Annotated in this window: 50 protein-coding genes (2 of these 50 only partly in view); 21 read left to right on the forward strand and 29 right to left on the reverse strand. The window is 63.1% G+C overall.

Translation table 11 applies throughout. The annotated features are described in order from the left end of the window. Positions 1-918: the 3' portion of a complex I NDUFA9 subunit family protein gene (locus NKI08_RS03910; protein ID WP_352767290.1), read on the forward strand. It extends 57 nt beyond the left edge of the window; the window shows 918 of its 975 coding nt (coding positions 58-975); its start codon lies off the left edge, out of view; its stop codon occupies positions 916-918. Positions 919-939: 21 nt separating this feature from the next. Here the strand turns inward: NKI08_RS03910 and NKI08_RS03915 are convergent, their stop codons facing one another. Beyond that, entirely contained in the window at positions 940-2,313 is a 1,374-nt protein-coding gene (locus tag NKI08_RS03915; protein ID WP_352767292.1) for a cytochrome P450, read from the reverse strand. A 183-nt stretch (positions 2,314-2,496) separates the two neighbouring features. Here NKI08_RS03915 and NKI08_RS03920 point away from each other — a divergent pair, with 183 nt between their 5' ends. The 4 genes from NKI08_RS03920 (at position 2,497) to NKI08_RS03935 (ending at position 9,572) form a co-directional block, all read left to right on the forward strand. Beyond that, positions 2,497-3,066 carry an NADPH-dependent FMN reductase gene (locus tag NKI08_RS03920; protein WP_352681479.1) on the forward strand — a complete coding sequence of 190 codons (570 nt, stop codon included), beginning with the start codon at positions 2,497-2,499 and terminating at the stop codon, positions 3,064-3,066. A gap of 58 nt (positions 3,067-3,124) precedes the next feature. Beyond that, positions 3,125-5,791 (forward strand): caspase family protein, encoded by a 2,667-nt coding sequence (locus NKI08_RS03925; protein WP_352767295.1) that lies wholly within the window; start codon positions 3,125-3,127, stop codon positions 5,789-5,791. Between the two features lie 146 nt (positions 5,792-5,937). Next, positions 5,938-8,409: a DNA topoisomerase (ATP-hydrolyzing) subunit B gene (gyrB, locus tag NKI08_RS03930; RefSeq protein WP_352453677.1), complete on the forward strand. Its 2,472-nt coding sequence runs from the start codon at positions 5,938-5,940 to the stop codon at positions 8,407-8,409. Between the two features lie 245 nt (positions 8,410-8,654). Continuing rightward, positions 8,655-9,572, forward strand: coding sequence for a hypothetical protein (locus tag NKI08_RS03935; protein WP_352767297.1), 918 nt, complete (start codon positions 8,655-8,657; stop codon positions 9,570-9,572). Between the two features lie 88 nt (positions 9,573-9,660). Here NKI08_RS03935 and NKI08_RS03940 read toward each other — a convergent pair whose 3' ends face one another. The 11 genes from NKI08_RS03940 to NKI08_RS03990 all read right to left on the reverse strand — a co-directional run bounded on the left by NKI08_RS03940 (position 9,661) and on the right by NKI08_RS03990 (position 23,366). Continuing rightward, the gene (locus tag NKI08_RS03940) at positions 9,661-11,181 is read right to left on the reverse strand and encodes a hypothetical protein (RefSeq protein WP_352767299.1); all 1,521 of its coding nucleotides are present in this window, start codon (positions 11,179-11,181) and stop codon (positions 9,661-9,663) included. A gap of 92 nt (positions 11,182-11,273) precedes the next feature. After that, entirely contained in the window at positions 11,274-12,671 is a 1,398-nt protein-coding gene (locus tag NKI08_RS03945; RefSeq protein ID WP_352767301.1) for an NAD(P)(+) transhydrogenase (Re/Si-specific) subunit beta, read from the reverse strand. 6 nt (positions 12,672-12,677) lie between these two features. Beyond that, entirely contained in the window at positions 12,678-13,100 is a 423-nt protein-coding gene (locus NKI08_RS03950) for an NAD(P) transhydrogenase subunit alpha part 2 (protein WP_036238371.1), read from the reverse strand. Continuing rightward, on the reverse strand, positions 13,100-14,374 hold the full coding sequence (locus NKI08_RS03955; protein WP_352767303.1) for a Re/Si-specific NAD(P)(+) transhydrogenase subunit alpha: 1,275 nt from the start codon (positions 14,372-14,374) through the stop codon (positions 13,100-13,102). Before NKI08_RS03955 ends, NKI08_RS03950 begins: the two co-directional genes overlap by 1 nt. An 81-nt stretch (positions 14,375-14,455) precedes the next feature. Beyond that, positions 14,456-14,680, reverse strand: a complete 225-nt coding sequence (locus NKI08_RS03960) for an aa3-type cytochrome c oxidase subunit IV (RefSeq protein WP_023676259.1) — start codon at positions 14,678-14,680, stop codon at positions 14,456-14,458. Between the two features lie 173 nt (positions 14,681-14,853). Continuing rightward, positions 14,854-15,003, reverse strand: a complete 150-nt coding sequence (locus tag NKI08_RS03965; protein ID WP_013528205.1) for a DUF3096 domain-containing protein — start codon at positions 15,001-15,003, stop codon at positions 14,854-14,856. A 119-nt stretch (positions 15,004-15,122) separates the two neighbouring features. Beyond that, complete coding sequence (locus tag NKI08_RS03970; protein ID WP_352469883.1) at positions 15,123-15,905, reverse strand: N-acyl amino acid synthase FeeM domain-containing protein; 783 nt, start codon at positions 15,903-15,905, stop codon at positions 15,123-15,125. Positions 15,906-16,055: 150 nt separating this feature from the next. After that, positions 16,056-18,377: a putative bifunctional diguanylate cyclase/phosphodiesterase gene (locus NKI08_RS03975; RefSeq protein ID WP_352452207.1), complete on the reverse strand. Its 2,322-nt coding sequence runs from the start codon at positions 18,375-18,377 to the stop codon at positions 16,056-16,058. Between the two features lie 152 nt (positions 18,378-18,529). Next, on the reverse strand, positions 18,530-22,009 hold the full coding sequence (locus NKI08_RS03980) for an indolepyruvate ferredoxin oxidoreductase family protein (RefSeq protein WP_352767306.1): 3,480 nt from the start codon (positions 22,007-22,009) through the stop codon (positions 18,530-18,532). Positions 22,010-22,234: 225 nt separating this feature from the next. Beyond that, a complete protein-coding gene (locus tag NKI08_RS03985; RefSeq protein ID WP_352767308.1) occupies positions 22,235-22,765 on the reverse strand; it encodes a hypothetical protein in 531 nt (176 codons plus the stop codon). Continuing rightward, positions 22,758-23,366, reverse strand: a complete 609-nt coding sequence (locus tag NKI08_RS03990; RefSeq protein WP_352767310.1) for a CGNR zinc finger domain-containing protein — start codon at positions 23,364-23,366, stop codon at positions 22,758-22,760. The genes NKI08_RS03985 and NKI08_RS03990 overlap by 8 nt, the downstream gene beginning before the upstream one ends. A gap of 140 nt (positions 23,367-23,506) precedes the next feature. On the opposite strand from NKI08_RS03990, the gene NKI08_RS03995 reads away from it, so the two are divergent. The 4 genes from NKI08_RS03995 (at position 23,507) to NKI08_RS04010 (ending at position 28,018) form a co-directional block, all read left to right on the forward strand. Beyond that, entirely contained in the window at positions 23,507-24,412 is a 906-nt protein-coding gene (locus tag NKI08_RS03995; protein ID WP_352469880.1) for a branched-chain amino acid ABC transporter permease, read from the forward strand. A gap of 204 nt (positions 24,413-24,616) precedes the next feature. After that, entirely contained in the window at positions 24,617-25,201 is a 585-nt protein-coding gene (locus tag NKI08_RS04000) for a TRAP transporter small permease subunit (RefSeq protein WP_352452211.1), read from the forward strand. Beyond that, a complete protein-coding gene (locus NKI08_RS04005; RefSeq protein ID WP_352767436.1) occupies positions 25,201-26,979 on the forward strand; it encodes a TRAP transporter large permease in 1,779 nt (592 codons plus the stop codon). The genes NKI08_RS04000 and NKI08_RS04005 overlap by 1 nt, the downstream gene beginning before the upstream one ends. Positions 26,980-26,995: 16 nt before the next feature. Further along, positions 26,996-28,018: a zinc-dependent alcohol dehydrogenase family protein gene (locus NKI08_RS04010; RefSeq protein WP_352540377.1), complete on the forward strand. Its 1,023-nt coding sequence runs from the start codon at positions 26,996-26,998 to the stop codon at positions 28,016-28,018. Positions 28,019-28,083: 65 nt separating this feature from the next. Here NKI08_RS04010 and NKI08_RS04015 read toward each other — a convergent pair whose 3' ends face one another. Further along, complete coding sequence (locus NKI08_RS04015; protein ID WP_352469878.1) at positions 28,084-29,193, reverse strand: TRAP transporter substrate-binding protein; 1,110 nt, start codon at positions 29,191-29,193, stop codon at positions 28,084-28,086. 284 nt (positions 29,194-29,477) lie between these two features. Between NKI08_RS04015 and NKI08_RS04020 the strand changes: the two genes are divergently transcribed. Next, a complete protein-coding gene (locus tag NKI08_RS04020) occupies positions 29,478-30,251 on the forward strand; it encodes a gamma-glutamyl-gamma-aminobutyrate hydrolase family protein (RefSeq protein ID WP_352767313.1) in 774 nt (257 codons plus the stop codon). A 14-nt stretch (positions 30,252-30,265) separates the two neighbouring features. Here NKI08_RS04020 and NKI08_RS04025 read toward each other — a convergent pair whose 3' ends face one another. From NKI08_RS04025 to NKI08_RS04045, 5 genes are all read right to left on the reverse strand, one after another. After that, entirely contained in the window at positions 30,266-30,661 is a 396-nt protein-coding gene (locus tag NKI08_RS04025; protein ID WP_352767315.1) for a hypothetical protein, read from the reverse strand. Positions 30,662-30,815: 154 nt separating this feature from the next. Next, a complete protein-coding gene (locus NKI08_RS04030; protein ID WP_352767317.1) occupies positions 30,816-31,796 on the reverse strand; it encodes a 2-hydroxyacid dehydrogenase in 981 nt (326 codons plus the stop codon). Then, the gene (locus tag NKI08_RS04035) at positions 31,793-32,815 is read right to left on the reverse strand and encodes a LacI family DNA-binding transcriptional regulator (protein ID WP_352540495.1); all 1,023 of its coding nucleotides are present in this window, start codon (positions 32,813-32,815) and stop codon (positions 31,793-31,795) included. The genes NKI08_RS04030 and NKI08_RS04035 overlap by 4 nt, the downstream gene beginning before the upstream one ends. Positions 32,816-32,883: 68 nt before the next feature. Beyond that, positions 32,884-33,768: a DMT family transporter gene (locus tag NKI08_RS04040; protein WP_352767319.1), complete on the reverse strand. Its 885-nt coding sequence runs from the start codon at positions 33,766-33,768 to the stop codon at positions 32,884-32,886. A gap of 197 nt (positions 33,769-33,965) precedes the next feature. Next, on the reverse strand, positions 33,966-34,373 hold the full coding sequence (locus tag NKI08_RS04045) for a DUF2000 family protein (RefSeq protein WP_352767321.1): 408 nt from the start codon (positions 34,371-34,373) through the stop codon (positions 33,966-33,968). A 52-nt stretch (positions 34,374-34,425) separates the two neighbouring features. Between NKI08_RS04045 and NKI08_RS04050 the strand changes: the two genes are divergently transcribed. After that, positions 34,426-35,298 (forward strand): AraC family transcriptional regulator, encoded by an 873-nt coding sequence (locus NKI08_RS04050; RefSeq protein ID WP_352767323.1) that lies wholly within the window; start codon positions 34,426-34,428, stop codon positions 35,296-35,298. Between the two features lies 1 nt (position 35,299). Here the strand turns inward: NKI08_RS04050 and NKI08_RS04055 are convergent, their stop codons facing one another. Then, positions 35,300-35,782 carry a MarR family winged helix-turn-helix transcriptional regulator gene (locus NKI08_RS04055; RefSeq protein ID WP_254816029.1) on the reverse strand — a complete coding sequence of 161 codons (483 nt, stop codon included), beginning with the start codon at positions 35,780-35,782 and terminating at the stop codon, positions 35,300-35,302. 202 nt (positions 35,783-35,984) lie between these two features. Further along, positions 35,985-36,707: an intradiol ring-cleavage dioxygenase gene (locus NKI08_RS04060; RefSeq protein WP_352767325.1), complete on the reverse strand. Its 723-nt coding sequence runs from the start codon at positions 36,705-36,707 to the stop codon at positions 35,985-35,987. A gap of 198 nt (positions 36,708-36,905) precedes the next feature. On the opposite strand from NKI08_RS04060, the gene NKI08_RS04065 reads away from it, so the two are divergent. Next, a complete protein-coding gene (locus tag NKI08_RS04065; RefSeq protein ID WP_352767327.1) occupies positions 36,906-37,973 on the forward strand; it encodes a CobW family GTP-binding protein in 1,068 nt (355 codons plus the stop codon). A 144-nt stretch (positions 37,974-38,117) separates the two neighbouring features. Then, a complete protein-coding gene (locus NKI08_RS04070; RefSeq protein WP_352767329.1) occupies positions 38,118-39,092 on the forward strand; it encodes a WD40 repeat domain-containing protein in 975 nt (324 codons plus the stop codon). Between the two features lie 8 nt (positions 39,093-39,100). On the opposite strand, the gene NKI08_RS04075 is transcribed toward NKI08_RS04070, so the two are convergent. Further along, positions 39,101-39,556 carry a hypothetical protein gene (locus NKI08_RS04075; protein WP_352767331.1) on the reverse strand — a complete coding sequence of 152 codons (456 nt, stop codon included), beginning with the start codon at positions 39,554-39,556 and terminating at the stop codon, positions 39,101-39,103. Between the two features lie 157 nt (positions 39,557-39,713). Between NKI08_RS04075 and NKI08_RS04080 the strand changes: the two genes are divergently transcribed. From NKI08_RS04080 to NKI08_RS04090, 3 genes are all read left to right on the forward strand, one after another. Then, positions 39,714-41,096, forward strand: a complete 1,383-nt coding sequence (locus NKI08_RS04080) for an aspartate aminotransferase family protein (RefSeq protein WP_352767332.1) — start codon at positions 39,714-39,716, stop codon at positions 41,094-41,096. Between the two features lie 14 nt (positions 41,097-41,110). Then, complete coding sequence (locus NKI08_RS04085) at positions 41,111-42,532, forward strand: glutamine synthetase family protein (protein WP_352767333.1); 1,422 nt, start codon at positions 41,111-41,113, stop codon at positions 42,530-42,532. An 86-nt stretch (positions 42,533-42,618) separates the two neighbouring features. After that, the gene (locus NKI08_RS04090) at positions 42,619-43,341 is read left to right on the forward strand and encodes a UdgX family uracil-DNA binding protein (protein ID WP_280952098.1); all 723 of its coding nucleotides are present in this window, start codon (positions 42,619-42,621) and stop codon (positions 43,339-43,341) included. A 1-nt stretch (position 43,342) separates the two neighbouring features. On the opposite strand, the gene NKI08_RS04095 is transcribed toward NKI08_RS04090, so the two are convergent. From NKI08_RS04095 to NKI08_RS04110, 4 genes are all read right to left on the reverse strand, one after another. Further along, positions 43,343-44,608: a glycerate kinase type-2 family protein gene (locus tag NKI08_RS04095; RefSeq protein WP_352767334.1), complete on the reverse strand. Its 1,266-nt coding sequence runs from the start codon at positions 44,606-44,608 to the stop codon at positions 43,343-43,345. A gap of 175 nt (positions 44,609-44,783) precedes the next feature. Beyond that, positions 44,784-45,290: a heme-degrading domain-containing protein gene (locus NKI08_RS04100; RefSeq protein ID WP_352697149.1), complete on the reverse strand. Its 507-nt coding sequence runs from the start codon at positions 45,288-45,290 to the stop codon at positions 44,784-44,786. Between the two features lie 74 nt (positions 45,291-45,364). Further along, positions 45,365-46,678, reverse strand: coding sequence for a guanine deaminase (guaD, locus tag NKI08_RS04105; RefSeq protein ID WP_352469863.1), 1,314 nt, complete (start codon positions 46,676-46,678; stop codon positions 45,365-45,367). Position 46,679: 1 nt separating this feature from the next. Then, positions 46,680-47,897 (reverse strand): urate hydroxylase PuuD, encoded by a 1,218-nt coding sequence (locus tag NKI08_RS04110; protein ID WP_352469862.1) that lies wholly within the window; start codon positions 47,895-47,897, stop codon positions 46,680-46,682. Positions 47,898-48,037: 140 nt separating this feature from the next. Between NKI08_RS04110 and NKI08_RS04115 the strand changes: the two genes are divergently transcribed. The 4 genes from NKI08_RS04115 (at position 48,038) to dps (ending at position 51,932) form a co-directional block, all read left to right on the forward strand. After that, on the forward strand, positions 48,038-48,958 hold the full coding sequence (locus NKI08_RS04115) for a LysR family transcriptional regulator (RefSeq protein WP_352452229.1): 921 nt from the start codon (positions 48,038-48,040) through the stop codon (positions 48,956-48,958). A gap of 75 nt (positions 48,959-49,033) precedes the next feature. Continuing rightward, positions 49,034-50,047 carry an LLM class flavin-dependent oxidoreductase gene (locus NKI08_RS04120; protein WP_352767335.1) on the forward strand — a complete coding sequence of 338 codons (1,014 nt, stop codon included), beginning with the start codon at positions 49,034-49,036 and terminating at the stop codon, positions 50,045-50,047. Next, positions 50,044-51,297 (forward strand): LLM class flavin-dependent oxidoreductase, encoded by a 1,254-nt coding sequence (locus NKI08_RS04125; RefSeq protein ID WP_352767337.1) that lies wholly within the window; start codon positions 50,044-50,046, stop codon positions 51,295-51,297. The genes NKI08_RS04120 and NKI08_RS04125 overlap by 4 nt, the downstream gene beginning before the upstream one ends. A gap of 146 nt (positions 51,298-51,443) precedes the next feature. After that, positions 51,444-51,932 carry a DNA starvation/stationary phase protection protein Dps gene (dps, locus tag NKI08_RS04130; protein ID WP_352469859.1) on the forward strand — a complete coding sequence of 163 codons (489 nt, stop codon included), beginning with the start codon at positions 51,444-51,446 and terminating at the stop codon, positions 51,930-51,932. Positions 51,933-51,940: 8 nt separating this feature from the next. Here dps and xdhC read toward each other — a convergent pair whose 3' ends face one another. The 4 genes from xdhC to uraH all read right to left on the reverse strand — a co-directional run bounded on the left by xdhC (position 51,941) and on the right by uraH (position 57,201). Continuing rightward, complete coding sequence (xdhC, locus tag NKI08_RS04135) at positions 51,941-52,930, reverse strand: xanthine dehydrogenase accessory protein XdhC (RefSeq protein WP_352767439.1); 990 nt, start codon at positions 52,928-52,930, stop codon at positions 51,941-51,943. Positions 52,931-52,992: 62 nt separating this feature from the next. Continuing rightward, on the reverse strand, positions 52,993-55,344 hold the full coding sequence (xdhB, locus tag NKI08_RS04140) for a xanthine dehydrogenase molybdopterin binding subunit (protein WP_352767441.1): 2,352 nt from the start codon (positions 55,342-55,344) through the stop codon (positions 52,993-52,995). Then, positions 55,344-56,825 (reverse strand): xanthine dehydrogenase small subunit, encoded by a 1,482-nt coding sequence (gene xdhA, locus NKI08_RS04145; protein WP_352767340.1) that lies wholly within the window; start codon positions 56,823-56,825, stop codon positions 55,344-55,346. Before xdhA ends, xdhB begins: the two co-directional genes overlap by 1 nt. A gap of 1 nt (position 56,826) precedes the next feature. Beyond that, a complete protein-coding gene (gene uraH, locus NKI08_RS04150) occupies positions 56,827-57,201 on the reverse strand; it encodes a hydroxyisourate hydrolase (RefSeq protein WP_352469857.1) in 375 nt (124 codons plus the stop codon). Between the two features lie 173 nt (positions 57,202-57,374). On the opposite strand from uraH, the gene puuE reads away from it, so the two are divergent. Further along, a protein-coding gene (gene puuE, locus NKI08_RS04155) for an allantoinase PuuE (RefSeq protein WP_352681526.1) crosses the window boundary here: on the forward strand, positions 57,375-57,671 show its 5' portion. The gene runs 1,137 nt beyond the window's last position; only the first 297 of its 1,434 coding nucleotides appear in the window; it begins with the start codon at positions 57,375-57,377; its stop codon lies off the right edge, out of view.

Genomic DNA, 57,671 nt, shown 5'->3' on the forward strand with positions numbered 1-57,671 from the left:
GTCGGTCGTCATGTCGTGCGGGCGCTGGCCAAGCGCGGCTACCGCATCCGGGTTGCCTGCCGTCGGCCCGATCTCGCCGGCCACCTGCAGCCGCTCGGCAATGTCGGGCAGATCCAGCCGGTGCAAGCCAATGTCCGGGTGCGCTGGTCGGTCGACCGCGCCGTGCAAGGCGCGGACCATGTCGTCAATCTGGTGGCGATCGCGCATGAGGCCGGCCGGCAGAAATTCACTGCCGTCCACGAGTTCGGCGCGCGGGCTGTCGCTGAAGCGGCGCGCGCCGTCGGCGCCGGCCTCACCCATATCTCGGCTCTGGGTGCGGATCTCCACGCGCAATCGGACTACGCGCGTACCAAGGCGCTCGGCGAAAAGGCCGTTCTTGAGACGGTCCAGGACGCCGTGATCTTTCGGCCATCGATCAATTTCGGGCCGGAGGACGGTTTCTTCAACCGCTTTGCAAACATGGCTCGCTTTTCCCCAGTGCTGCCGCTGATCGGCGGCGGGCAGACGAAATTCCAGCCGGTCTATGTCGGCGACGTCGCCGAAGCGGTGGCACACTCGGTCGACGGCAAGGTCCAGGGCGGCCGGATCTATGAACTCGGCGGGCCGCAGGTGCTTAGCTTCAAGGAATGCATGCAAGAGCTGCTTGTCATCATCGAACGCAAGCGGTTTTTGCTGCCCGTGCCATGGTGGCTGGCGAACTTCCAGGCATCAATTCTCGGGCTGCTGCCCAATCCGTTGTTGACCAAGGACCAGGTCCTGCTGTTGCGCCAGCACAATGTGGTGTCGGATGCCGCCGTCAAGGACAACAGGACGCTCGCCGGCCTCGGTATCCAGCCGCGGTCGATCGGAACCATCCTGCCCAGCTATCTCTGGCGCTACCGCGCCGCCGGCCAGTTCCAACGCAAGACCGCCGCATAACACGAACGGACGTCGGGTTGCCTACGCCGCGCGCCTGGTAACCTGCATAGGCAGCCCGCCTTGCGGCTGCGTCGTCAGCTTCTGCACCGGCCAGGGGCGGGTTTGCGCGGTGGTATCGAAACGATAGCGCGACAGCATGATCGCCAACGCGATGATTGCCTCCTGCATGGCAAAGCTGGCGCCGATGCAGACGCGAGGCCCGGCGCCGAACGGCAAATACTGGAAACGGTCGATCTTCTCGCGGTTTCCCGGATGGAAGCGTTCCGGCATGAAGGCGTCGGGCCTGTCCCACAGCTTGCGATGGCGGTGGACGACCCACGGCATCACCAGCACCGCGGCACGTCGCGGTATGTAGAGGCCGTTCCAGGTTTCGGGCTCGATCGGTTCGCGGTTGATCGATGGCGCCGGCGGATAGAGCCTGAGCGCCTCTTCGAAGGCGGCACGGGTGAGCGGCATAGCGTCGAGCCATTTCGTCGGGTCGGGCTCACGCGCCAGCACGGCATCGATCTCGTGCTCGATCTTTTCGCGCTCCCACGGCGCTTCGGCAAGGCAGTAGAGCGTCCAGCCGAGCGCCCTGGCCGTAGTCTCGTGGCCGGCGCCGATAAAGGTGATGATGTTGTCCTCGACCTCGGCCCGGGTCAGCCCGCCCGGTCCCTCCGCTTTCAACAGCAGCGTGAGAAAATCCTGCGGCACCGTGTCCGGATCACGCTTCAACCGCGCCTCGCGCATCTGCACCGTGTCGGTAACGATCTTGCGGAAGTAGGCCATGGTCCTGCGGCCGCGGATGCGGGTCAGGCGCGGCAGCCAGTCGGGCGCACGCAAAAGGTCGAGCGGATCGACCCGGCCCATCGTCTCGAACAGGCGATCGATCTCCTTGGCGAAGCTACCGGGCTCGCCCGATATCTCGCCCGAAAACAGCGTCTCGGCCAGGATATCGAAGGTGAGCAGCGTCATGTCGTGGGCGATATCCGACGTGCCACCTTGCTCGTAACGGGTGACGAATTCGAGCGTGCGTTTCAGCATCGGCTCGGCGAAGCCGAAGATGTGGCGCGGCGTGAACACCGGTGCCATCGCCTTGCGCGAACGCCGCCACACTTCGCCCTCGGCGGTCAGCAGCCCGTCGCGCAAGATCGGCCGCAGGATCAACTGGCGCACCGTGGCCATCTTGTAGTTCTTGGCGTTGTCGACAAGCACATGGCGGATGAGGCCGGGATCGTTGGCGATGACCAGCGGTCCCCCGACGCCGTTCACCGAAATCCAGGGCTCGTTGTAGGTCGCCTCACCCCACAGTTCGAGCGGATTGCGGTAGACGATGCGGATCATCTCCAGCGTTGAAGGCGGCGCGGTGCGCGGCTTCGGCGCCGGCGGGACGAAGGGGACGGGCTGACTGTCCATGGCTTGCTCCGCTGACACCTCAATGTAGTGGCGGGCAAGGCAGGCGTCCATGTGACCGGACGACAAGGTGATGCATCCGCTCTCTGGAATGTGACCCGGGCACCGGAAAGTGCCTGCTTGCTGTGTCCGGCTGCGTGTCTTAGGTGGCAGCACCACAGATGTCAGAACCGGCGGGAGCCTGCCTTGAAGCACCAGTTGAACGTCATCATCGGCAGCACGCGGCCGGGCCGCGCCGGACCCGCTTTCGCAAAGTGGCTGGAGAGCTTTGCGCGCGAGCATGGCAAATTCGAGCCGGTGCTCACTGACATCGCCGCATTCAACCTGCCGGTGCTGGACGAGCCGCATCATCCGAGACTCGGCAAATACGAAAACAGCCACACGAAAGCCTGGTCGAAAGCAATCGACGCAGCCGACGCATTCGTCTTCGTGGCGCCGGAGTACAATTATTTCACCGCTCCCGCGATCGTCAACGCGGTCGACTACCTGCTCAGGGAATGGCGATACAAGCCGGCCGCCATCCTCAGCTACGGCGGTGTCTCCGGCGGTTTGCGAGCGGCGCAGGCGGTCAAACCGTTGCTGACCGCCGTCGGTGTCATGCCGATTCCGGAAGGCGTGGCGCTGCCGATGTACCAGAAGCTGCTCGACGAGACCGGCGCCTTCCTGCCCAGCGAGCAGGTGCTCGGCGGGGCCAGGACCATGCTGGACGAGCTGTTCCGCTGGAGCGAAGCGCTGAGGCCGATGCGCGCCAGCTAACAACGCGAACGGCCGAACTGGCCGATGCCATAACTTGCTCATGCCATAAAGAGATGGAATGCTCCGGCAAATGACCGGGCCGGGGCGGTTCGATTTGCGTTTTCTGTTTGCCTTGCTGCTGATCCTCTCGACGGCCTCCGCTGCAATGGCGGAGCGGCGCGCTGCGCTGGTCATCGCCGAGAACGACTACCGGCTGATCCGGCCGCTCGCCAATCCCGTCAATGACGGCGAGATCATGGAAACTGTGCTGAGGAAGCTCGGTTTCGAGGTCTTCCTCGAAACCAACCGCGACCTGCGGCGCATGCGCCGGGCGCTTGACGATTTCCGCGAGGATGCCAAAGGCGCCGACGTGGCACTGGTGTTCTTCTCCGGCCACGGCGTCGAGATAGCCGGCGAGAATCGGCTCCTGCCGGTCGATGCAGACGCGTCGTCGCTCGCTACGCTGGAACGGACCAGCCTGCCGCTGGAGGAGATCCGCGCGACCGTCGCCGCCACCAGCAAGGTCGGACTGATCGTGCTCGATGCCTGCCGCAGCGATCCGTTTGCGGCTACGGGCGGCGAAGGCCGCGGCGCAGCGGCGCTGGTAAAAGAGGTCAGCGACAAGGTCCGGCCGGGTCTTGGCCGCATCGGGCGGGCAGAAAACATCCTGTTTGCCTTCTCGGCGGCGCCCGGCGAGACCGCCGCGGATGGGACGGACCAGAATTCGCCGTTTACCGCGGCGCTGACGAAATACCTCGGCACCGAAGGTCTCGAGATCCGCTCCGTGCTGACGCTCGTGCAGCAGGAGGTTTACGACCTCTCGCGCGGCAAGCAATTGCCCTATGTCGAGAGCGGCCTGCCGCAGCTGTTCTTTGCCGCCTCGGCCAAGGAGAAATTGCCGGAACGCGAACGCCTGTTGCTGGCCATGGCCGAGGTGACGCCTCAGATGCGCGGCGAAGTGGAGAAGATCGCCAGCGACGCCGACATGCCGCTGGCACCGCTCTATGGCGCGTTGATCAGTTCCGATGCCGGCCACCTCTCCGCGGACAGTCTGAACGCCAGGCTGCGTGAGGCAGCCGACGCCTTCGTCAAGGTGCGGAGCGAAATGCAGACGCTTGGCTCCGACGATCTGCGGGTGGCAGCGTTGCGCCGGCAGGCCGAAGAGCAGCTTTCGCTGGGAGCGTTCGATGCCGCGCGTAAAAAGCTCGCCGAGGCAGCCGAGATCGACAATGTCTCGCGCAACGCGCTGAAGGCCAATTTCGTCAGCCGCACGCTCTCCGAGGCCGCAACGCGCTATCTGTCCGGCGGGGCCGCGCGCGCCGACCTCGACTACGCCACAGCCATCAGGGACTATGAGTCCGTGCTGGCGCTTTATGGCGAAGCCGGACAGGTGATACTGCCGCTCGACGACGCCGACCGCTTGATTCGCACGCTGGACGAGCTCGGCAAGCTCTATACCACGGTCGGCAATATCGATGCGGCTGGCCGTGCCTTCGAGGCGCTGCAAGCCGATCTCGAGCGGCGGTCGCATCATGAAACCGATCCCAACGTGAAGCGCGACTTCGCCGTCAGCCACGTCAAGCTCGGCAACGTGCGGATGGCGCAAGGCAATCTGCCGTCAGCGCTGCAGAATTATGAGACCGCCAAGACCATTCTGCAGGGCTTGACCGAGGCAGAACCAGACAATCTGGAGTGGTTCGGCGACCTCGCCATGGCCGACGACAAGATCGGCAACGTATTGGCGACGCAAGGCGATCTGGCCGGCGCCGCAGAGGTCTACCAGGAAAGCCTGTCGATCAAGAAGCAGCTCGCCGCCGGAGAGCCGGACCGTGCCGAACTGCAGCGCGACCTGACCATCACCTACGATGAGATCGGTCACCTTGCCCATATCGCAGGCCAACTGGACAACGCACAGGCGGCCTATGAAGAGAGCCTGAAGGTGCGGCTGGCGCTGGCGGCGGACAAACCGGGAGACGCCGACCGGCAGCGTGACGTCTCGGTCAGCCACGATACGATAGGCGACCTGCTGCGCGAACGCGGCGACGCCGCCGGGGCGCTGGCGGCCTACAAGGAAGGTCTGGCGATCGTCAAGCAACTGGCGAAACGCGATCCGGACGACACCGAGTTGAAGCGCGACCTGTCGGTCGGCAACGCCAAGATCGGCAATGCTCTGAGCGACCAGCAGAATTGGCCGGCGGCACTTTCGGCTTATCGTGAGGCACTTTCGCAGGCCAGCGCGCTCGCCGCCGGCGACCCGAACAACACCGAATGGCAGCGCGACCTTTCCGTGTGCATCGAGAAAGTCGCCGGCGTCCTGGCGATACAGGGCGACCACAAAGGCGCGCTGAAAGCCTATCTGGACAGCTACGCGATTGCGCAGAGGCTGGCCAAGCTCGATCCCGCCAATTCCGACTGGCAGCGGGACTTGTCGATAACGCTGTCCGAAGTCGCCACGCTGCGCCTCAGGCAGCGCGACGTCAGGGGCGCCCGGCAAGCCCTTCAGGACAGTCTGGCCATTCGCGAGAAACTTGCCCGGTCCGATCCGGACAACGCCACCTGGCAGCGCGACCTGGTGGTCGCCTATATCGACTACGCCCAAGTCGCAAAGGACCCGAAGGCTGTGCTTTCCAAGGCGCTCGACATGACGCTCGAGCTCGACCGGAGCGGGCGGTTGGCACCGCGCCACAAGTTCATGATCAAGTTTTTACGTGAGCGGCTGGCCAGGATCGAAGCCAGGCGCCGATAGCCTGCTCACGCGATGGTCATTCCGTTCCGAAATGCCTGCAAACCTTGGAAAAACCGCCTTTTGCGCCTATATCTACGACATTAGAAATGCGCGATTCGAAGCCGATTTTTCGCGCTCTGCACACGGCATCAATCAGACAGGTTTTCATGAGCGACCAGACCGACATCGCCAACGGCGTTGAAGCCGAATACGGCGCCGATTCCATCAAGGTTTTGAAGGGCTTGGATGCCGTTCGCAAGCGGCCGGGCATGTATATCGGCGATACCGACGACGGCTCGGGCCTGCACCACATGGTCTATGAGGTGGTCGACAACGCCATCGACGAAGCACTGGCCGGCCATGCCGACCTGGTGACGGTGACGCTCAATCCGGACGGATCGGTGACGGTCATCGACAATGGCCGCGGCATTCCGACCGATATCCACACCGGCGAAGGCATTTCAGCGGCCGAAGTGATCATGACGCAGCTGCATGCCGGCGGCAAGTTCGACCAGAACTCCTACAAGGTCTCAGGCGGCCTGCACGGCGTCGGCGTGTCGGTCGTCAACGCCCTGTCGGCCTGGCTGAAACTGAAGATCCGCCGCAACGGCCAGATCTACGAGATGAGTTTCACGCATGGCAATGCCGACGCGCCGCTGCGCATCACCGGCAGTTATGAACAAGACAAGGTCCCCGGCACCTATGAAGGGCGCAGCGGCAGCGAAATCACGTTTTTGCCGTCGTCCGAGACTTTCACCATGGTCGAATTCGACTACGGTACGCTGGAGCATCGGCTGCGCGAGCTCGCCTTCCTGAACTCCGGCGTGCGCATCGTTTTGACCGATGCCCGCCATGCCGACATCGTGCGCCATGAACTGCACTACGATGGCGGGCTGGAAGAGTTCGTCCGATATCTCGACCGGACGAAGAAGCCGTTGCTCGACAAGCCGATCTCGATCCGCGCCGAGCGCGACGGCATCACGGTTGAAGTCGCCATGTGGTGGAATGACAGCTACCACGAGAACGTGCTGGCCTTCACCAACAACATCCCGCAACGCGACGGCGGCACGCATCTGGCAGGCTTCCGCGGTGCGCTGACGCGCCAGATAACCGGCTATGGCGACTCCTCGGGCCTGACCAAGAAGGAAAAAGTGGCGCTGATCGGCGATGATTGCCGCGAAGGGCTGACCGCGGTGCTGTCGGTCAAGGTTCCCGACCCGAAATTCTCCTCGCAGACCAAGGACAAGCTGGTGTCGTCCGAGGTCCGCCCGGTGGTCGAAGGGCTTGTCAACGAAGCGCTCGGCACCTGGCTCGAGGAGCACCCGACCGAGGGCAAGGCGGTCATCGAGAAGGTCATCCAGGCCGCTGCCGCGCGCGAAGCCGCGCGCAAGGCACGCGACATCACCCGCAAGAGTTCGCTCGGCGTCACCTCGCTGCCCGGCAAGCTGGCCGATTGCCAGGAGCGCGATCCGGCGAAATCCGAGATCTTTATCGTCGAGGGCGACAGCGCCGGCGGCTCGGCCAAGGGCGGCCGTTCGCGCCAGAACCAGGCCATTCTTCCGCTGCGCGGCAAGATCCTCAATGTCGAGCGCGCCCGCTTCGACCGCATGCTCGGCTCCGACATGATCGGCACGCTGATCACCGCGCTCGGCACCTCGATCGGCAAGGACGAGTTCAACGCCGACAAGCTGCGCTACCACAAGATCATCCTGATGACCGACGCCGATGTCGACGGCGCCCACATCCGCACCTTGCTGCTGACCTTCTTCTTCCGGCAGATGCCGGAACTGATCGAACGCGGGCATCTCTACATCGCGCAGCCGCCGCTCTACAAGGTGACGCGCGGGAAGAGCTCGCAATACATCAAGGACGAAGCCGCCTTCGAGGAATTCCTGATCGGCTCCGGGCTGGAAGAAGCGTCGCTTGCGCTCAGCACAGGCGAGGTGCGGGCTGGACAGGACCTGCGCAGCGCCATCGACGACGCCTTGGCTGTCCGCCAGCTCATCAACGGATTGCACACGCGCTATAACAGAGGCGTGGTCGAGCAGGCAGCGATTGCCGGCGCGCTCAACCCGGAGATCTTCACCGACCTCCGCCGCGCCAACGAAACGGCCGAGCGTGTTGCCCGTCGTCTCGACATTATCGCCGAGGACACCGAGCGCGGCTGGATCGGCCGCATGTCGACCTCGAACGAGGGCATTGGCGGCTATGTCTTCGAGCGAACGGTGCGCAGCGTCAAGGAGTTCGCGCATCTCGACCTGGCATTGATCAATTCCGCCGACGCACGCCAGCTCGACCGCTATGCGCCGCGCCTGGCGGAAATCTACGGCGAGCCGCCGGTGCTGCGCCGCAAGGATGTCTCGGAAACCATTTCGGGGCCGCTGGCACTGCTCAATGCCGTGTTTGCCACCGGCCGCAAGGGCCTGACCATGCAGCGCTACAAGGGCCTTGGCGAAATGAACGCCGAGCAGCTCTGGGAAACGACGCTCGACCCGAATGTGCGCTCGCTGTTACAGGTCAAGGTCAATGACGCGACTGATGCGGACAGCTTGTTTTCACGGCTGATGGGCGACGAGGTCGAGCCAAGGCGCGAATTCATCCAGGAAAACGCGCTGTCGGTTGCCAATCTGGACATCTGAGCCGCCATCCAGATACCCAGCCAGCAGGCATGAAGTGTATTGGTGCGCCTTGGCGCACCAATACGACTGCTGCAACGCAACAAAGATCATCAGGACCGCCGGAACGGAAAGGCTTTCAAGGCATTGTAGTTGATCACAATCGCCGCAGGAGGCATCCATGGGACGTGGCATTTTGCTCTGGCTTCTCGGAGTCCCAATTCCGATCATTATTCTGATCATGCTGTTCGCACGGTAGGGAGGCTTCGATGCAGTCCACCGTAACAGCTGTCGACGTTTCCGCCCCGACGGAATCCGCTTCCACTGCTGTCAGCTGGGGGCCAATCGTCGCCGGCGCCTTTGCTGCGTCAACGCTTACCTTCATCTTGATGCTGCTCGGCTCCGGGCTTGGGCTGAGCATGGTGTCGCCATGGTCCGGCTCGGGTGCGTCAGTCACCACTTTCGCCGTTTCCACCGCCGTCTGGCTGATCGTCGTGCAGTGGCTGTCGTCGGCCCTGGGCGGCTACCTCGCCGGACGCCTGCGCACCAAATGGGTCGGCATCCACACCGATGAAGTCTTCTTCCGCGATACCGCTCACGGCTTCCTGGCCTGGGCGCTGGCGACGCTGCTCGTCGCCGGCGTGCTCGGCACGGCGCTTTCGGCCGCGATAGGTACCGGTGTCCAGGCTGCTTCGACTGTGGCATCGGGCGCGGCAATGGGCGCTTCGGCAGGTGCTGCTGCAAACGCGGGTAGCGCCTCGACCGACAACGCCACATGGTATTTCGTCGATACGCTGTTCCGCCCGGCCGATCCGGCAAGGCTCGCTGCCGCCAACCCGGAGAGCGACGCCGCGGCAACGGCGCAGGCATCGCGCATTCTAGTCGCGAGTGCCGCAGCAGGCGAAATATCGGCCGACGACAAGACCTATCTGTCGCGGCTGGTGGCCGCCCGCACAGGCCTGTCCGAAGCGGATGCCACCGCTCGCGTCGATGCGGTAATCGCCCGAGCGCAGGACGCCAAGGTCAAGGCCCAGCAGGCGGCCGACACCGCCAGAAAGGCAGGCGCGACCTTCTCGTTGATTGGCGCGCTGTCGCTGGTCGTCGGGGCCTTCATTGCCAGCGCGGCTGCAGCACTTGGCGGCAGGCAGCGCGACGACGAGGAAGCGATTTTCCTGACCAATCGTTGATCGGTGACTAAGCGAACTCGGTCCGCTTCGGGAAGATTACGCCCGAAGGGGACCTTGCTTTGAACTGCCGCCGCGCATTGCTTGCCGCCTACAGCTCAGCTTCCAGTTTGCGGCCGAGATCGACCGCATCGCGCAGCACGGCAAGGTGCGAGCGCGGCTGTACGCCGGCCGGCGCGTCGACCTCGACGCCGCTCGCCGTCAGCGACCAGTAGAGCCTGTGCGTGAAGACGCGGCCGCCCGAGCCGCGCAGCTCGACCTGGATGTTTTCCACGCCGGGACCAAAATTTTCCGTCATCCGCCCTGAAATCGGGTCGCCGGTCAGCCAGCCATTGCCCCTGTCGAAAATATTGGTCCAGCGTGTCGCGGCAAACACCGCGCCATGATGCACCGCCCGCTGCGGCTTGCCGGAATGGCTGCGCCCTTCCTGGTAGAGCATGGTCCCGCTCGCCGCCCTGTCGGCGATCGGCGGGCATGCCGAAAACAGGCGCTCGGCGATGCCGCGCCTGAATTCGGCGAGGTTGTAGGTCACCAGAAACTCGCTGTGGGTCAGCGGACTGCCGAGCGTGACGAAATCGCTGATCTTCCACGGCAGCGGATGATCGGCGTCGCCGACGCGAAGCTGCCGGTAGAGCTCCCATTGGCTGCGCCGGAATGCGGGGAGGTCATCGAGGCTGTCGGGCCAAGCGGAGGCATCGGCGGCCAGCGTCGCCTTGTCGACGGCGTGGATCGCCTTCAGCCTCGCTTTGTCGCGAATGGCTTCCAACTTTCTAGGCCTGAAATCGGCCCACAATATCTGCAAGAGATCATAGGCGATGATCGACCCGAGGCTGTGCGAGACCAGCACGATGCGGTCATAGGCATCGTCCATCATGAGACGCTTCAGCAGCTTGAGGCCACGCTCGCGGACCAGCGCCCGCTTCTCGACCGTTGCCGCTTCGGCCCGCACATAGGCGGCGACGTCGCCGAAATAAGGCAAGCCAAACTGGTCCACCGACCAGATGACGAACGACGCCAGAACCGTGACAAGCACACCGGTCGTGCAGGAGATGTAGCCTTGCCAGGTCGACGTTGCGAGCGCCAGCGCCGCGCCGAGGACGACGATGGTGGCCAAAAGCGTGACGACATAGAGTTTGAGCACATCGCGCGGAATATCGGCCGGCTTGCGCCAGAGCAGGGTCGTCACCCAGGCAGCAAGGCGGCTTCGGGTCGTGCCCTGGGTGATGTCGGCCCAGTAAAGCTCGTAGAAATCGGTGCGGCGGCCATCGACATCATAGGGCGTGGTGATCCGGCGGAGTTCGTGCGAATTGGTCCGGCTGTCGGGCGTGATCCAGCTCTGGTTGATCTTCGCACCCATCGGGTCGGCCGGATCGGGGACATGGGCATAGAACGGTGCACGGGCCGGATCGTGGCTCCATACGGCCTGGACAAACTCCCTCAACGTGTCCATGGGCCGCTGCTCGCCCATGCCGTGCACGACCACTACCGCCTGGCTGCGCTTGCGTGGCGCCTTCTCTGCTGCGGTCAGATCGGCGGCCGGCGATGCAGCAGAACCAGGGTCGGGCACCAGCACCTCCACGATGACGCCGTTAGCAAGACGACGGGTCGGCATCGTAGCTTCAGAACCGGTAACAGCCAAGAAAAAGCCCGGTGCGGAGCCGGGCTGTATTCGACGATCGGCAGTGAGTTGGCAGCGACGCCGTTTCAGTGATCCATAGCTTTGACGATCTCCTCGGTCATCTTCTTGGCGTCGCCGAGCAGCATCATGGTGCCGTCCTTGTAGAAAAGCGTGTTGTCGATGCCGGCATAACCGGAGCCGAGCGAGCGCTTGACGAACAAGCAAGTGCGCGCCTTGTCGACGTCGAGGATTGGCATGCCGTAGATAGGTGAGGACTTGTCGTCACGAGCCGAGGGATTGGTGACGTCATTGGCCCCGATGACATAGGCGACGTCGGCCTGCGCGAACTCAGAGTTGATGTCCTCCAGCTCGAACACTTCGTCATAAGGCACGTTGGCTTCGGCCAAGAGCACGTTCATGTGGCCGGGCATGCGGCCGGCAACCGGGTGGATGGCGTATTTGACGTCGACGCCGTTGGCCTTGAGCTTGCCGGCCATCTCGCGCAGCGCGTGCTGCGCCTGGGCGACGGCCATGCCGTAGCCCGGCACGATGATGACCTTTTGCGCATTCATCATCAGATAGGCGGCATCCTCGGCCGAGCCCTGCTTGACCGTGCGCTCGATGCCGTCATTGGCAATGGCTGATGTCTCGCCGCCGAAGCCGCCGAGGATGACCGAGATGAAGCTCCGGTTCATGCCTTTGCACATGATGTAAGACAGGATGGCGCCCGACGAGCCGACCAGCGCGCCGGTGATGATCAGCGCCAGATTGCCGAGCGTGAAGCCCAGGGCGGCGGCGGCCCAGCCCGAATAGGAATTCAGCATCGATACGACCACCGGCATATCGGCGCCACCAATCGGGATGATGAGAAGCACACCCAGCACCAGCGAGGCGGCAACGATCAGCCAGAACACCACCTTGGACTCGGCGGTGACGAGCAGCACGATCAGCACGATCAGCGCAATGCCCAGGGCCGCGTTGATGAAGTGGCGGCCACCGATCATGATCGGCTTGCCCGACATGCGGCCGTCGAGCTTCAAAAAGGCGATGACCGAGCCGGTGAAGGTGATGGCACCTATGGCAACGCCGAGGCTCATCTCGATCAGTGCCTGGGCATGAATATCGGCGACGGTGCCGATGCCGAAGCTTTCCGGTGCGTAGATGGCGGCGGCCGCCACCATGACCGCGGCAAGACCGACCAGCGAGTGGAAGGCGGCGACCAGCTGCGGCATCGAGGTCATGGCAATGCGCCGTGCCGTGACCGCACCGGCCGAGCCGCCTATCAGCAGCCCGAGCACTATGAGGCCGAAGCGCCCGGCCGAAGGGGTCGCCAGCGCCAGCGTCGTGGCGATGGCGATGCCCATGCCGATCATGCCGTACATGTTGCCCTGGCGGCTGGTGGTCGGATGCGACAGGCCGCGCAATGCCAGGATGAACAGGATGCCGGAGACCAGATAGAGAAAGGAGGCGAAGTTGGCGTTCATAGCGGCCTACTTTTCCTTCTTCTTGTACATGGCCAGCATGCGCTGGGTGACGAGGAAGCCGCCGAAGATGTTGACCGATACCAGCATCAGCGCAACGAAGCCGAAGCCGGTGGCAAGCCCTGAGGCCGAGATGCCGACGGCCAGCAGCGCGCCGACGACGATGACGGAGGAAATGGCGTTGGTGACCGCCATCAGCGGCGTGTGCAGTGCCGGCGTGACGGACCACACGACGTAGTAGCCGACGAAGATCGCCAGGACAAAGATGGCGAAGCGAAAGACGAAGGGATCGATGGCACCGCCGGACAGCGCGTGAGCGGCGTCACCCGCCGCCTCGGTGCCGGGCGCGGCCGCCAGGTTCTGCACCGCGAGCCGCACGGCAGCTGTCGCCTGGTCGAGCTGGTCGAGGGCTTTCTGCAGGGTCTGGTCCATCACGCGATCCCTCCGGTGGTCTTGGGCTTCCTCGAAGCGGCCGTTTTCTTCGCAGCCGGCTTCGCCGAAGCCTCGGCAACCATCGTCCTGGCCGGAATGGCCGGTGGCTCGACATATTGGCCCTTTGGCGGCTCCTGCTCAGCCTTTGCGAAAGCCGGATGCACGATCTTGCCAGCATCGGTCAGCATCGTCGCCTTGACCAGTTCGTCATCGTGATTGATGGCAAGCGTCTTCGCCGCCTTGTCGACCAGCGTCTCGAGGAAGGCATAGAGGTTCCTGGCATAGAGAAGCGAAGCGGAGGCGGCGACGCGACCGGGAACATTGAGATGGCCGACGATCTTTACCCCGTTGGCGGTGGTCACCACCTTGCCGGCTTCGGCGCCCTCGACATTGCCGCCGCGCTCGACCGCGAGGTCGACGATCACAGAGCCGGGTTTCATCGAGGCGACCATCGCCGCCGAGACCAGCTTCGGCGCCGGACGGCCGGGGATCAGCGCCGTGGTGATAACGATGTCCTGCTTGGCGATGTGCTCGGCGGTCAGCGCCGCCTGCTTGGCCTGGTATTCCTTCGACATTTCCTTGGCGTAGCCGCCGGCCGTCTCGGCCGCCTTGAACTCCTCGTCCTCGACGGCCAGGAATTTTGCGCCGAGCGAGGCGACCTGCTCCTTGGCGGCCGGGCGCACGTCGGTGGCGGTGACCACGGCGCCGAGGCGGCGCGCGGTGGCGATGGCCTGCAGACCGGCGACGCCGACGCCCATGACGAACGCCTTCGCTGCCGGTACGGTGCCGGCCGCCGTCATCATCATCGGTAACGCCCGGTCATATTCGGCAGCCGCGTCGATCACCGCCTGATAGCCGGCGAGGTTGGCCTGGCTGGATAGAACGTCCATCGACTGGGCGCGGGTGATGCGCGGCATGAACTCCATGGAGAAGGCAGTAACACCGGCCCTGGCAAGGGCTGCGACGGCAGCGTCGTTGCCGTAGGGATCCATGATCGCGATGACAGCGGCGCCGGACTTATAGCCCTTCAGCTCGGCGTCCGTGGGGCGGCGCACCTTCAGCACCACATCGGCCCTGGCTGCATCGCCGGCCTTGCCGATCGCGGCGCCCACCCGGGCGAACTCCTCGTCGGGAATGCGCGACGCTGTGCCGGCGCCGGTTTCGACAATCACGTCGAAACCCAGTGCCGCCAGCCGCTTCACCGTGTCGGGGGAGGCCCCGACGCGCGGCTCGTTTGCGTCGAGCTCACGAGGGATGAAAACCGTCTGTCCCACCGCATGATCCTTTCGGCCGGAACCCTGTTACCGCAAGACATCGACCGACCCCGGCGGCGCCTTCGACAAAGGTTGGAGGAGTTATCGGAGAATAAAGGCGCCGATGGCCAGGATCAGCACGAATAGGATAGTCCCCGAGAAGAAGCCGCCCACAAAGAAGCCGAACGCCATGGCAAGAAGCACGGCGGCGCAAAATAGCGACCCATATTTGGCCAGCATCACAAAGCCGGCATAGGTGCGGTCGTGCTCGGCATAGTCCATCTTCGCGCCTAGTTCGACAGGACCGGTCGGCGTGTGTTCAGCCATTGGAATACCCCTTCGAAGACATCTTTCAGGCACATAGCGAAAAGCCGCGTTAAGGGCAATGGCGCTATTGCCGCATCGCCGCAGCCAACAATCTCAAGCAAAACTTGAAATCGCTGCGCGGAGCGCGGCGATACCAATCACAATGGATGGCAGGTCCGCTATTGCCGATGTCGTTAGCCGGCGAGATGCGGGAACAGGCCGAGCAGGCCGACAACGATCAGATAAAGGGCGACGATATAGTTGAGCAGCCGCGGCATCACCAGGATCAGCACGCCTGCAATCAGCGAGATAAGCGGGGTAAGGGCGAGCGTGGAAATGGTCATATCGGTTCCTTTGATCGGATCGCTATCGAAGCGATGCTTGGCGGATGCCGGCCATGCCGACCTACCACCAGCACCCTTGCCCAGAACGCCGAAGCGACCGGAAGGCTCCATGGGCTCGTTCAGGCGGCTTCGCGAAAATACTTGGCGGTGGGCAGGATGGTCAGCGGCGCGAGTTCGCCGGCACCGGGCGTATCGAACAACATGCGCTGCTCCATTGGCGTCGAACGGAAGAACGGAAAGCGAGCGTAGGTTTCATTCTTGATCGCCAGGACATCGGCTTGATAAAGCAGCGCGAAACAGTTGATCACGCCGGCATAGGGCCGCGCATCGCCAATCGGTCGCGCCCGATAGATGCGCTTGTAGAAAGCCGCATGGTCCTCGCGGATCATGGATATGCAATAAGGCGCGCCGAAATGGAAGCAAGCCATGCCCGCAAGGCGCAGCGTCACATACGGGATCTGCGGGTAAAGCCGTGACCATTCGGCGTCCACGGCAAAACGGCTCGGGTCGATAAAGACTTCGCCGGCCGCCAGACGCGGCATCAACAAGTCCTTGTAGACGCTGAGCGCTGGTGATGTGGCGTTATCAGCGGACACGTTATGCAGGCGCATTGTGCTGACCAGCCGCCCCTCGATATAGATTCCGAACGTATGGCAATTGGGCAGTTCGTCAAACTCGTCATGGACCTGACGAGACGCATTCTCGGGCACCAGATCGTTCATCCGATAGGAATTGTAGCGCAGCCTGTAAATGTTTTCGAAGTCCTCGCCGCTTTCACAGCGTCGGTACTCCGTCCGGTCAAGCAGCGCATAAACATGTTGCGCGAAGCTGGACATGGTCTCGGACGCATCTTTCCCACCAGCGCCCGCCGCATGGCCGAGCGAACTCAACTGGGCACACATGAACTCTATTCCCCGCGATTACCGCCACCAGCCGACACTACGGACGGGTCATGAGATGTAAAGATGAAAATAAGTAGGAGCTCGTTTACCGCTCGTTAAGGTTAACAATTAATAAAATTATACTAAAATACGCGGGTTTTCAGCGCGAAGTCAGCGCCGCGGCGCCTTCCTTGCCGTCTGGATGTCCTTGGCAAAGGGCCAGACGGTGCTCGACATCGTCTCGATGCCGGACGCGCTGAGTGCCGACCCGAACAGAAAGCCCTGGACCAGGTCCGGCTTGACCTGCAATGCCAGGATCTTGAGCTGTTCGAAGGTCTCGACACCTTCGACGGTAACCGAAAGTCCCAGCGGCCGTGACAGGTTGACGATGCCCTTGAGCAATTCGAGCGACCGGCTGTTCTGAGTGACATCCATCAGGAACGAGCGGTCGATCTTGATTTTGTCGAGCGGCAGTTTGTGGAGATAGCTGAGGCTCGAATACCCGGTACCGAAATCGTCGAGCGCAATGCGCACGCCGAGCCGCTTCAACTCCTCGATATATTGGCGTGTCAGCGACTTGTCGTCGAGCAGCGCCGTCTCGGTGACCTCAATCTCCAGACGTCCGGCGGAGAGACCGGATTCAGCCAGCGCGTCGCGAACCTTCTGGATGACATCACGGTTGCGGAAATCCTTGGCCGAGAGATTGACCGACACGCTGGTCTGGGCCGGCCATTTGGCGCATTCCGTGCAGGCCGCATGCAGGACGAAGGTGCTGATGTCGGAAATAATCCCCATTTCCTCCGCCAGCGGAATAAAGATACCGGGGGAAATCGGCCCGAGATCGGGATGATCCCAGCGGCACAGCGCTTCGCAACTGGCGATACGCATCGTGCTCATCGCGACGATCGGCTGATAGACCACCCGCAATTCGTTGTTTTCCACGGCGCTGCGCAGGTCCGCCTTCATCAGCTGACGGCTGCGGAAGGCAGCATCCATGGAGGCCTCGAACAGCCGCCAACCGTTCTTGCCAAGCTCCTTGGCCTTGTAGAGTGCAAGGTCGGCTTTGACGATCATGGCGTCAACGTCGGTATCCTTGACCCGCGACAGCACCGCGCCGCCGGAGGCCTGGATGCGTAATCCGTGGCCGGCGACATCGACCTCGCCCTGTAGATTGACAAAGATCTCATCAACCTGGCCGGTCAGGTGGCTTTCATCCTCGATGCGCTCGAAGAAGATCATGAACTCGTCGCCGCCGAAGCGGCTGACGGTGATCCCTGGCCCAGCGACTGCCGCCAGCCGCTCGGCAACGGCGTAGATCAATCCGTCGCCGACCGGATGGCCGAGCGTGTCGTTGACGCTCTTGAAATCATCGAGATCGAGCACCACCAGCCCGCAGAGACGCTCGGGATCCCCTGAGGCCATGGCTTCCACCACCAACTCGTGGAAGTAGGCGCGGTTGGGCAGGCCGGTGAGACTGTCGTAGCGCGCCATGAAGCGGATCTTGTCTTCCGCCTCGACCCGGGCGGTGACATCCTCGAAAGTGACGACGCCCAGTTCCTGGCTGCCTTCGCGCGCCGAAAATTCATAGTGCTGGCCATTGGTGAGCGAGACCAGGACCTTGCGGTCGCGGCCCTCGCGCAACGCACGCGTCAGCTGGGCTTCGATGTAACGGCAATCTTTCGGCGCCAGCATGCCGCCTGCAGCGCCGCGCATCAGCAGACCGTGGATCGAGCGGCCTAGCAGCGCATCGGCCGATTTGAGCGACATCAGGTGCGCGGCTTCGGCATTGGCCACCGCCACCCGGCCGTCGGGACCAAGCATGACAAGGCCATGCGACATGGTGTTGAGCGCGCGGTTGAAACGCTGCGCGATGCGGTTCGCCTTCTTTTCCTCCGACAGGGCGGTAAACAGGACTTCGCGGACGATGTCGGCGAACCGCTTGATCGCAAACAGAAAAGGGGCCGACATCAGACCGAGGATGATGTGGTAGATATCGCCGCGCAGGATAAAACCAAGCGATATGGGCCATGTGGTGGTTATGATAAAAATCATGACCATCCGCGGCGACCCATAATTGCGGCCGGCAATCGACGTGACCGATGCCAGAGTGACGCAGACAGAGGCTATTTCGGCATAATTGTCGTGGCTGTCATTTGCCAGATAGATACTGACGAAACAGAACGCGCCAAGCATGAAACCATGCATCGAACCGAAAATTATGTAATCGTTTTCGCGATCATGGGCTTCTTCCCACGTCGTCGGGGAAGGAAGTCGCCCGTATTTTCGGATGTTGCGAAGGCGCAGAGTACCGACAATGATGAGCCCAGCGGCAACTAGAAGATACGCCAAGTCCATGGTCTTCCAATAGACCAGAATGACGAGGAGTGTCTGCGCAACAAGGCCGATCGACAGCGTGAACCCGTCGCGAAACAGCGTTTCCACGAACGGAATGTAAACGTCGACCGGAATCTCGTTTTTTCGTCTCAGATTCACGCCTGGATCCCAACCCTGGGGAACCCAGCAGTGTCACATTGGCCTTAAGAAAGGTTTAGAGCGGCGTTTCGAACCCTGCCAACATCCATTGGTGACGCGGCGGAAGCAGGGAAACTACAGTTCAGGTAAACAAGGCGTATCACAGCGCTGAATTATTCGGCGGCTTGAAGTTGCGGCCGCAGCGGCGCCGTCGAGAGGCGGTCGAGCAGACGCTGGCGTTCGCCGGCGGCTTTTTCGGCACTGGCCTGCTTGACGTGGCCAAAGCCGCGGATGAGCGCCGGTACCGAAACAAGCGCGGCAGCAACCTCGATCTTGCCCGGCGCCAGCGCGCCGGCGACAAGTTCCAGGTCGGCTTCATAGAGGGCAAGAAGCTGCCGCTCCATACGCCTCTCGGCGCTGTAGCCGAACAGGTCGAAAGCGGTGCCGCGCAGGCCCTTCATCGCCGCCAGCAGGCGGAACCCGTTCATCATCCACGGGCCAAAGCTCGATTTCTTCGGCTTCCCGTCACTGCCGCGCCTGCCCATGATCAGCGGTGCGAGATGGAATTCAAGCTTGCCGTAGCTCTGGAACTGCTTTGCGAGCTCTGCGGCAAAGGAGCCGTCCGTATAAAGCCGCGCCACCTCGTATTCATCCTTGATCGCCATCAGCTTGAACAGGTTCTTTGCGGCAGCCTCGGTCACCACGGTCGACCCGGGCACAGCATTGGTTTCGGCCTTGCGCAGCGCCGCCAGTCTGTCGGCATAGCGCTTGCCATAGGCGGCGTTCTGGTAGGCGGTCAGGAAGCCGACGCGGCGAGCAATGATATCGTCCAGCGTCTCGGCAATGGCGGCATGCTGCGTGGCCTTGCCCGGCTGGGCGAGAAGGCTGCGGACGAAATCCGGCTGGTGGGCGGCGCGGCGGCCCCAGCGAAATGCCGCGACATTCATCGCTACTGCCTCGCCGTTGAGCTCGATCGCCTTCTCGACCGCCTCCGCCGACAGCGGCAAGCCGCCATGCTGGAAGGCGAATCCGAGCATGAACATGTTGGCACCAAGCGAGCTGCCGAACAGGGCAGTGGCGGTGCGGGTAGCGTCGAAGAAATGCGTCCTGTCGTCGCCCGCGGCCGTTCTTATCGCCTTCTTCAGCCGCTCGACGGGCAGCGAGAAATCGGCCGAACGGGCGAACTCGCCCGGCATGATCTCGGCAGTGTTGGCGAGGAAGATGGTATGGCCTTCGCGCACCGCGGCCAACACCTTCTTGGCACCTGAAACGACGAGATCGCAGCCGAGCACGAGATCGGCCTTGCCGGCCGATACCCGAATGGCGTGGATGTCGTCCGGCGTGCGGGCGATGCGGACATGGGTGAACACCGAGCCGCCCTTCTGGGCGAGGCCGGCCATGTCGATCATGCCGCAGCCCTTGCCTTCCAGGTGCGCGGCCATGCCCAGCACCGCGCCTATTGTGACGACGCCGGTGCCGCCGACACCGTCGATGATCGCCGCCCAGCCTTGTTCACCGAGCGTAAATTGCGCCGGCGCCGGCACCCCCGCGAGCGGGTCGGCCGCACCGGCTATGCCTTCGGCTTTCCTGATTTTGGCGCCGTGAACGGTGACGAAGGAGGGGCAGAAACCGTTGACGCAAGAGAAGTCCTTGTTGCAGCTCGACTGGTCGATCTTGCGCTTGCGACCGAATTCGGTCTCGACCGGCTGGATCGAGACGCAATTCGACTGCACGCCGCAATCGCCGCAGCCTTCGCAGACCAGGTCGTTGATGAAGATACGCTTGTCCGGATCGGGGAACGTGCCGCGCTTGCGGCGGCGACGCTTCTCGGCGGCGCAGGTCTGGTCGTAGAGCAGCACCGAGACGCCTTTGACCGAACGCAACTCGCGCTGGACGAGATCGAGGTCGTCGCGGTGATGGATGGTGGCGCCGGCGGGAAATTCCACCTTGCCGGTATATTTGTCCGGCTCGTCGGTGACGATGGCGATGCGCTCCACGCCCTCGGCGCGCACCTGTCTTGCGATCATGTCCACCGTCAGGCCGCCCTCGTGCGGCTGCCCGCCGGTCATCGCGACGGCGTCATTGTAGAGGATCTTGTAGGTGATGTTGGCGTCGGTCGACAGCGCGAAGCGGATCGCCAGCACACCCGAGTGGTTGTAAGTGCCATCGCCCAGATTCTGGAAGATGTGCTCGCGCTTCGAGAACGGCGCCTGGCCGACCCACTGCGCGCCCTCGCCGCCCATGGCGGTGAAGCCGACGGTGTTGCGGTCCATCCACAGCGCCATGAAATGACAGCCGATTCCGGCGGCGGCGAGCGAGCCGTCCGGCACCTTGGTCGAGGAATTGTGTGGGCAGCCGGAGCAGAAGAAGGGCGTGCGCGAGGCGATGTCTGACGTGTCGGCCAGCATCGCCTGGAACTGGCGCAACTTCGCCACCCGCGCGGCGATTTCTTCCGACGGGCCGATCGTTCGCAAAATCCTCTCGCCGAGCGCGATGGCAATATCGTTGGGGTCGAGTGCGCCCTTGGCCGGGAACAGCCAGTCGCCGCGCTCGTCCTTCTTGCCGACGATGATCGGCTGCGTCGCGGTGCCGTAAAGGTTCTCGCGCAGTTGCACCTCGATCAGCGAGCGTTTCTCCTCGACGACGACGATGGTATCGAGGCCGCGAGCAAAGTCGGCGATGTGCTGCAGGTCGAGCGGCCACGGGCAGCCGACCTTGAACAGCCTGATACCGATGCGACTGGCGGCCGCTTCGTCGATGCCGATATCCTCCAGCGCCTGGCGAACATCGAGATAACTCTTGCCGATGGTGACGATGCCAAGCTTGGCGCTGCTGCCGCCCGAATAGACGATCCGGTTCAGCCCATTGGCGTGGATGAAGGCCGAAGCGGCGGCGCGCTTGTGTTCATGCAGCCGCTCCTCCTGGCCGAGCATGTCGATCTCGTTACGGATATTGAGGCCGCCGGGCGGCATGTCGAAGTCCGGCACGATGATGTTCAGCCGTTCGAGCGCGGCATCGACCGAGGCCGTCGATTCGATGTTGTCCTTGACGCATTTGATCGCCGCCCAGGTGCCGGCAAAACGCGACATGGCAAAGCCGTAGAGGCCGTAGTCGATGATCTCCTGGACGCCGGCCGGATTAAGGATCGGCACCATGGTGTCGACGAACAGGAACTCGGTGGCATGCGCGTTGGTCGAGGATTCGGCCATGTGGTCGTCACCCATCAGAGCCAGCACGCCGCCATGTTTTGACGACCCGGCGAGATTGGCGTGGCGGAACACGTCGCCGGAGCGGTCGACGCCCGGACCCTTGCCATACCAGACCGAAAAAACGCCGTCATGGGTACCCTCGCCCAGCAATTCGGCCTGCTGCGAGCCCCAGCAGGCGGTGGCGGCAAGCTCCTCGTTGAGACCGGGCTGGAAGACGATGTCCGACTGCGCGAGCTGGTTCCTGGCCTTCCACAGCTGCATGTCGAGGCCGCCGAGCGGCGAGCCGCGATAGCCGGAGACGAAACCGGCGGTGTTCAGGCCAGCCCGGCGGTCGCGCTCGCGCTGCATCAGAAGCATGCGGATGACTGCCTGGGCACCCGACAGGAAGATCCGCTCCTTTACCAGGTCGAACTTGTCGTCGAGCGCGACATTGTGCAGCGTCATCAGGCATTTCCTGTGCGGAGGCCGCGCCTGGAGGTGCGCGGCCAACGTCGGAGTCGAGTGCCCACAGTCTTTCTTCCCTTGCCGGGGAGGTCAAACAAAATCGAAGGTGCCAGGCGGTCCGCAACAAACGATCCGTGCGCGGCCGTGTGGCGCCACGAAACGCCTGTCGGGGAGGATGGCCGAGCATGAAAAATTCCGGCGGCGGTCAGTGCCGCTGGTGATGCATCATGCAGCCTTTGGGCAACTGGGCTTCGGTTCACCGGGCAGCTTGCCGTCGACATGGCCGGCCAAGTCCTTGTTGAGCTCGTAGACTGGCCCGACCACCAGAGGCCGGTCGGGCAGGACCGACTGGTCGAGCGAGGACGTCAGAGTGGTCGCGAAACTCTGCAGCAACTTGCCGCTGGAATCCTCGATGCGGATCGACACCGCATAGGGCTTGTCCTTGACAACGCAGGTAAGCGGCGGGCTGGTGAGCGTCACATGCGGCAACTTCGGCCATATTTTCTGGGTGACGATGATCGGATCACCACCGGCCGGGTTCTGGAAGGAGACCACAGCGACCTGCCCCTCACCCACCGGCCGCAGCGGATTGAGGGTGATGACATAGGTGGCGATACCCAGCCGGTAGTTGAACTCGAACAGCTTCCCGGAAATGGCGAACAGCTGGTCCTTGCCGGAATCACGGCAGGCGCCGAGCGCGGCCGCCGCGAACAACGTCGCGACGACAATCATCGCGCGTGAGAATCTTCTAGACATTGGTGACCTCCCTGGCCGCGGTCCGGCGGCGATAGTGTCGGTTTGCCTTCTGGCGGTTGCCGCACACCGCCATGTCGCACCAGAGGCGGCTGGAATTGCGGCTTTTGTCGACAAACAGCCAGCTGCAGTTCGGACATATCCGCAGCCTGGCGATGGTGTCGCTACGCAGCAGCGACAGCGCCGAGACCGCAAGCGCGGCCTCGAAGGCAATCGGCGTCGCCGGATCACCGAACGGTTTTCCAGGCGTGCCGATTTCGGTGCGGCTATGAGCGAGGCCATCGGCGCAGGCTTCCAAGAATTTCGGCATATCGCCGGTCGCGATCGCACCTTTCGATACCGCGCCGCGAAACAGCCGATCGGTCGTCTCCCGGATCGACAGCACCACCGGTGCGATCTTTTCAGGCGCCGGCGCTACGAGCCGCCTGCCGCCGAGCTCGGCGACGCGAAAGGCACTCGCGGCTTCGGCAAAGCGGGCGATCTCGGCCGGATCGTCGAAACGGTCGAAAGTTTTCTCCGGATCGTTCCGCAAAACGACGGTGTTCGCCGTATCGAGCGCCAGCATGCCACCGGTAAAGCGGTGCGGAGTCCAGGATACTGTCATATGGCGAATCTAACTGATAACTCGCGTTTGACAAGTTAGATTCCGGGTGCAACGCTTGTCACTGAGGCGACCGCCGTACTGAGAATATCGTTCGTCCCAAACCTCTGCCCCGATTGCGGGGCATGCATAGAGGGTCTTGCATGCTCTATTTCTTCCAGCAGGTTCTGAACGGGCTGCATTCGGGCGCGCTCTACGCATTGCTTGCCTTCGGCTACGTGCTGACCAACGGCATCCTGCACCGTACCAATCTTGCCTATGGCGCGCTGTTCGCCTTTTGCGGGCATACGATGATCCTCACCGCGGCGTTCGGCTATCAGGCGCTGTGGCTGACGCTGTTTGCATCGGTCGCGCTCGGCGTAGCTGCGGCATTCCTTTATGCGGCGCTGCTCAGCCATGTCCTGTCGCGAAGTATCTTCGAACCGCTGGCCGACCGCTCGCCCAACGCCATCGTGGTGACGACGCTCGGCATATTGCTGGTCTTGTCGGAAGCCAGCCGCATCGCCGCCGATACCCATGACCTATGGTTGCCGCCAATGCTGGCCCAGACCATCGTCTTCGCGCAGAATGCCAGCTTCAAGGCGACGTTGACGCTGATCCAATTGCTCGATTGCGCCGCCGTACTGGCGGCCATAGCGCTGGCTGCTTGGGGCTTCGCATATTCGAGCTTCGGCCGGAGCTGGCGCGCCGTATCCGACGATCCCAAGGCGGCTGCGATGTGCGGCGTCGATGTCCGTGCGGTGTTTCGGCACGCGGTGCTTTTCGGCGGCCTTTGCGCGGCACTGGCCGGCGTGCTCGCCGCCTTCTACTACGGTAACATCAGCTTCGGCACAGGGTTGGTCTACGGGTTGAAGATCCTGTTCGTGACCGCAGTGGGCGGCTATCTCTCGCCTTTGCGGGCGGCACTGGGTGCCGCCGCTTTCGGCATGGCCGAATCGCTATGGGCCGGCTATTTCCCGCTCGAATGGCGGGACGGCTGGATGTACCTGTTCCTCGTCGCCATGCTTGTGCTGATCGGCGCCGGCCGCGACCAACAGAAGATCGCCTGAGCCGCACCCGACTTTGCTTGGATGAAAGCGCCGCATGTCCTTGGACATGCAAAGGACGCGGCAGCATTTTGCCGCCCGTCATCTCACAACTGTGTTTATGCGGGCTATCCCGTGTTGACCAGCCGGACCACGCACTGCATACCGTTGGTCCACAGCGACACGACGGACAGGGAACCGCCGCGCTCTGACACAAGGGAGGAATGCATGGCAGGGCTTCTCGCTCTTTCCAGAACCATTGACCGTTTGAACGAATTCATCGGCAAATGGGTTTCGTGGCTGATCCTGCTGGCGATCCTGGTAAGCGCCGCCAACGCCGTCATCCGCAAGGTGTTCGACATGTCCTCGAACGCCTGGCTGGAATTGCAATGGTATCTGTTCGGCGCCGCCTTCATGCTGGCCGCCGCCTACACGCTGAAGCAGAACGACCATATCCGCATCGATATCGTCTACGGCATGTTCTCGCGCCGCGTGCAGCACTGGATCGACCTTTTCGGTCACGTCTTCTTCCTGATGCCGTTCGTGACGTTGATGGTGGTCTATTTCGTTCCCTATGTGTCGCTGTCGTATCGCAGCGGGGAGATGTCGAACAATTCCGGCGGGCTGATCATCTGGCCGGCGAAGGCGATTTTGCTGGTCGGCTTTTTTCTGCTCGCGCTGCAGGGCATTTCCGAAATCATCAAGAAAATCGCCATCATGCGCGGTCAGATGGACGATCCCACTCCGTTCATATCGGCGCATGAGCAGGCCGAACTCGAAGCCAAGGCGCTCGCCGAAGAGGTGCGCTCGTGATCGAGTTCATCGCCCAGAACATGGCGCCGATCATGTTCGCCTCGCTGGTCGTCTTCCTGCTGATCGGCTACCCCGTCGCCTTCTCGCTCGCCGCCAACGGCCTGATGTTCTTCTTCATCGGCGTGCTTCTGTCGCCCTATTCGGGCGGCTCGATCAATCTCGCCTGGCCGTTGCTGCACGCGTTGCCGGATAATTTCTATGGCAGCCGGGTGATGTCGAACGATACGCTGCTGGCGATCCCGTTCTTCACCTTCATGGGCATCGTGCTCGAACGATCCGGCATGGCCGAAGACCTGCTCGACACGATCGGCCAGCTGTTCGGACCGGTCCGTGGTGGCCTTGCCTATGCCGTGATTTTCGTCGGCGCGCTGCTTGCCGCGACGACCGGCGTGGTGGCGGCTTCCGTCATTGCCATGGGTCTGATTTCGCTGCCGATCATGCTGCGCTACGGCTACGACCGGCGGCTGGCATCCGGCGTCATTGCCGCGTCCGGGACGCTCGCCCAGATCATCCCGCCGTCACTGGTGCTGATCGTCCTGGCCGACCAGCTCGGCCGCTCGGTCGGCGATATGTACAAGGGGGCGCTGATCCCCGGGCTCATTTTGACCGGCATCTACATGCTCTACATCCTGCTCATGTCGATCTTTCGGCCGAAGTCGATGCCGGCACTGCCGCTTGAGGCCCGCACGCTCGGCCACGGTGTGCTGTCGCTGCTGGCGGCGCTGCTGGCGGCGGTGGTTGTTTCCTATGCGGCGTATCGCTACCTCGCACCGAACCATGGCGGCAACGCCGATATCCTCGGCGCCACTACTGGCGTCATCTTCATCTATGTCGTGGCGATCGTCGACCAGCGCCTGAAGATCAACCTGATGTCCAGACTGGCACAGCAGGTGATCATCGTACTGATCCCGCCGCTGGCGCTGATCTTCCTGGTGCTGGGCACCATCTTCCTTGGCATCGCCACGCCGACGGAAGGCGGCGCCATGGGCGCCGTCGGCGCGCTTGCAATGGCGGCGGTGAAGGGGCGGCTGTCGCTCGACGTGGTCAAGCAGGCGCTGGCCTCGACGACCAGGCTGTCGTCCTTCGTTCTGTTCATCCTGATCGGCGCGCGGGTGTTCTCGCTGACCTTCTACGGCGTCAATGGCCACATCTGGGTCGAGCACCTGTTGACGTCGCTGCCGGGCGGTGAAGTCGGTTTCCTGATTGGCGTCAACATCCTCGTCTTCGTGCTCGCCTTCTTCCTCGACTTTTTCGAGCTTGCCTTCATCATCGTGCCGCTTTTGGCGCCAGCGGCTGACAAACTCGGCATCGACCTGATCTGGTTTGGCGTGCTTTTGGGCGTCAACATGCAGACCTCCTTCATGCATCCGCCCTTCGGCTTCGCGCTGTTTTATCTGCGCTCGGTCGCCGCGCGCGTGCCCTATCTCGACCGACTCACCGGCAAGCAGATCGCGCCCGTCACCACAGGGCAGATCTATTGGGGCGCAGTGCCCTTCGTCTGCATCCAGGTGATCATGATCGGCCTGACCATCGCGTTCCCGCAGATGGTGATGCACTACAAAGGCACTGTCGTCGATCCTGGCACCATCAACTACCAGGTGCCGGAAACGCCTGGCATCGGCTTGTCGCCACTTGGCACGCCGCCGGCCAACGGCGGCACTGCCCCGGCCTCACCTTCCCCACCGGATTTGTCGCAGCCGCCGAGCTTCGACGAAAAGCCGCCCGCGAAACCGGCGGCGCCGGCAATCGATCTGTCGCAACCACCGAGTTTCAACTGAGGAAGGCCCGGCAGCCATGAAGGCGGTTCGGTTGGAGCGAGTGGGCAGCCTCGCCGTGTGCGAGGTCGAGAAACCGACCGCCGGGCCGAACGATCTGCTGGTGCGCATCGAGGCGTGCGGCGTCTGCGGCACCGACAGGCATCTTTTCCATGGTGAATTCCCGTGCACGCCGCCGGTGACGCTCGGGCATGAATTCTCCGGCATCGTCGAGGCGGTCGGACCTGCCGTATCCGGCTTTTCCGTCGGCGACCGCGTCACCGGCGATCCCAACATTGCCTGTGGCCGATGCGAGCATTGTCAGGCTGGCCGGGTCAATCTCTGCGGCAATCTACGCGCCATCGGCATCCATCGCGATGGCGGCTTTGCCGAATATCTTGTCCTGCCCCAGAAACAGGCCTTCGTCTTGCCAGGCGATCTGAAGCCTACGCATGGTGCTTTCTGCGAGCCGCTCGGCTGCTGCCTGCATGGCGTGGACCTTGCCGCGATCAAACCAGGCTCGTCGGTCGCGGTGCTCGGCGGCGGCGTGATCGGCCTGCTCACCGTTCAACTGGCAAAGCTCGCCGGTGCGACGACCATTATCTTGTCGACCCGTCAGGCCTCGCGGCGGGCTCTTGCCGAGCAATTTGGCGCAACGGCGACGCTCGATCCCAGCGCCTTCGATGTCATCGATGCGATCGTCGGCCGGTCGGGTTTGATGCCGGGCGGCGTCGACGTGGTGTTCGAATGCGCCGGCGTGAAAGACACTGTTGAGCAGGCGATGCGGCTGGCCAAAGCGGGCGGCACCGTCGTCGTCGTCGGCGTGATGCCGCAAGGCATGAAAGTGGCGTTCGAACCGTTCGATCTGCTGTTCCGTGAGTTGAAGGTCCTGGGTTCCTTCCTCAACCCCTTTACCCATCGCCGGGCCGCCAATCTTATCGCCTCGGGGACGATCGAAGTAGATCGGCTGATATCACGACAGGTCAGCCTCGACGAGGCGGTGGCGATCATTGCCAACCCGCCGGCGCCAGGCGAGGTCAAGGTCGTGGTGGTGCCCGACTGATCGCAAATGAATGCGCTACGGCGCCAGTGTTCCGAAAGGAACACTGGCGCCGCGAAGCAACAGGATCAGAGCTTGCTGTTGCGCTGCTGGACCATCATGAAGGTGTCATAGTTGTACTCGGCCACCTGCGCCCAGAGATAATGCTCCTTGCGGAACGCCTTGATCGAATCCCAGATCTTCTTGAACGGCGCGTTCGAGGCTTCCATCTCGGCATAGACTTCGTTGGCCTTTTCGAAACAGGCGGCCATGATCTCCTGGCTGAACGGGCTCAACTTGGCACCGCCGGCAACCAGCCGCTTCACCGCCGCCGGGTTGAGGTAGTCGTATTTCTGCAGCATGTTGGCATCGGCCGCCTGGGCGGCAGTGTGCACCAGCGACTTGTAAGCCGGCGAAAGTTCGTCGTATTTCGCCTTGTTGAACATCAGATGGACGGTCGGTCCACCTTCCCACCAGCCGGGATAGTAGTAATAGGGCGCAACCTTATAGAAGCCGAGCTTCTCGTCGTCGTAAGGGCCGACCCATTCGGCGGCGTCGATCGTACCTTTTTCCAACGCCGGATAAATGTCGCCACCGGCGATCTGCTGCGGAACCACCCCGAGCCTTTGCACCACTTTGCCGGCAAAACCACCGATACGCATCTTGAGGCCGGAAAGGTCGGCGACCGTTTTGATCTCCTTGCGGAACCAGCCACCCATCTGCACGCCGGTATTGCCGCCCGGCAGCCCGAACAGACCTTGCGTCGCCAGGAACTCGTTGAACAGATCGATGCCGCCGCCATGATAGTGCCAGGCGTTGATGCCGCGCGCGTTGAGCGAAAACGGAACCGCCGCTCCCAGCGCCCACGTCGGGTCCTTGCCCCAGTAATAGTATGCCACGGTATGGCAGGCCTCGACCGTGCCGGCTGTGGTGGCATCGGCGGCCTGCAGGCCGGGAACGAGTTCGCCGGAGGCGAAGACCTGGACCTGGAAGTTGCCGTCGGTCGCCTCCGACAGCATCTTGGAAAACACTTCGGCGCCGCCATAGATCGTATCGAGCGACTTCGGGAAGGACGACGCCAGTCGCCAGGTCACTTTCGGATTGGACTGGGCGATGGCCGGCGCAGCAAGTGTCGCGGCAGCGGCCGCAGCGCCGAAACCGGTGGTGCCGGCCTTGCGGATGAACGAACGACGATCCATGAAGTTCCTCCCTTTTGGATCCACTGACCGACATTCGGGACACTTCGGCGCCCGGATCGGCTTCGAGCCGACAATACACAGGCAAGGAGTCGAGTCCAGCACGGCAGCCCGGTTTGAGTGGCGCATTTCGGGGAAATTCACGGCGTTGGGGCAGATCTTGCAACTATAGTCTAAGGTCGATTAACTGGCCTACGCGACACGCCGAAACTTGCCATGGAAATGCGCCTTCGGATCGCCTATTTTGCAGGCAGATAATTCGTTGCACCCGATGGGATCCGGACCAAATGCACCAGCCGCTCGTCGCCGTATCGACCGATGTCCGCCAGTTCGACAATTACACCTGGCATGCCGCGCCACAGCAATATCTCGAAGCGGCGCTTTCGGGTGCAGGCGTGTTCCCGCTGCTGGTACCGTCCTTCGGCGACCGGCTCGACTTCGACGAACTGCTTTCCGCCGTCGACGGCGTCATGGTCACCGGCTCCAAATCGAACGTTCATCCCTCGCTCTATGGCGGTGACGCCAGCGAAGCCAATGGTCCTTACGACTCCGACCGCGACGCCACCACGCTGCCGCTGATCCGCCGGGCGGTGGAGCGCGGGGTGCCATTGCTCGCCATCTGCCGCGGCATCCAGGAGATGAATGTGGCGCTGGGTGGCACGCTGGCCACTGAAATCCAGGAACGCGCCGGTTCGCTCGATCATCGTGCGCCGGCAAGCGACAATCAGGACGAACGCTTCGCCATCCGCCAGAGCGTGGCGATAAAACCCGGCAGCTGCCTGGCCGGGGTCTTCGGCGCCGGCGATATCATGGTCAATTCGGTGCATCGCCAGGCCATCGACCGGCTTGGCCCAAAGCTGCAGGTCGAAGCGGTCGCCGCCGACGGCACTGTCGAGGCGGTTTCGGTGCGCGATGCACGGGCTTTCGCTGTCGGCGTCCAGTGGCATCCCGAATACTGGGTCAAATCGGACAGTATCTCGGTAAAGATATTTCGCGCATTCGGCGATGCGGTGCGCCTGCATCAGGCGGCGAAATCGGGTGCGCGCGCAGCCGCGGAATAGTCCTGCCGCGCTCGCTAGTTCCCGACCGACGCCAGCGTCAGCAGCGGCAGCGCCGGCGCGTAGGATTCGTAACCATCGCCGTCGGCGACTGAGAACATGACGATCGGATCGGTGCCGTTGGCGCTGAAGGTGACCGTGCCGTCATCCTGCTCTCGCCAGAACTTCGCCTGCTCGACGCCGGGCAACACCCGGCGGCAATTTGCTGCGACCGTCAACAGCGACAGGCCTTGCGAAATCTCGGCGCCGCGGCTGACCGCACAAGACCCCTCGTTGCCATGGGCTACCAGCCTGTAGTTGCCGGATGAAAGCGGTGACTCACTGGCCGCACGGCTTTCACCGCTACCGGCGTAAAACAGCTGGGCGCTGCCGAACAGCACAGCGACTGCCATCAATGCAGGAAGCGTCTTCATCCTGGTTCTCCGCGCATTTCAAGCGCGCCGGTTCGAAGAGATCAGGGAGGCGCGCTTCATCTTGCTGTCATGTCCTGTCAGGCGGACATACACTGCGAGGGGACCAGAATGATTCCGAAGGGTTAAGCTGAAGTTAATAGATATGGCAGCCCGCTTACGGCCATGCCTTGACATTTGCCGTCTCCGGCACCGGCGTCAGCGCCTTGCGCTGCGAAAACCACGAGACCAGATTGTCGACGCAAAGGTCGGCCATGGCGCGGCGCGTATGCTCGGACGCCGAGCCGACATGCGGCAAAAGCGAGGTGTTGGGCGCGGCAAGCAACGCCGCTGGCACATTCGGCTCGTCGGCAAAGACGTCTAGCCCGGCAGCGGCGATGCTGCCGCTGGCAAGTGCGGCGGCAAGGGCTGGTTCGTCGACCGTGCTGCCCCGGCCGATATTGACGAAGACGCCGTTCGGCCCAAGAGCCGAGAGAATTTCGGCATTGACGGCCTTTTCCGTCGAGGCCCCGCCGGGCGCCACCGAGATCAGCGTGTCGACCGCCTCGGCGAGACCTTTCAGCGTCGGGTGATAGTCATAGGACAGGCCTTCGACGCGGCGCCGGTTGTGATAGGCAATGGGCAGCCCAAAAGCGTCGAGCCGGCGGGCAATGGCGAGGCCTATGCGGCCCATGCCAAAGATACCGACATGGCGACCGCGCAAAGTCAGCCGGCTCAGCGGATAGTTGCCGTTGCGCAGCCAGCTTCCGTCGCGCAGCCAGGCCTCGGCGCGCGGCAGTTCGCGGACGGCATTGATCAACAGGCCGAGCGCCGTATCGGCGACCTCTTCGGTCAGCACATCCGGTGTGTTGGTGACCATGATGCCGCGCCGTGCGGCGTGGCGGACATCGACCGAATCATAGCCGACGCCGAAATTGGCGATAATCTCGAGCTTTGGCAGCGCGTCCATCAACGCGGCGCTTATGCCGCCAAAGGCGGCTATGCCGCGCACCGTATGACGCATCTCGTCGGTGACCAGCGACGGATCGGCGCGTTCGATCCGGACGCGGCTGAACGCCCCGTCGATGCGGCCGACCGCATGGTCGTTGAACTGGCCCGGCACCAGAATGGTAACAGCTTGCTGTTCGGTTTTTGTCATGCACGTTCCACCGGTTTGCCGGTCGACTGGCGCACATGCAGTTCCGGCTTGATCAGTTCCTGCGACGGCCGCACCGTCTGTCCGTTGAGTTTGTCGAGCAGCGCGCTGGCGGCGCGGCGGCCAACCTCGCGCTGGCCGTTCCACACGGTAGTCAGCGCCGGCGTGGCGATCGCCGCTTCCTCGAGGTCGTCATAGCCGGTAACCGAGATGTCGATGCCCGGCACCAGCCCGGCGCGGGCAATGCCATTCATCAGGCCGATGGCGACGAGGTCGTTCCAGCAGCAGGCCGCGGTCGGCCTGTCCTTCAGCGCCAGGAACTGCCCGGCCGCCTCGAAGCCGGCCTGCTTGGTGCGCGGGCCGGGGATGCGCCAGGACGGCCTGACCTCAAGCCCTGCCGCCTCCATGGCGTTGACATATCCCTGATAGCGGTCGCGGCCGGTCGACGTCTGGTCGGTACCGCCGATCATGGCGATGCGCTTGTGGCCAAGCGAGATCAGATGGTTGGTGGCAAGCCCGGTGCCATAGGCGTCGTCGCCGCGAAACACCGGCACGTCGGCACCTTCGACAGTGCGTGCAATCAGCACTGCCGGGAGACCGTTCTCCTCGGCCAAGATTATGTCTTCGGGCGGCGTGCCGATGGCCGGCGACATGATGACCCCGTCAGCGCCGAGCTGCAGAAGCGTGTCGATGAAAGTGCGTTGTTTCTCGAGCTGGTCGTAGTGGTTCGACAGGATGAAGGTTTGCCGGCTGCGGTCGAGCTCGCTCTCTATCGAACGCAATATCTCGGCAAAGAACGGGTTCATGATGTCGTGGACGACGACGCCGACTATGCCCGAGCGCGAGGTGCGCAGGCTGGCGGCGCGGCGGTTGTAGATATAGCCGATGGCGCGTGCATGTTCCTTGATGCGATCGCGGGTGCCGCCGGCGACCAGCGGGCTGTCGCGCAAGGCCAGCGAGACCGTGGCCGTGGACACGCCGAGCGCATCCGCGATGGTCGAAAGCTTGATCTTCTGTGCCAGCGCCCTGCGCTCCCGAAGCAATTTAAACTGTTTAAAGGCCGGCTCTTATGCCATCGATCCCGCGCAAATCAAAGTTTTTTTGCCAGCGCTTCCGCCTCCGCGTCCAGCGTCGCGCGGTTGCGCAAGCGAAGCCGGTGCTCGCGGTGAACGATGTAGAGGCCGCTGGCGACGATGACTGTGGCACCGACCAGCGTCCAGCGATCGGGAAACTGGTTGAAGACGATCAGGCCGGAGATGATCATCCAGATCATCTGCGAATAGGGATAGGGAGCCAGGGCCGTGGTGGTGGCAAGGCGATAGGCCTGCACAAGAAGCCAATGACCGATGGCGCCGAAGACGCCAAGCATCAGCAATATGAACCAGTGCCAGCCATCCTGCGGCAGCGAAGGCGAAAACGGCAGTGTCGGCAGCAGCAGCACGGCCGGCGCCAGCGCCGAAAACAGGATCAGGCTTTCCGAGGTTTCCGTAGCCGACATGCGGCGCGTCATAATGACGTAGAAACTGTTCGATAGCATCGAGCCGAGCGCAAAGAGATGGCCGACGCCAAAAACGCCGACGCCCGGCCGGGTGATGATGAGGACGCCGACAAAGCCGCTCATGATGGCCAGCCAGCGCCGCCAGCCAGCCCATTCGCCGAGCAACGGACCGGCAAGCGCGGTGATCACCATCGGGCCGAAGAAGTAGATCGAGGTGGTTTCCGCCAGTTGCAGCGTCCGCAGCGCCAGAATGTTGAACATCGTCGATCCGAACAGGAGCAGACCGCGCGTGATGTGCGCCGGCAGGTTGGCGGGACGAAAGCGCAGCGGCTCGCGCCATCCGCGCAGAAAGACGCCGACGATCAGCACATGGACCGCGAAGCGGGTCCAGGCGACGATCAGCGCCGAGACGCCGGCCAGGACAAGGTACTTGCTGCTGGTGTCGAGGAAGGTGAAAAACACATAGACGGAAAGCATGCACAGGATCGCCGCCGGCGATGTCGCGCTTTCGTCATGTCTTGGGGGAGCATTCAATTTCAGGCCGGACGGGAAGCAAGGCAGTCCTTCACCCATGCGGCAATTATCGCCTGCGGGCAAGCCAAAACAGTCTGGCACAACGACGGCCGCCGACAGGCTCAGTTTGTTTCCCAGTGGCCGACCTAGTGGCCGACGACTCAGGCGTGCATGCGGGCGCCCTTGGTGATCTTGTCGACGAGTTTCTTTTCGGCGCGAAGCGCGATGCCGACCACGTTGGCATCCTCCGGCGCAAATTCGGCAAAGACGGCACGGTTGGCCAGATCATAACCAGTCGAAAACATTTCCTCGACATAGAGCGATACTGTCACACCACGCTCCAGCGCCCGCCGCTGGATTGCGCCAAGCGTCTGGCCGTCCGCCGAAAGCACGATGACCGGCTGGACCGATAGCGGGTTGTAGATATTGCCGGCGCGATCACGGTAGGGGTCGCCGATAATGTCGGGAAATTGCGCGACGATGCCGCTGGTCAGAAAGGCGGTGACATTGAGCTTTTGCCAGACGGGAAGATCATCCTTGAGCACGATTGCAAATTTTGTATCGAACATGCGACAGTTTCCAATCCGAAAAGGGGGCCAATCCGAGGCTGCGAGTGAAGCGATGCCGCACGACCTAGACCGGGAAGCCTTTCAGGGTCTTGGACGTTTGTGCGTGGATGCAGCCGAGAACTGCATCGTACCGGCACCAGGTGCTGCCGGGATGGAACGCATCGAGGCCCGGTTCCACGGCAATGCCTTCGATCTCCATCGCCACGACACCTATGCGATCGGGGTGACGCTTTATGGCGTGCAGCGCTTCCGCTATCGCGGCCAAATGCATCAGAGCCTGCCTGGCCAGATTATTGTCCTTCATCCCGACGAACTGCACGATGGCGGTGCCGGCACCGAAGACGGCTTGCGATACAGAATGCTCTATTTGGAGCCGTCCCTGATGCTCGATTGTCTCGGCGGCGGATCACTGCCATTCGTCGGGAATGCCGTGGTGACAGACCGCGATCTCCGCGCGACGCTGCTTTCGGCGCTCGGGCCGCTGGATCAGGAACTGGACGAGCTGTTTGTCGTCGATTTCATGACGCAGCTTATGCAAAGCCTGGCGCGGCACGCCGGTCAGCCGGCGAAACCGGTAGCGAAAACTGCGTGGCGCGCCGCCAGCCTGGCGCGCGACTATCTGGAGGAAAATGTCGCGCGGATTGTACGTTCGCATGAATTGGAGGCGATAACCGGATTGGACCGTTATGCCCTGTCGCGGCATTTCCGCGCCACCTTCTCCACCAGCCCGCACCGGTTCCTGTTGATGCGCCGGCTTCAACGAGCCCGTCGGATGATCGAAGCCGACGAGCCGCTGGCGCAAATCGCCATCGCAGCCGGCTTCAGTGATCAAAGCCATTTCAATCGGCATTTCAAGAAGGCATTCGGCGTCACACCGGGACGCTGGTCGGCACTGACGCGGCGGCCGTCAGCGGCGAACGCGTGAGCTATTCAAGCATCTTGTCTTCGATATCCAGTTCGTCATCCGGGAGCACCATTTCGCCGTTCGACAGGTTCGCCTCGACGCGGGCAAGCAGCTTGAACAGCGCTTTCTGGTCCTTCTTGTCGAGACCCTTCAATGCCTGCTTTTCGGTCTTCTTCACCGACTTCTCGATGGCGTGGATGATTTCGCGACCGGTGTCGGTGAGGAAAATATGCGCCTGGCGGGCATCGGCGGACGAGGCCCGCTTCTCCAGAAAGCCCTGCGCCTGCAGCCGGTTGATGGTCTTGGTGATGGTCGGCGGACGCACGCCGAGGCGGCCGGCAAGGTTGCCGGGCGTCTGCCCGTCCTCGCGGTCGAGCGCCAGCATGATCTGGTCCTGGCCGGCATAGAAACCATGCGCCAGAAGCCGGGCGGCGAGCGCCGTGCGCGCCAGCCGCGCCGCCGAATGCAGCCGGCTCATTGTTGCAGTCTTGTCCGCCTTGGCCATGCTCATCCTCCTCGGCCGAACCGGAACGGGCAGCATAGAAGCAGGCCGCCGGTTGGCAATGACGATCGAAAACATTCCGGCTCGGAAAATAGCTTTGCCGGCAAGCTTCGCGGTGTTCGCCGTGGCTAATGCCAGATGTTTATTTCAGTTAGATGACAAACGACTTTCCGCAATGGCTGGATGGGGACGTGACGAGGCGTTCTCAACCGGCCTTCACCGCGACCACCATCAAGGCCTGAAAGGCGTCCGCCATTTCCCGCAGCGCTGCCTGCGACAGCGGCCCGGCCTGCCGCGCAATGCCGTCCCGCGCGTTCGATGTATCGCGTTTGCCGGGGCGATCTTTATAGGGCGCGACGGTGGCGAATATCTGCTCGCTGAGGCTGTCGGGGAAGAACATCTGGCCGGTCATCACCGAGCGGTTGTCGAGGAAGATCTTGAAATGGATGTGGGTGGTGCGGCCGCGATACCAGCCGGGATAGATGGTGGCGAAAGAAGCGATGCCGCTTTCATCGGTTCTCTGCCAGCCGCGGAGAAAGCTCTGGCCGGACGTGTCGATATCCTGCCCGTCGCCCTGTCCGGGATAGCCGGAATAGGTGCCCTGGGCATCGCAATGCCAGATATCGACGCGTGCGCCGGGAAGCGGCCGGCAGGCGGCGTCGACGATTTGCAGCCGCACATTGAGGGCGATGCCCTTCTTGCCCTCGGTGATGTCGGCGCGTTCGAGCTTCGGGTCGAAATAGAACGGCCCTTCTGTGACCTCGGGCGTGATGGTGCAGACACCAGCACCGGCTTCAAACAAAGCAAGCCTAGCATAGGGCGAAACCTGCCCGGCCCTTGCACCGGCGGGCAGGAATATGCCGCCAGCGGTAACCGCAACGAGACCGAGCGCCTGCCGACGGCTCAGTGGCAAGGACTTGTCGGACATCTGGCGCCTCTTCAACGCGAACAGCTCCGTAAATGACCCCGCCTGTCTAGGGCCCGCTGTCAGGCGGCGCCAATGAAAGTTCGGTAATGTGAGGAAAGTTCGGCAATACCAGCCCCTCTTTGGCCCACCGGTTTGCCTCGTGCAAAAGCCGAGCACACATCCTATATGGAGCCGACAATCCCTAATTCGAGGCACAATATGAGCGACGCACAGACGCAGATCCCCGTAACCGTCCTCACCGGCTATCTCGGCGCCGGCAAGACGACACTGCTCAATCGCATCCTTTCGGAAAACCACGGCAAGCGCTACGCCGTCATCGTCAATGAATTCGGCGAGATTGGCATCGACAACGAGCTGATTGTGGAATCCGACGAGGAAATATACGAGATGAACAATGGCTGCGTCTGCTGCACCGTGCGCGGCGACCTGATCCGCGTCGTCGAAGGCCTGATGCGCAGGCCTGGCCGCTTCGACGCCATCGTCGTCGAGACCACAGGCCTCGCCGATCCCGTGCCGGTGGCGCAAACCTTCTTCATGGACGACGACGTGCGTTCCAAGACCAGGCTCGATGCGGTGGTGGCGCTGGTCGACGCCAAGCACTTGCCGCTGCGCCTCAAGGATTCCCGCGAGGCCGAGGACCAGATCGCCTTTGCCGATGTCGTCGTGCTCAACAAGACCGATCTGGTCACCCCCGAAGAGCTGAGCAAGGTGGAGGCGACGATCCGCGCCATCAACCCGGCGGCACGAATCCACCGCACCACACGCGCCAGCGTGGCGCTGTCCGAGGTGCTCGATCGCGGTGCGTTCGACCTGTCCCGGGCGCTGGAGAACGATCCGCACTTCCTCGAGGCGCATGACGATCACGACCATCATGATCATGATCATGACCACCATCACCATGATCGCGACGGCCATGATCACCACGATCATGACGGGCATCATCATGCGCACCCTTCCGACATCCATGACGTGACTGTGCAGTCGGTGTCGCTGCGCGGCGGCGAGATGGACCCGAAAAAGTTCTTCCCGTGGATCGAGAAGGTCACCCAAATGGAAGGCCCGAACATCCTGCGGCTGAAAGGGATCATTGCGCTGAAAGGCGATGACGAGCGCTATGTCATCCAGGGTGTGCACATGATCATCGAGGGCGACCACCAGCGCGCCTGGAAGGACGACGAGAAGCACGAGAGCCGGCTGGTGTTCATCGGCCGCGAACTCGACGCCGAGCGACTGAAGACAAGCTTCGAGGCCTGCCAGGCCGCTTGATTTAGCTGCCCTTTCTTCCTTCTGAGAGAAGTGCAGCCTAAACGCTGGCGGTCTCTCCTCACCACGATCCGAAGCACGGGTTGAGACCCGCAGCTCAACCCCTTAAGGGTGAGGCAGCAGAAATCTCGAACGGAATGATCTCTCATGCCGACAGTCGCCCCGCTCGATCTCGAAGGCCACTGCCTCGCCGCCGTGTTTCTCGGCGACGTGCCGCATTTTGCGCTGGCCGACGGCACAATCCATCGGCTCGACCACGGCCACAAGACGGTGCAGGCCAATGACGGAATGCTCGCCGCCTTCCATGATGCGGCAAACGACCGACTGATCACCGGTGGTGAGGACGGCAGGATCTTTGCCGTGACCCCAGGCGGCAATACAATGGAATTGGCGACCGCAGGCAAAAAATGGATAACCAGCGTCGCCGCCGGGCCGCAAGGCGCTGTTGCCTATGCTTCGGGCAAGATTGCCTATGTGCGCTTTGCCGACGGTAAAACCAGGGAATTCTCGCATCCGCGCTCAGTCGAGGGGCTTGCCTTCTCGCCCAAGGGCATGCGCTTCGGCGTTGCCCGCTACAATGGCGCGACGCTGCATTTCCCGGCCGCCGACGGCAGGCCGGTCGAGCTCGAATGGGCCGGCGCCCACACCGGCATCACCTTCTCGCCGGACGGCGGCTTCCTCGTCACCACCATGCAGGAAAACGCGCTACATGGCTGGAAGCTCGCCGACGGCAAGCACATGCGCATGTCCGGCTACCCCGGCAAGGTCAAAAGCCTGTCGTGGAGCGCCAAGGGCAAATGGCTGGCGAGTTCCGGCGCGCCGGCGGCGATCGTCTGGCCGTTTTCGGGCAAGGACGGGCCGATGGGCAAGGCGCCGCTGGAACTCGGCACGCGCGGCAATGCGATGGTCACCTCCGTCGCCTGTCACCCGAGCCAGGACGTCGTTGCTATCGGCTATGATGACGGGATGGTGATGGCGGTGCGCTTCGCCGACGCCAAGGAAGTGCTGTTGCGCCGGCCCGGCAAGGGCGCCGTCACTTCGATGATGTGGGACAAGGAAGAGCGCCGCGTCGCCTTTGGCAGCGCTGCTGGCGACTGCGGCGTCATCGATATTTCGGCGTAGCCTGTTACTTACTCGGCTCCGCAAGATACTTTGCCGGTCAATTCAGCCTGCTTGCCGTCCTTTTCGGCCTCAGCCGTTCCATCATAGATTGAGAGCAAATAGCGGCCGTCATAGACGCCTTCGTCGCTGGCCTTGGTCAGGATCGCCAGTTCGACGTAGCCGTAGGCGTTTTCGACCTGCCGTTCGTGGTAGACGAGCAGCCGCAATTCCTTGTTGTCGAGCCAATATTGCGTGAGGTTCTGATCCTCGAACACCGTCTTGCGCAGACTGTCGGCAGCCGGCCTGCCCAGAATCTCGAGCTCGCCGCTAAAATTGAAGGTCGGCCCGCCCATGCCTCTGGTGACCCCGGCACCGATCTGAAATTTGACGGCTGCATCCTCGGCGGAACACCAGATGCCGCCGGACGCCAGAGCCGCACCAACCGACGACAGCAACGTTGCTGCGCAGACGATCGCCCGCACCATCTTATGCCCTCCAGCCGAAGTACCATTGGCGCCCGAAGGCGGCTCGCGGTCAAGCGCCTGATTTCATTCAAATGACCGCTGACCCAACACAGGGCAGCCGCCCGGCCAATTGCGGTAGCGGCCGCCGATTGTCTAATGTGCGACTGAGAGGGCCGCCATGAACGTCATGAACCATGCAAAGACTTCCATCGGCGGCATCGGCCCGGCCCGGATCGCCGAGTTACGCGCGACCGAGGCAGAAGTCTTCTGCCGGGCGCGGCCGAAATCGATGGCGAAAATCGGCAATGGCCTGCCCGGCTTCTTCGGCGGCGTGCCGATGCATTGGATGAACGACTGGCCGACGCCGTTCCCGATCCTTGTCGATAGTGCCAGGGGCGCCATCATCAGAGATATCGACGGCAACCGGCTCGACGATTTCTGCCTTGGCGACACCGGCTCGATGTTCGGTCATTCGCCGCCGCCGGTCGCACGCGCCATCCGCAGGCAGGCCGGACGCGGCCTGACCTACATGCTGCCTGCCGAGAACGCGCTCGCCATCGGGCCGCTGCTGCAGCAGCGTTTCGGCTTGCCATTCTGGCAGATCGCGACGACGGCGACCGATGCCAACCGCTTCGCGCTGCGGGTTGCCCGCGCCGTTACCGGCCGGGAGAAGATACTGGTCTTCAACGGCTGCTATCATGGCTCGGTCGACGAGACGATGGTGCGGCTGGTCGCCGGGAAAGCGGTGAATCGACCGGGACTGGCCGGCGAGTTCCGCGACCTGACGCGGGCGACTGATGTCGTCGAGTTCAACGATCTGCCGGCGCTCGACGCAGCACTCCGGGGCAACGATGTCGCCTGCGTCATCGCCGAGCCGGTGCTGACCAATTCCTGCATGGTGCTGCCCGAAGCCGGCTTTCATGATGGCTTGCGGCGTCTCACCCGTGCGACCGGCACGCTGCTTCTAATCGACGAGACGCATACAATCTCGACCGGTCCCGGCGGCTATACAAGCAAATACGGGCTGGAGCCGGACCTGTTCGTGCTGGGCAAGCCGATTGCCGGCGGCGTACCGGCGAGCGTCTGGGGCATGAGCGAAGACGTTGCGGCCCGCTATGCCGCTTATATCAGCCGGAAAGAGCCCGGCTACTCCGGCATGGGGACAACGCTGTCGGCCAATCCGCTGCAATTCGCAGCGATGCGCGCCACGCTCGAATACGTCATGACCGACGAGAACTACAGCCATATGGACCATCTGGCGCGGCGGCTCGACGCCGGGCTGACCGCCGTCATCGATCGCTATCGTCTGCCCTGGCATGTTGCTCGCGTCGGTGCCCGTGTCGAGTTCATCTGCGCGCCGGGCCCGCTGAGGAACGGCGGCGATGCGGAAGCTGCGCACGTGCCGGAGCTCGAGGCGGCAATCCATGTCGCGCTGGTCAATCGCGGCGTGCTGATCGCACCCTTCCACAACATGATGCTGATCTCTCCTGCGACCAGCGCCGCCCAGGTGAACCGGCTGATCACTGCCTTCGGTGCGGTTGCGGCAAAGCTTACGGCATGAGACAAGCTTGCGGCATGAAACAAGCGCCCAAGCAAAGTTTGAACCTGGTCACGGCATCCCCTTCGGGCTCGACGCCCGCCGAGGCGCAGGCCTTTCTCGACGCTCATCCCGAGATCGAAGCGTTCGACATCGTGCTGACCGACGCCAATGGCGTCGGTCGCGGCAAGATCGTGCGCCGGCATGAGTTGATAAGCATCTTCGAGGGGGGCCGGCACATGCCGATCTCGATCCTCGGCCTCGACATCACCGGCGAGGATGTTCACGAGACCGGGCTGATCTGGACGACGGGCGACGGCGACCTGCGGGCGTGGCCGATCCCCGGCACACTGGTGCCGCTGTTCGGCACCCAGCCGCCGCGCGGCCAGGTGCTGATGGCGATGTACCATCTCGATGGCCAGCCGATGTCGTCCGACCCGCGGCTGGCACTCGCCCGCCAGGTAGACATCCTCGCGGCCAAGGGCCTGCATCCGGCCGGTGCCTTCGAGCTCGAATTCTTCCTGCTCGCCAACGAGCGCGATGCCGAAGGCAAGGTGCAGCCGGCGCACGCGGTGCTTGACGGACGCCGCTCGGCCAAGACGGAGGTCTATTCCGTCGACCATCTGCACGGCATGGAGCCGCTGTTTTCCGACATCTACGCCGCAGCCAAGGTGCAAGGCATCCCGGCCGAGACGGTCATCTCGGAATATGCGCCCGGCCAGTACGAGCTGACGCTCAACTACCGCAAGGATGTGATGCGGGCGGCCGACGATCTCGTCATGCTCAAGCGACTGGTGCGGGCGCAGGCGCGCCGTCATGGTGTCACCGCTTGCTTCATGGCCAAGCCGATCGAGAAATATGCCGGCTCGGGCATGCATTTTCATGTCTCGCTGCTGGACGATGCCGGCAAGAATGTCTTTGCCGAAACCGGCGGCGAAAGCTGGTCGCTGCCGCTGCTGCGCGGCCTCGGCGGACTGATCCAGACGATGGCGGAATCGATGCTGGTCTTCGCGCCGCATGCCAATTCATGGCGGCGCTTCGTCTCGCAATCCTATGCGCCGGTGGCGCCGACCTGGGGCGTCAACAACCGTTCGGTGGCACTGCGTGTGCCGGCCGGCGATGCCAAGAACCGCCGCATCGAGCACCGGCCATCGGGCGTCGACGCGAATCCTTACCTAGTGGCAGCAACGGTGCTGGCCGGTGTCGTCAAAGGCCTCGACGAAGGCCTCGATCCCGGTCCCGAAACCACCGGCAATGGCTACGAATCGGCCGTCACGCGCACGACGATGCCGGTCGACTGGCGTGCCGCGATCGAGGCGGCAAGGGCGTCGACTTTCCTCAAGGGCGCATTGGGCGAAGACCTGCACCGGACGTTCGTGGCGATCAAGCAGTCGGAATATCTGCGCGTGGCGCGCACGGTCAGCGAACTGGATTATCACCTCTATCTGCACGAGGTGTAGGGCATCACATCGTCGGCCATCCGCCGGTGAAGGCCCATGCGGAATAATTTCAACGGAACCTTCGGCGGGCTTTGCTCATTGCGTGTCTGATTGCAGGAGCGAGCAAGGCCGCCTTAGTCATGATCGCCAGGATGCAGACAACCCCGACGCCGCACCATGCCAAAGTGCAGGCAAGACGCTTGCCTGCAAGCAAGTCTCCGGAAACGACAGAAATCGACGCCAGGACGATTCCTGAACTGCGCGAAACGGCCAAGATCTGCCGCCGCTGTCCGCTATGGCACGACGCCACGCAGACCGTGTTCGGTGAGGGCCCTGATAAAGCTAAGGTGATCTTCGTCGGCGAACAGCCGGGCGACCAGGAGGACCTGGCGGGCAAGCCCTTCGTCGGTCCGGCGGGCAAGGTGTTCGACGCGATCCTGGACGATGCCGGCGTCGATCGGCTGAAAGTCTACGTCACCAACGCGGTCAAGCATTTCAAGTTCGAGCCGCGCGGCAAGCGGCGCATCCACTCCAAGCCGAACGCCGGCGAGGTGCAGGCTTGCCGCTGGTGGCTCGACAAGGAAATCGATCTGATCAAGCCCAATCTGGCGGTGGCGCTCGGCGCAACGGCGGCGCAGGCGCTGCTTGGCAAGGTGGTGCCGATCATGAAGATGCGTGGGGCCGTCGTGGAGCGCGACGATGGCTTGCGTGTCTTCGTCACCATCCACCCGTCCTTCATCCTGCGCATTCGCGAGCCGGCGGACAAGCAGGCAGAACGCGACCGGTTCCTGCAGGATATGAGAGCGGTGAAAAAGCTGATGGCCGCCTGAGCTATTTGATCAATATCGCCCGGAGATCGTTGACGTTTGTGCCGGTCGGACCGGGTGCGAAAAGGTCATCTACGGCATTGAATGCCGTCCAGGCGTTGTTGCCGGCAAGCATGGCCTTGGCATCGATGCCCGCCTTATGCATCCGCGACACTGTCGAGCCGTCGGCGAAGGCGCCGGCATTGTCTTCCGAACCGTCTATGCCGTCGGTGTCGGCGGCCAGTGCGTGGACGCCCGCCAGGCCGCTGATCCCAATGGCGAAGGCGAGCAGGAATTCCGAGTTGCGGCCGCCTTTGCCTTTCGCGCGCAAGGTCACGGTCGTCTCGCCGCCCGACAGGATCAGCACCGGTTTTGCGAATGGCCGGTTGCGCGTCGCCACTTCGCGCGCGATTGCAGCGTGGACGCCGCCGACCTCACGCGCCTCGCCCTCGATGGAATCGGAGAGAATGACCGCTTCGATACCTTGGTACCTGGCTTCGGCCGCAGCCGCTTCCAGCGATACGCCGGCCGAGGCGATCAGATGTACCTCGTTGCGCGAAAAACGCGGATCATCGACGCGCGGTGCATCGGCGGCCGGCGAATTGATGTGCGCCATCACTGAAGCCGGTAGTTTCATGTCATAGGCGGCGATCGACGCTAATGCATCTTCGCGGCTGCCGGAATCGGGAACGGTCGGGCCGGAAGCGACCAGCGCCGGGTTATCGCCCGGAATGTCGGAGACCACCAGCGACACCACCTTGGCTGGATAGGCAGCGGCTGCCAGCCTGCCGCCCTTGATCGTGGAAACATGTTTACGGATGGTGTTCATTGCGGCGATCGGCGCGCCGGAGGCGAGCAGCGCCTCGTTGACGGCGATCTCATTGGCCAGCGTCAGACCTTCGGCAGGTGACGGCAGCAGCGCCGAGCCGCCGCCCGAAATGAGCGCCACGACGAGGTCGTCCGCACTCAGTCCCTGGACCTTTTCGAGCAGCCGCCCGGAAGCTTCTAGCCCCGCGGCATCCGGCACCGGATGCGCCGCCTCGATGATCTCGATGCGCCGGCAGGCCGCGCCATAGCCGTAGCGGGTGACGACCAGCCCTTCGATCGGCCCGTCCCACACTTTCTCGAAAGCCGCCGCCATCTGCGCCGAGCCTTTTCCTGCACCGATGACGATCGTCCGTCCCTTCGGCCTTGCGGGCAAATGATCCTTGATCGTCCTCTGGGGATCGGCGGCGGCAACGGCGGCGTTGAAGATCGAAATGAGAAAGGACTTGGGATCGAGCGCGGTCATACTGAGCGACCACGGACGCTGTGCGAGCTTCTGCGGCGTTTGCGCTGCCCCTCACCCTTACCCTCTCCCCGCAGAGAGACGGGGAGAGGGGATCGCCAGCGTTGGAGCGTTGCCCTTCTCCCCGTCACTACGCGGGGAGAAGGTGCCGGCAGGCGGATGAGGGGCAGCGCCAACGTCACGATGTTGCTTCCGGCGGCAGGACCAACTCCTGGCTATCGACGCCCAAGTAGCTACACAGCGTATCGACGACAACTCCGTGGTCCTCGCGCTCCGGTAGACCGGAGACGGCGATCACGCCGATGACGCCAGCGCCCTTGACAGTGATGGGAAAGCCGCCACCGGCCAGCACATAGTCGGCAACGTCCAGCCCTTCGCCGGGCTTGAAGCTGCGGTCGGGGCGCTGCTGCTCCAGCACAATGCGGTAGGTGCTTTTCAGGAACCGCCGCACGACGTTGATCTTGCGCCGCGCCCAGTCCGGATTGGAGGCGTTCGAGCCGGGCATTGCCGCATAGAACAGCGGCCGGTCGAAAGTTCTGATATCGACGATGATCGGCAGGTTTTCCTTGAGAGCCCGGTCGCGGATCGCCGAGCCGATCTCGAAAGCGACGGCTTCATCGAAGGCCGAAAAGACAAGCGTGGCTTCCTGTTTCTTGATCAGAGCGATGTCGTCCGCAACGGCCATGTCGTTCCCCTGTCGATCTCGCCTGTTGCTTTGGCGGATGGCTGCCGCCCGGTCAAGCCGGCCGCATACGACGGCTAAACCGCTATATCCGCCTTGGCCGCCCGGCCGGCGACATAGACCTCGCGCACGGCGCGGTCATCGCCGAGCGTCTGCAGCAGAAACAATTCCTCGGCGAGCGTGTCCGCCGTCTCCACCCGCAGCCGCATCGCCGGCGTGGCGCGGGCGTCGAGCACGATGATATCGGCGTCGCTGCCTTCCTCCAGGGTGCCGATCTTTTCCGCAAGCGACAGCGCCTCGGCATTACCGCGGGTCAGCTGCCAGAAGGACTGGAACGGATTGAGCTTCTCGCCGTTCAGCGCGATCACCTTGTAGCCCTCGTCCATGGTGCGCAGCATCGAATAGTTGGTGCCACCGCCGACATCGGTGGCTGCGGCGATGCGAAGCGGCTTCTCGCGGCGGCTATAGCGCTGATAATCGAACAGGCCCGAGCCGAGAAACAGGTTGGAGGTCGGGCAGAACACCGCCACCGAGCCGCTATCCGAAAGCGCATCCGCCTCGCGCTCCGACAGGTGGATGCAATGGCCGAACAGGCTTCTGCGCCCGAGCAGCCCATAGTGTTCGTAGATGTCGGTGTAGTCCCGCGTCTGCGGGTATAATTGCTGCGTGAAGGCGATCTCGGCGTGGTTTTCCGACAGATGCGTCTGCATGTGCAGATCAGGATATTCGCGGCAGAGCGCGCCCGCCATCTCCAATTGCTCGGGCGACGAGGTGATGGCGAAGCGCGGCGTGATGGCATAGTGCTGGCGCCCCTTGCCGTGCCACTCATCGATCAACGCCTTGCTGTCGTCATAGCCCGATTGCGGCGTGTCGAGCACGCCGTCCGGCGCGTTGCGGTCCATCATCACCTTGCCGGCGATGTTGAGCATGTTGCGGTCGTGCGACTCTGCAAAGAACGCTTCGGCAGATTCCTTGTGTACCGAGCAATAGGCCGCGACTGTCGTGGTGCCGTGGCGCAACACTTCATCCAGGAACAGCCTGGCGATACGGCGGCCATGCTGGGCGTTCTGGAATTTGGTCTCTTCCGGAAAAGTGTAGGTGTTCAGCCAGTCGAGCAGTTCGGCGCCGAAGGAAGCGATGACCTGCATCTGCGGAAAATGTGCATGCGCATCGATGAACCCGGGCAGCAGCAGATGTGGCCTGTGGTCGACCTTTTTTGTTCCCTCGCCCGCCTTTTTCTCGACCTCGGCATAGGCGCCAGCGGCAACGATCCTTCCGTCGCGCATCAGCAGGCCGCCATCTTGCTCGTAGCGCCAGGCGGAATGGTCGTCGATGGTTTCTGGCCAGCGCAAAAACGACAGCGTGCGGCCGCGCAGCAGCGTGCTGGTCATGCTATTTCCCCGCGCCTTCGAACCAGGCTACCAGCAGTGCCCGTTCCTTGTCGGTGATCTGCGTGACGTTGGCGGGCGGCATGGCGTGGCTGCGTCCGGCCTGCAGGTAGATCTCGCCGGCGTGCTCGGCGATGCCGGCATCGGTATCGAGCATCACGCCCTTAGGCGCGTGGTAAATGCCCGCGTAGGACGGCTCCGCCGCATGGCACATCGAACAGCGGCCAAGCACCGTATCACGCACAGCGGGAAAGTGCGCCGAGGCGACGTAGACCTGTGCCGCCGAGGACGTTTTGACCTCGCCGGTCAGCAGCTTCGGTGCCGTCGACAGCCAGATGATGACGACGAACAGGACGGCGGCGGCCAGCCAGGTCCAGGTCGGATTGCCTTTGCGCGCGTGCCTGGTATTGAAATAGTGCCGGATCAGCACGCCGATGATGAACACCAGCGAGGCAATGACCCAGTTGAACTCTGTGCCGAACGCCAGCGGATAATGGTTCGACAGCATCAGGAACAAAACCGGCAGCGTCAGGTAATTGTTGTGCAGCGAGCGCTGTTTGGCGATCTTGCCGTATTTCGGATTGGGCTTACGGCCAGCGATCAGGTCGGCGACGACGATCTTCTGGTTGGGGATGATGACCATGAAAACGTTGGCCGACATGATCGTCGCGGTGATGGCGCCGAGATGCAGGAAGGCGGCGCGGCCGGTGAACAGGTGGGTCAGTCCCCAGGCCATGAATACCAGCACCCCATACAGCACCAGCATCAGGCCGGTGTCGCTGTTGCCGAGCGGCGAACGGCACAAGAGATCGTAGACCACCCAGCCGACGCCGATCGTCGCCAGCGACAGCAAGATGCCTGTAGGCACCGACATGGCAAGGACATTCGGATCGATCAGGAACAGGTCCGCCCCGGCATAGTAGACGACGCACAGCATGGCGAAGCCCGACAGCCAGGTGGCGTAGGATTCCCACTTGAACCAGGTCAGATGCTCGGGCATCTCAGCCGGCGCCACCAGATATTTCTGCACATGGTAGAAGCCGCCGCCATGCACCTGCCATTCCTCGCCGAAGGCTCCGGCAGGCATGCCCGGACGCTGGCGCAGCCCGAGATCGAGCGCGACGAAATAAAAGGACGATCCAATCCAGGCGATACCGGTGACGACGTGCAGCCAGCGCACGGCGAAACTCAGCCAATCCCAGAATATCGCGAAATCCATCATGAAAAAATCGTCCCTGCCGATCCACTGACTTTACGGACTGGAGCGCAAACGGAAAGGGCCGAGCTGCACGATGACTTTCAAAAAAAATTGGAAAATACTAGGCTGATCATACGCAGCCACATGAGAGCCACGGAAGCCGCATGGCCTATCTCGACAACATCGCCGTTTTCGTCCGCGTCGTCGAGCTCGGCAATTTGTCGGCGGCTGGGCGCGACATGCGCATTTCGCCCGCGGTCGCCTCTAACCGGATCAAGGAGCTCGAGAAGCACCTGGGCGTCAGGCTGTTCAACCGCACGACGCGACAATTGATGCCGACCGAGCACGGCACCGTGTTCTACTCTGGCGCCAAGCAGGTGCTGGAGGCGGTCACCGAGGCGGAAGCGGCGGTCAGCGCGCTATCCGGCCAGCCGCGCGGCACCATAAAGGTGACAGCGCCGCTCGGCCTCGGGCGGCGGCTGGTAGCATCCGGAATCCCGGATTTCCACGACAGGTACCCAGATATCGAGGTGCGGCTCCGGCTTTCCGATCACAATGTCGATATCATGAAGGAAGGCATCGACGTTGCGTTCCGGCTGGGCATCATCGAGGATTCCAGCCTCAGGATGCGCGGCATCATGGACTGCGAACGCGTGCTGGTCGCGGCTCCACAATATCTGGACGTGCGCGGCGAGCCGACCGAGCCGCAGGAGTTGATCGGCAAGAAACACGATTGCCTGATGCTGCGCTATTCCGGTGCGCGCGAATATGTCTGGACGCTGCAGACGCCGAATGGGCCGCAAAAGTTCGAGGTGCACGGCCCCTACGATACCGATGATGGCGACGTGCTGACCGGCTGGGCGCTGTCCGGCCGCGGTATCATCAACAAGCCGCGCTTCGAGGTCGAGCCGTTTATCCGCGACCAGCGGCTGAAGGTGATCCTGAGCAATACGCCGCCGACGCCGGTGCAGTTCGCCGCCGTCTACCCGCACAAGAAGCTGCAGGATCCGAAGGTGCGGCTGCTGCTCGATTTCATGGCCGAGCGCTGCCAGCGGCTGATCAGGGATATTCTGGCCGGCAAATGATCGCTGGCTGGCCGGTTGCTTTCCGTCCAGCCGGCGAGATAATTCTCAAGGAATCTCGCTCAACAGGGAAAAGCGATGGCCAACGGCGCCACAATGTGTCTCGCCGTTTCACTGTCTCCGGAAGCCGCTCCTTCCCATCCGCCCGACGCCGGCCCGGACTTCAGTCTGCTGACGCGGTTCGTGCAAGAAGCCGAAGCGGCCGGTCTGGATATGGTGTTGCTCGGCGATTCCGCGCCGGTTGCAGGCGGGCTGAACCGGCAAATGCGCTTCGAAGCAACGACCTTGGTGGCGGCCCTGGCGACGGTGACAAGCAGGATCGGCCTCGTCGCTGCCGCGTCGACGGTCGCCCACCAGCCCTATAATCTCGCGCGCCGTTTCGCCTCGCTCGATATCATCAGCCATGGCCGCACCGGCTGGAACACGAGCATGATGCCCGACCCGCGCGAGGCCGCCAATTTCAGCCGGCCGGAAGGGTTTTCCTGCGACGATTTCCGCCTGCGCGCCGATGAATTCATCGGCATCGTGCAAGGCTTGTGGAAAGGCTGGGACGCAGACGCGCTGCTGTTCGACAAAGTTGGCGGCCGCTTCTTCGATCCCGAGAAGATGCACCTTCTCGACCACAAGGGCGAATACTTTTCCGTGCGCGGGCCGCTCAACGTGGCGCGGGCGCCGCAGGACACGCCGGTGCTGGTCATGTCCGGCCTGTCCGAGCCCGCCATGTATATCGCCGCCCGCACCGCCGATGTCGTCCTGCTGGATGAGCCATCGATCGAGCCGGCGAAGGCTGGCGATCTGAAGCGCCGTGCGCTTGCCTTCGGGCGCAGGCCGGAGGCGCTGAAAGTGCTGATGAACGTTACCGGCAGCGCCGAAATAACCGCCGCGCCGGACCTGTTTGCGGACAGCCTCGAAGAGTGCTTTCGCTCGAAAGCCTGCGACGGCTTCAACATCGCCATGCCGTTCACATCGGCGCTCGACGATTTCGTCGGTCTCGTGCTGCCGGAGCTTCGCCGCCGCGGCCTTGTCCAGTCCGGCTACAGCGCGGCGACACTGCGCGCCCATCTCGGGCTTGCAGGGGAGGATCGGCAATGAGCGCCGGTCGAGGCCAGATGAAGCTCGGCGCCTTCCTGTGGGCGACAGGCCACCACATCGCCGCCTGGCGCCATCCGCAGGCGCATGTCACGGCCGGCATCGACATCGATCATTACATCCAGCTGGCGCGGACGGCGGAAGCGGCAAAGTTCGACATGATCTTCTGCGAGGACGCCGCCGGCGTGCGCGAGGCCAATGTCAACATCGCCAGCCAAACGTCGCGCTCGATCGGCTTCGAGCCGATCAGCCTGCTTGCCGCGCTCGCCGTCCAGACGGCGCGCATCGGCCTCGTCTCCACGGCGTCGACGAGCTATAACGAGCCTTACGGGCTGGCGCGAACCTTCCTGTCGCTCGACCATCTGAGCGGCGGCCGTGCCGGCTGGAACCTTGTCACTTCCGCCAGCCAGATCGAGGCCGCCAATTTCGGCTCGACCGGTCTGCGCCCGCATGCCGACCGCTATGAACGGGCGCGCGAATTCGCTGCCGTGGTCGCTGGCCTTTGGCAAGGCCAGGGCGGACACGAAGGCAGAAGCTTTTCGGTGCGCGACCCGCTTGATCTGCCGCGCTCGCCACAAGGTGCGCCGGTCATGGTTCAGGCGGGAGCGTCGGACGAAGGCCGCGATCTCGCCGCCCGGACCGCCGATGTGGTGTTCACTGCGGCGCAGACATTCGAGGAGGGGAAGGCCTTCTACGACGACCTCAGGGGACGGCTGGCGGCCTATGGGCGCGAGCCGGACGACCTCAAGATCATGCCTGGCGTCGCGCCGGTCGTCGCGGCAAGCGAAGCGGAAGCCCGGGCAAAACATGATGAACTGCAGGAGCTGATACCGGACGATGTCGGTGTCGCGCTGCTTTCCAGCTATCTCAGCATACCCGATCTCGCGCGCTATCCCATCGACGGACCGCTGCCCGAGCTGCCGGCCAGCGAAGGCATGCAGAGCCGGCAGGCGCTCGTCATCGAGCAATCACGCCGCGATAAGCTGTCCATTCGCCAGCTTGCCCGTCATTTCGCCGGCGCGCGCGGCCATTGGCGCGTCGTCGGAACGCCCGCCCAGATCGCCGACGAGCTCGAGGCACGCTTCGAGGGCGGCGCCGCAGACGGTTTCAACGTCATGCCATCCTATTTTCCCGGCCAACTCGATGCCTTTGCCACACTAGTCGTGCCGGAGCTACAGCGGCGCGGGCTGTTCCGTACGGATTATGAAGGCAGCACGCTGCGCGACCATCTGGGCTTGAAAAGGCCGGCGTAAACGACGAGCGGAACGAAAGTCGGAGATCGCCGTTTTGGGATGCTGTGCCGCGCGGCGATGAGGGCGTCTGCGCGCATGTTCGATTGACCTTCCACAAACTTCGCCCTCTTCAAACCAAGCGGACGCAACCGCCACAGGAGCCGATCATGGATGCCATCGCCACCCGCAACGACCTGCAATCCAATGCCAAGAAAGAGTGCATCGATCTTCTCAATGCCCGCCTCGCTGACGCCATCGATCTGGCCTTGATCACCAAGCAGGCGCACTGGAACGTCAAGGGACCGCAATTCATCGCCATCCACGAGATGCTCGACACGTTCCGCGAGGAGCTCGACGGCCATGTCGACACCATTGCCGAGCGCGCCGTACAGCTCGGCGGGACGGCGCTCGGCACATCGCAAGAGGTGTCGAAGGCGACTATGCTCGAGGCCTATCCGACCGACATCCACAAGACCCGGGATCATCTGGCGGCGCTGATCGACCGCTATGCCGCAACCGCCAAGCGGGCACGCGCGGCGATCGACGAGGCGGCCGGCGCGGGCGATGCCGACACCGCCGACATCTTCACCGCCTATTCACGCTCGCTCGACAAATTGCTGTGGTTCCTTGAGGCGCACACGCAGGAGAAGGAATAGCCAAAACGTCAGCCAGCCATCGCTTTGCGGTGAGGGGCTTTGGACTGAGCGAACGGTGCCGCCGCATGGCCGGCCAACGCTGTCATAATCTCGGCTACGGCGAGTGCGGCGATCACCTGCGGGCGCTTGTCCTTAACGGCATCGCCGCCGATCGGCGAGACGAGGTGGGCAAATTCCGCCTCGCTTCCGTCCGCCGATTTCAGGAACCAGTTCCAGAAGGTCGCCTTCTTGGTCCTGGAGCCGATCATGCCGACATAGGCGGCATCCCGGCGTTTCAGAGCCTCGGCGACGATCAGGAAGTCCAGCGCGTGGTCATGTGTAAGGACGACGAAGGCGGATCCAGCCGGGGCTTCGCGCACCATCGCCTCAGGCATCGGCGTCAGCTTGGTTTCGACCGCTTCCGGCATGCCTTTGAGCGCCTCGGCTCGCGTCTCGACAACGACGACATGCACCGGCAGCAAGGCCATCGCGGAGGCCAGCGCTTGGCCGACATGGCCGCCGCCGAGGATGTAGACATGCGGTCGCTGCGCTTCCTCGGTTTCCGCCGCCGCAACCAGCTTGGCTTCAAGCGCAGGGTCGACTAGCTGGATCAGCAGCTCGACCCTGCCGCCGCAGCACTGCCCGATGTCCGGGCCGAGCGCGATGTCGAGGGTGGCGCGGATATCCCTCCCCGTTGAGGGGAGGGTGGCGGCGAAGCCGCCGGGTGGGGTCGCCGCGGCAGTGCTCGACGCGCTGGCGGTACCTTCTGAGACGACCCCCTCTGGCCGCTCCGCGGCCATCTCCCCCTCAAGGGGGGGGAAAAGCATCTGTCGCGCTTTGTCGATCGCCATGTATTCGAGCTGGCCGCCGCCGATCGTACCGAAAGTGGCCGATCCTGAGACGAGCATGAAGGCACCCGTCTCGCGCGGCGTCGAACCTTTTGTCCGGGCCACCTCAACGAAGGCGACCCGGCCGGCGCCGGCAAGAAAGGCTTTCAGGCTCTGCACTTTCGCGTTCATCATTTGCGTTCCCTATCGGGAAATATAGAGTTTTTCGGCCTGAATTGCACGTTTTCCGGGATTCAAGTGCCGGTTTTGGCTTCGCGCTTCAGCCGTTCGATCGCCATCAGCACACGCTCCGGCGTGGCCGGCGGGTCGAGGCGCGGGCAGATCTTGTGGCTGGCAACGCTCGCCACTGCGTCCGACAGCGCATGCAGCACCGACATTGCGAGCGGAAAGGGCGGCTCGCCGACCGCCTTGGAGCGGTACACCGTCGGCTCGCCTGCTTGCGCCCAGTCGGCCAAAGTCACATTAAAAATCTTCGGCCGGTCCGACGCGAGCGGGATCTTGTAGGTCGATGGCGCATGGGTGCGCAGCCGCCCCTTGTCGTCCCACCACAGTTCCTCCGTTGTCAGCCAGCCCATGCCCTGGATGAAGCCGCCCTCGATCTGGCCGAGGTCGATGGCGCGGTTCAGCGAGCGGCCGGTTTCGTGCAGGATGTCGGTGCGCTCGACGATATATTCGCCGGTCAGCGTGTCGACAGACACTTCCGAGCACGCGGCGCCGTAAGCGAAATAGTAGAAGGGATGGCCCTCGCCCTTGTCGCGGTCCCAATGGATTTTCGGCGTCTTGTAGAAACCCGCCGCCGAAAGCTGGATGCGCGCCATATAAGCCTGCCTGACGAGATCGGCGAAGGCGATCTCCTGGTTGCCGATGCGCACGCGGTTGGGCAGGAACAGCACCTGGTCGCGCGGCACCTGGTATCTCTCGACGGCAAAATTGGTCAACCGGTCCTTGATCTGGCGGGCGGCATTCTGCGCCGCCATGCCGTTGAGGTCGGAGCCGGAAGACGCGGCGGTGGCCGAGGTATTCGGCACCTTGCCGGTCGTCGTCGCGGTGATCTTGACCTGATCGAGGTCGATCTGGAACTCTTCCGCCACAACCTGCGCCACCTTGACATAGAGGCCCTGCCCCATCTCGGTGCCGCCGTGGTTCAGATGCACCGAACCATCGGTATAGACATGCACCAGCGCGCCGGCCTGGTTGTAATGGGTGGCGGTGAACGAGATGCCGAACTTGACCGGCGTCAGCGCCAGTCCGCGCTTGATGAAGCGGCTGTTGGCATTGAAAGCATCGATGGTGCGGCGGCGCCTCGCATAGTCGGAACTCGCCTCCAGCTCGGCGACGATGCGGTGGATGATGTTGTCCTCGACCGTCTGGTGGTAGGGAGTGATGTTGCGGTCGCTGGTGCCGTAGAAATTCTTCTTGCGGATTTCGAGCGGGTCCTTGCCGACGGCAAACGCGACTTCGTCGATGACGCGCTCGGCGCCGACCATGCCTTGCGGGCCGCCGAAGCCGCGAAAGGCGGTGTTCGATACCGTATTGGTGTAGAGCGGCGCCGATTGCGCGTGCACCGCCGGCCAGAAATAGGTGTTGTCGCAATGGAACAGCGCGCGGTCAGTGACCGGGCCGGAGAGGTCGGCCGAGAAGCCGCAGCGCGCCGCGAACATGAAATCTACGCCCAGAATATTGCCTTCGTCGTCGAAGCCGACCTCGTAGTCGACGAGGAAATCGTGGCGTTTGCCGGTGGCGATCATGTCGTCGTCGCGGTCAGGCCGGATTTTCACGGCCCGATGATGTTTCTTCGCGGCGATAGCGGCCAATGCCGCAAACTGATTGCCTTGCGTTTCCTTACCGCCGAAAGCGCCGCCCATCCGGCGGATTTCCACCGTCACCGCATGGCTCGGCACACCCAGCGCATGGCTGACCATGTGCTGGATTTCGCTCGGGTGCTGGGTCGAGGAATAGATGGTGACGTCGTGGTCCTCGCCGGGGATGGCCAAGGCGATATGACCTTCGAGATAGAAATGCTCCTGGCCGCCTATGCGCATTTTTCCCTTCAGCCGGCGCGGCGCCGCATTGATCGCAGCCGCTGCATCACCGCGCCTCAGCGTCAGCGGCGGCGTGACCAGCTTATCTTTCCGGGGATCGAGCTCACCGACATCGGCGACGAACGGCAATTCCTTGTATTCGACCTTGGCCAGCCTCGTTGCACGGCGCGCCTGCTCGCGGGTTTCGGCAATGACGCAGAAGATCGGTTGGCCAAAGAATTGCACCTTGCCGTCGGCCAGCACCGGCTCGTCGTGACGGCCGGTCGGCGAAATGTCGTTCTCGCCTGGCACGTCGCTCGCCGTCAGCACGTCGATGACGCCGGGTGCGGCGCGCACCGCCGACAGGTCCATGCTGGTGATGGTGGCATGCGTCGCCGTCGAAAGCCCAAGGCAGCCGTGCAGCGTGCCGGCCGGTTCCGGCATGTCGTCGATATAGACGGCCGTGCCACTGACATGCTTGTGCGCGGAATCATGGCGCTGGTCGGTGGCGACGCCGCCGGCGATTTTTTGCGCCTTCAGATTGGGGGTGGCGTGCTTGTTCATCATGCCGCCTCGTGCCGTGATACCTGGATCGGCGCCCGGGTGCCGGTGGTTTCGGCAAAGAAGCGCAGCAGCAGGTTGCGTGCCGCCAGCGCCCGGTATTCGGCGCTTGCCCGCATGTCGGTCAGCGGCGTGAAATCGCCGGCGTACGCGGCCATCGCCGCCTCGACCGTCGCTTCCGTCCAGGGCTTGCCAAGCAATGCCTTTTCGACGCCAAAGGCTCGCTTCGGCGTTGCCGCCATGCCGCCATAGGCGATGCGCACATCCGCCACCGTGTCATGCTCGGCGAGCTTCAGGAAAAACGCGCCTAGCGCTGCTGTGATGTCTTCGTCGCGGCGCTTGGTGATCTTGTAGACGGCAAATTTCGTCTCGCTACCTGGCACCGGAACATGCACGGCCTCGACGAATTCGCCGGGCTGCCGGTCCTGCTTGCCATAGGCGATGAAAAACTCCTCTAGCGGGATCGTTCGACACTTGTCGCCGCGGCGCAGCGTCAGGCGGGCACCGAGTGCGATCAGCGGCGGCGGCGTGTCGCCGATCGGCGAACCGTTGGCGATATTGCCGCCGATGGTGCCCATGTTGCGCACCTGATCGCCGCCGATGCGGTCGAACAGCGGGCCGAGCGCCGGGATGCGTTTCGCCAGTGTCGAGAAGGCTTCGCTATAGGTGACACCGGCGCCGATCGAGACGACGCCCTTGTCCTCGGAAATCCCGCACAGACCATCGAGATTGCCGATGAAAACCGCCGGCGCAATATCGTGCATGTGCTTGGTCACCCAAAGGCCGACATCGGTCGAACCCGCGACGATAGTGGCGCCCGGCTCCTTGACGAGTACGCTGGCCAGATCGTCGGCATTGGCCGGCACGATCAGCCGCTTGTTGCCGGAGCCGATCTCGATGCGCGAACCGTCCTTCATCGCTTCGAGCTTGGCCGTGACTGCCTTGCGCTCCGCCGCCAACGGATCCTTTGCCGCCGTGCCGTAGCTGGAGATGGCGCGCGCCGCGCGCATGATCGCCTCGTATCCGGTGCAGCGGCAGAGATTGCCTTGCAGCGCCTTTTCGATGGCGGCGTCCGACGGCTCCGGCGCCCGCATCCACAGAGCATAAAGCGACATGACGAAACCCGGTGTGCAGAAGCCGCATTGCGAGCCGTGGAAATCGACCATGGCCTGCTGCACGGGATGCAGTTTTCCTGCGTCGCCGCGCAGATGCTCGACGGTCACGACATGCGTGCCGTCTAGCGAGCCAAGGAAGCGGATGCAGGCATTGACGCTTTCATAGACCAGTGTTCCACCGGAGAGCCTGCCGACCAGCACCGTGCAGGCGCCACAGTCGCCCTCGGCGCAACCTTCCTTGGTGCCGCGCAGCGAGCGGTCGAGCCGCAGCCAGTCGAGCAGGGTCTGGTCGGGTGCAATCGTGCCGAGCGCGACGTCCTCGCCATTGAGGATGAAGCGGATTTCGTTGCGTGTCTTGATCCCTGCCATCTCAGCTTCCCCGGTAGGTCGAATAGCCGTACGGCGACAGAAGCAGCGGCACATGATAGTGCATCGGCTCGGCCATACCGAAGCGGATCGGCACATGGTCGAGGAAGGCCGGTTCCGCCAGTTTTGTCCCTTGCCCGCGCAGATAATCGCCGGCCGCAAAGACCAGCTCGTATTCGCCGGTGCGGAATTCCGCGCCGGCAAGCAGCGGAGCATCGCAACGGCCGTCATGATTGGTGACGACCGTTTTCAGATGCGTCCGGGCCTGACCGTCAAGATGATAGAGCTCGATCGACAGACCGGCCGCCGGTTTGCCGGCCGCAGTGTCGAGGACGTGGGTCGTCAGGCGCCCGCCTTCGGCTTTCGACGTTTCCGCCACTGGCTGCTCCATTCCCTGAACGGTCGAACACTATTCATGAATTGTGCGCCAATTAAAGGCGATGCATAAGTCCCGGTCGAGCGGAGCGCGACAAAAACACTTTCAAAAATTTCGGGGGAATGCGCAGGCACTCCTTTCGACTATCCTGATTACAATTTCCGGCAGGAGCGAGAATGCGTTACGAACGAGACATGCGCGGCTACGGAGCCAATCCGCCGGATCCGAAATGGCCCGGCGGGGCGCATGTCGCGGTGCAGTTCGTCGTCAATTACGAAGAGGGCGGCGAGAATTGCGTCCTGCACGGCGACAAGGCTTCGGAGGCTTTCCTGTCGGAGATCGTCGGCGCCGCGCCCTGGCCCGGCCAGCGCCACTGGAACATGGAATCGATCTACGAATACGGCGCCCGAGCCGGCTTCTGGCGATTACTGCGCCTGTTCAGCGAGGCACAGGTGCCGATCACCTGCTATGGC

Source organism: Mesorhizobium sp. M0768, from assembly GCF_040320195.1.
Classification (GTDB): Bacteria; Pseudomonadota; Alphaproteobacteria; order Rhizobiales; family Rhizobiaceae; genus Mesorhizobium.

Excerpts from the sequence above, each read along its gene's own strand:
- NKI08_RS03915 (WP_352767292.1), bottom strand. The coding sequence starts at position 2,313 with ATGGACAGTCAGCCCGTCCCCTTCGTCCCGCCGGCGCCGAAGCCGCGC.
- NKI08_RS03925 (WP_352767295.1), top strand. The coding sequence starts at position 3,125 with ATGCTCCGGCAAATGACCGGGCCGGGGCGGTTCGATTTGCGTTTTCTG.
- gyrB (WP_352453677.1), top strand. The coding sequence starts at position 5,938 with ATGAGCGACCAGACCGACATCGCCAACGGCGTTGAAGCCGAATACGGC.
- NKI08_RS03935 (WP_352767297.1), top strand. The coding sequence starts at position 8,655 with ATGCAGTCCACCGTAACAGCTGTCGACGTTTCCGCCCCGACGGAATCC.
- NKI08_RS03940 (WP_352767299.1), bottom strand. The coding sequence starts at position 11,181 with ATGCCGACCCGTCGTCTTGCTAACGGCGTCATCGTGGAGGTGCTGGTG.
- NKI08_RS03945 (WP_352767301.1), bottom strand. The coding sequence starts at position 12,671 with ATGAACGCCAACTTCGCCTCCTTTCTCTATCTGGTCTCCGGCATCCTG.
- NKI08_RS03950 (WP_036238371.1), bottom strand. The coding sequence starts at position 13,100 with ATGGACCAGACCCTGCAGAAAGCCCTCGACCAGCTCGACCAGGCGACA.
- NKI08_RS03960 (WP_023676259.1), bottom strand. The coding sequence starts at position 14,680 with ATGGCTGAACACACGCCGACCGGTCCTGTCGAACTAGGCGCGAAGATG.
- NKI08_RS03965 (WP_013528205.1), bottom strand. The coding sequence starts at position 15,003 with ATGACCATTTCCACGCTCGCCCTTACCCCGCTTATCTCGCTGATTGCA.
- NKI08_RS03970 (WP_352469883.1), bottom strand. The coding sequence starts at position 15,905 with ATGTGTGCCCAGTTGAGTTCGCTCGGCCATGCGGCGGGCGCTGGTGGG.
- NKI08_RS03980 (WP_352767306.1), bottom strand. The coding sequence starts at position 22,009 with ATGACGCTGCACAATGTCGCGCTCGACGACAAGTTCGACCTGGTAAAG.
- NKI08_RS03985 (WP_352767308.1), bottom strand. The coding sequence starts at position 22,765 with ATGTCTAGAAGATTCTCACGCGCGATGATTGTCGTCGCGACGTTGTTC.
- NKI08_RS03990 (WP_352767310.1), bottom strand. The coding sequence starts at position 23,366 with ATGACAGTATCCTGGACTCCGCACCGCTTTACCGGTGGCATGCTGGCG.
- NKI08_RS03995 (WP_352469880.1), top strand. The coding sequence starts at position 23,507 with ATGCTCTATTTCTTCCAGCAGGTTCTGAACGGGCTGCATTCGGGCGCG.
- NKI08_RS04000 (WP_352452211.1), top strand. The coding sequence starts at position 24,617 with ATGGCAGGGCTTCTCGCTCTTTCCAGAACCATTGACCGTTTGAACGAA.
- NKI08_RS04010 (WP_352540377.1), top strand. The coding sequence starts at position 26,996 with ATGAAGGCGGTTCGGTTGGAGCGAGTGGGCAGCCTCGCCGTGTGCGAG.
- NKI08_RS04015 (WP_352469878.1), bottom strand. The coding sequence starts at position 29,193 with ATGGATCGTCGTTCGTTCATCCGCAAGGCCGGCACCACCGGTTTCGGC.
- NKI08_RS04020 (WP_352767313.1), top strand. The coding sequence starts at position 29,478 with ATGCACCAGCCGCTCGTCGCCGTATCGACCGATGTCCGCCAGTTCGAC.
- NKI08_RS04025 (WP_352767315.1), bottom strand. The coding sequence starts at position 30,661 with ATGAAGACGCTTCCTGCATTGATGGCAGTCGCTGTGCTGTTCGGCAGC.
- NKI08_RS04030 (WP_352767317.1), bottom strand. The coding sequence starts at position 31,796 with ATGACAAAAACCGAACAGCAAGCTGTTACCATTCTGGTGCCGGGCCAG.
- NKI08_RS04040 (WP_352767319.1), bottom strand. The coding sequence starts at position 33,768 with ATGCTTTCCGTCTATGTGTTTTTCACCTTCCTCGACACCAGCAGCAAG.
- NKI08_RS04045 (WP_352767321.1), bottom strand. The coding sequence starts at position 34,373 with ATGTTCGATACAAAATTTGCAATCGTGCTCAAGGATGATCTTCCCGTC.
- NKI08_RS04050 (WP_352767323.1), top strand. The coding sequence starts at position 34,426 with ATGCCGCACGACCTAGACCGGGAAGCCTTTCAGGGTCTTGGACGTTTG.
- NKI08_RS04055 (WP_254816029.1), bottom strand. The coding sequence starts at position 35,782 with ATGGCCAAGGCGGACAAGACTGCAACAATGAGCCGGCTGCATTCGGCG.
- NKI08_RS04060 (WP_352767325.1), bottom strand. The coding sequence starts at position 36,707 with ATGTCCGACAAGTCCTTGCCACTGAGCCGTCGGCAGGCGCTCGGTCTC.
- NKI08_RS04065 (WP_352767327.1), top strand. The coding sequence starts at position 36,906 with ATGAGCGACGCACAGACGCAGATCCCCGTAACCGTCCTCACCGGCTAT.
- NKI08_RS04070 (WP_352767329.1), top strand. The coding sequence starts at position 38,118 with ATGCCGACAGTCGCCCCGCTCGATCTCGAAGGCCACTGCCTCGCCGCC.
- NKI08_RS04075 (WP_352767331.1), bottom strand. The coding sequence starts at position 39,556 with ATGGTGCGGGCGATCGTCTGCGCAGCAACGTTGCTGTCGTCGGTTGGT.
- NKI08_RS04080 (WP_352767332.1), top strand. The coding sequence starts at position 39,714 with ATGAACGTCATGAACCATGCAAAGACTTCCATCGGCGGCATCGGCCCG.
- NKI08_RS04085 (WP_352767333.1), top strand. The coding sequence starts at position 41,111 with ATGAAACAAGCGCCCAAGCAAAGTTTGAACCTGGTCACGGCATCCCCT.
- NKI08_RS04095 (WP_352767334.1), bottom strand. The coding sequence starts at position 44,608 with ATGACCGCGCTCGATCCCAAGTCCTTTCTCATTTCGATCTTCAACGCC.
- NKI08_RS04100 (WP_352697149.1), bottom strand. The coding sequence starts at position 45,290 with ATGGCCGTTGCGGACGACATCGCTCTGATCAAGAAACAGGAAGCCACG.
- guaD (WP_352469863.1), bottom strand. The coding sequence starts at position 46,678 with ATGACCAGCACGCTGCTGCGCGGCCGCACGCTGTCGTTTTTGCGCTGG.
- NKI08_RS04110 (WP_352469862.1), bottom strand. The coding sequence starts at position 47,897 with ATGATGGATTTCGCGATATTCTGGGATTGGCTGAGTTTCGCCGTGCGC.
- NKI08_RS04115 (WP_352452229.1), top strand. The coding sequence starts at position 48,038 with ATGGCCTATCTCGACAACATCGCCGTTTTCGTCCGCGTCGTCGAGCTC.
- NKI08_RS04120 (WP_352767335.1), top strand. The coding sequence starts at position 49,034 with ATGGCCAACGGCGCCACAATGTGTCTCGCCGTTTCACTGTCTCCGGAA.
- NKI08_RS04125 (WP_352767337.1), top strand. The coding sequence starts at position 50,044 with ATGAGCGCCGGTCGAGGCCAGATGAAGCTCGGCGCCTTCCTGTGGGCG.
- dps (WP_352469859.1), top strand. The coding sequence starts at position 51,444 with ATGGATGCCATCGCCACCCGCAACGACCTGCAATCCAATGCCAAGAAA.
- xdhC (WP_352767439.1), bottom strand. The coding sequence starts at position 52,930 with ATGAACGCGAAAGTGCAGAGCCTGAAAGCCTTTCTTGCCGGCGCCGGC.
- xdhB (WP_352767441.1), bottom strand. The coding sequence starts at position 55,344 with ATGAACAAGCACGCCACCCCCAATCTGAAGGCGCAAAAAATCGCCGGC.
- xdhA (WP_352767340.1), bottom strand. The coding sequence starts at position 56,825 with ATGGCAGGGATCAAGACACGCAACGAAATCCGCTTCATCCTCAATGGC.